Annotated in this window: 46 protein-coding genes, 1 tRNA gene and 5 pseudogenes (2 of these 52 only partly in view); 24 read left to right on the top strand and 28 right to left on the bottom strand. The window is 66.0% G+C overall.

What is annotated here, in order from left to right; all coding sequences use genetic code 11:
- The 3 genes and pseudogenes from OXS49_RS03000 to OXS49_RS02990 form a co-directional block, all read left to right on the top strand.
- Positions 1-1,862 carry the 3' portion of a TM0106 family RecB-like putative nuclease gene (locus OXS49_RS03000; protein ID WP_267421677.1) on the top strand. Its footprint begins 1,609 nt before the window's first position, so the window shows 1,862 of its 3,471 coding nt (coding positions 1,610-3,471); its start codon lies off the left edge, out of view; the stop codon is at positions 1,860-1,862.
- 90 nt (positions 1,863-1,952) lie between these two features.
- Positions 1,953-2,284, top strand: a pseudogene (locus OXS49_RS02995) (IS630 family transposase); the annotation flags it as partial.
- Between the two features lie 73 nt (positions 2,285-2,357).
- A pseudogene (locus OXS49_RS02990) lies at positions 2,358-3,296 on the top strand (IS1595 family transposase).
- Positions 3,297-3,316: 20 nt separating this feature from the next.
- Here the strand turns inward: OXS49_RS02990 and OXS49_RS02985 are convergent.
- From OXS49_RS02985 to OXS49_RS02975, 3 genes are all read right to left on the bottom strand, one after another.
- Positions 3,317-4,213: an ATP-binding protein gene (locus OXS49_RS02985; RefSeq protein ID WP_267421733.1), complete on the bottom strand. Its 897-nt coding sequence runs from the start codon at positions 4,211-4,213 to the stop codon at positions 3,317-3,319.
- 18 nt (positions 4,214-4,231) lie between these two features.
- Positions 4,232-5,209, bottom strand: coding sequence for an RNA-binding domain-containing protein (locus OXS49_RS02980; protein ID WP_267421675.1), 978 nt, complete (start codon positions 5,207-5,209; stop codon positions 4,232-4,234).
- A 295-nt stretch (positions 5,210-5,504) separates the two neighbouring features.
- Positions 5,505-6,362, bottom strand: coding sequence for a GIY-YIG nuclease family protein (locus tag OXS49_RS02975; RefSeq protein ID WP_267421671.1), 858 nt, complete (start codon positions 6,360-6,362; stop codon positions 5,505-5,507).
- A 59-nt stretch (positions 6,363-6,421) separates the two neighbouring features.
- Here OXS49_RS02975 and OXS49_RS02970 point away from each other — a divergent pair.
- A pseudogene (locus tag OXS49_RS02970) lies at positions 6,422-6,541 on the top strand (IS630 family transposase); the annotation flags it as partial.
- 45 nt (positions 6,542-6,586) lie between these two features.
- Here the strand turns inward: OXS49_RS02970 and OXS49_RS02965 are convergent.
- A complete protein-coding gene (locus OXS49_RS02965; RefSeq protein WP_267421668.1) occupies positions 6,587-7,981 on the bottom strand; it encodes an ISL3 family transposase in 1,395 nt (464 codons plus the stop codon).
- 368 nt (positions 7,982-8,349) lie between these two features.
- Here OXS49_RS02965 and OXS49_RS02960 point away from each other — a divergent pair, with 368 nt between their 5' ends.
- The 3 genes and pseudogenes from OXS49_RS02960 to OXS49_RS02950 form a co-directional block, all read left to right on the top strand.
- Complete coding sequence (locus OXS49_RS02960) at positions 8,350-11,208, top strand: N-6 DNA methylase (protein WP_267421666.1); 2,859 nt, start codon at positions 8,350-8,352, stop codon at positions 11,206-11,208.
- Between the two features lie 86 nt (positions 11,209-11,294).
- Positions 11,295-12,536: pseudogene (locus tag OXS49_RS02955) on the top strand (IS66 family transposase).
- Between the two features lie 681 nt (positions 12,537-13,217).
- Positions 13,218-13,897, top strand: a pseudogene (locus tag OXS49_RS02950) (IS3 family transposase); the annotation flags it as partial.
- A 96-nt stretch (positions 13,898-13,993) separates the two neighbouring features.
- On the opposite strand, the gene OXS49_RS02945 reads toward OXS49_RS02950, so the two are convergent.
- From OXS49_RS02945 to OXS49_RS02935, 3 genes are all read right to left on the bottom strand, one after another.
- Positions 13,994-14,069, bottom strand: a tRNA-Lys gene (locus OXS49_RS02945).
- Positions 14,070-14,169: 100 nt separating this feature from the next.
- Entirely contained in the window at positions 14,170-15,744 is a 1,575-nt protein-coding gene (locus OXS49_RS02940; RefSeq protein WP_244006684.1) for a 2-isopropylmalate synthase, read from the bottom strand.
- A gap of 332 nt (positions 15,745-16,076) precedes the next feature.
- Entirely contained in the window at positions 16,077-16,811 is a 735-nt protein-coding gene (locus OXS49_RS02935; RefSeq protein WP_267421665.1) for a hypothetical protein, read from the bottom strand.
- Between the two features lie 346 nt (positions 16,812-17,157).
- On the opposite strand from OXS49_RS02935, the gene OXS49_RS02930 reads away from it, so the two are divergent.
- The 4 genes from OXS49_RS02930 to ubiB all read left to right on the top strand — a co-directional run bounded on the left by OXS49_RS02930 (position 17,158) and on the right by ubiB (position 21,843).
- On the top strand, positions 17,158-17,871 hold the full coding sequence (locus OXS49_RS02930; RefSeq protein WP_267421731.1) for a carbonic anhydrase: 714 nt from the start codon (positions 17,158-17,160) through the stop codon (positions 17,869-17,871).
- 71 nt (positions 17,872-17,942) lie between these two features.
- Positions 17,943-19,052: a 3-isopropylmalate dehydrogenase gene (leuB, locus tag OXS49_RS02925; protein WP_267421663.1), complete on the top strand. Its 1,110-nt coding sequence runs from the start codon at positions 17,943-17,945 to the stop codon at positions 19,050-19,052.
- A gap of 237 nt (positions 19,053-19,289) precedes the next feature.
- A complete protein-coding gene (gene ubiE, locus OXS49_RS02920; protein WP_244006681.1) occupies positions 19,290-20,075 on the top strand; it encodes a bifunctional demethylmenaquinone methyltransferase/2-methoxy-6-polyprenyl-1,4-benzoquinol methylase UbiE in 786 nt (261 codons plus the stop codon).
- 205 nt (positions 20,076-20,280) lie between these two features.
- Entirely contained in the window at positions 20,281-21,843 is a 1,563-nt protein-coding gene (gene ubiB, locus OXS49_RS02915) for a 2-polyprenylphenol 6-hydroxylase (RefSeq protein WP_267421661.1), read from the top strand.
- Between the two features lie 11 nt (positions 21,844-21,854).
- On the opposite strand, the gene OXS49_RS02910 is transcribed toward ubiB, so the two are convergent.
- Both OXS49_RS02910 and zapE read right to left on the bottom strand, forming a co-directional pair.
- Positions 21,855-24,815: a response regulator gene (locus OXS49_RS02910; protein WP_267421658.1), complete on the bottom strand. Its 2,961-nt coding sequence runs from the start codon at positions 24,813-24,815 to the stop codon at positions 21,855-21,857.
- On the bottom strand, positions 24,812-26,044 hold the full coding sequence (zapE, locus tag OXS49_RS02905; RefSeq protein WP_267421656.1) for a cell division protein ZapE: 1,233 nt from the start codon (positions 26,042-26,044) through the stop codon (positions 24,812-24,814). Before zapE ends, OXS49_RS02910 begins: the two co-directional genes overlap by 4 nt.
- A gap of 303 nt (positions 26,045-26,347) precedes the next feature.
- Here zapE and OXS49_RS02900 point away from each other — a divergent pair, with 303 nt between their 5' ends.
- On the top strand, positions 26,348-26,941 hold the full coding sequence (locus OXS49_RS02900; RefSeq protein WP_267421654.1) for a GNAT family N-acetyltransferase: 594 nt from the start codon (positions 26,348-26,350) through the stop codon (positions 26,939-26,941).
- A 31-nt stretch (positions 26,942-26,972) separates the two neighbouring features.
- On the opposite strand, the gene OXS49_RS02895 is transcribed toward OXS49_RS02900, so the two are convergent.
- The gene (locus tag OXS49_RS02895) at positions 26,973-27,734 is read right to left on the bottom strand and encodes a ComF family protein (protein WP_267421652.1); all 762 of its coding nucleotides are present in this window, start codon (positions 27,732-27,734) and stop codon (positions 26,973-26,975) included.
- Positions 27,735-27,761: 27 nt separating this feature from the next.
- Positions 27,762-28,004: a hypothetical protein gene (locus OXS49_RS02890; protein ID WP_244006674.1), complete on the bottom strand. Its 243-nt coding sequence runs from the start codon at positions 28,002-28,004 to the stop codon at positions 27,762-27,764.
- Positions 28,005-28,171: 167 nt separating this feature from the next.
- On the opposite strand from OXS49_RS02890, the gene OXS49_RS02885 reads away from it, so the two are divergent.
- Positions 28,172-29,062, top strand: coding sequence for a methyltransferase domain-containing protein (locus tag OXS49_RS02885; RefSeq protein WP_267421649.1), 891 nt, complete (start codon positions 28,172-28,174; stop codon positions 29,060-29,062).
- Positions 29,059-29,421, top strand: a complete 363-nt coding sequence (locus tag OXS49_RS02880; protein ID WP_267421648.1) for a DUF427 domain-containing protein — start codon at positions 29,059-29,061, stop codon at positions 29,419-29,421. The genes OXS49_RS02885 and OXS49_RS02880 overlap by 4 nt, the downstream gene beginning before the upstream one ends.
- A gap of 21 nt (positions 29,422-29,442) precedes the next feature.
- Here the strand turns inward: OXS49_RS02880 and OXS49_RS02875 are convergent, their stop codons facing one another.
- Both OXS49_RS02875 and OXS49_RS02870 read right to left on the bottom strand, forming a co-directional pair.
- A complete protein-coding gene (locus OXS49_RS02875) occupies positions 29,443-30,993 on the bottom strand; it encodes a DUF6880 family protein (protein WP_346016923.1) in 1,551 nt (516 codons plus the stop codon).
- A 47-nt stretch (positions 30,994-31,040) separates the two neighbouring features.
- Positions 31,041-31,280: a hypothetical protein gene (locus OXS49_RS02870; RefSeq protein WP_243996681.1), complete on the bottom strand. Its 240-nt coding sequence runs from the start codon at positions 31,278-31,280 to the stop codon at positions 31,041-31,043.
- Positions 31,281-31,414: 134 nt separating this feature from the next.
- Between OXS49_RS02870 and OXS49_RS02865 the strand changes: the two genes are divergently transcribed.
- Positions 31,415-31,672 carry a hypothetical protein gene (locus OXS49_RS02865; RefSeq protein WP_267421641.1) on the top strand — a complete coding sequence of 86 codons (258 nt, stop codon included), beginning with the start codon at positions 31,415-31,417 and terminating at the stop codon, positions 31,670-31,672.
- Positions 31,673-31,777: 105 nt separating this feature from the next.
- On the opposite strand, the gene fabI is transcribed toward OXS49_RS02865, so the two are convergent.
- The 3 genes from fabI to fabA form a co-directional block, all read right to left on the bottom strand.
- Complete coding sequence (gene fabI / locus OXS49_RS02860; protein ID WP_267421639.1) at positions 31,778-32,608, bottom strand: enoyl-ACP reductase FabI; 831 nt, start codon at positions 32,606-32,608, stop codon at positions 31,778-31,780.
- Positions 32,609-32,972: 364 nt separating this feature from the next.
- Complete coding sequence (gene fabB, locus OXS49_RS02855; RefSeq protein WP_267421637.1) at positions 32,973-34,199, bottom strand: beta-ketoacyl-ACP synthase I; 1,227 nt, start codon at positions 34,197-34,199, stop codon at positions 32,973-32,975.
- A 140-nt stretch (positions 34,200-34,339) separates the two neighbouring features.
- On the bottom strand, positions 34,340-34,876 hold the full coding sequence (fabA, locus tag OXS49_RS02850; protein WP_267421635.1) for a 3-hydroxyacyl-[acyl-carrier-protein] dehydratase FabA: 537 nt from the start codon (positions 34,874-34,876) through the stop codon (positions 34,340-34,342).
- A 222-nt stretch (positions 34,877-35,098) separates the two neighbouring features.
- Here fabA and irr point away from each other — a divergent pair, with 222 nt between their 5' ends.
- On the top strand, positions 35,099-35,614 hold the full coding sequence (gene irr, locus OXS49_RS02845) for a Fur family transcriptional regulator Irr (RefSeq protein WP_276081378.1): 516 nt from the start codon (positions 35,099-35,101) through the stop codon (positions 35,612-35,614).
- A 175-nt stretch (positions 35,615-35,789) separates the two neighbouring features.
- On the opposite strand, the gene OXS49_RS02840 is transcribed toward irr, so the two are convergent.
- Complete coding sequence (locus OXS49_RS02840; RefSeq protein WP_267421633.1) at positions 35,790-36,353, bottom strand: SH3 domain-containing protein; 564 nt, start codon at positions 36,351-36,353, stop codon at positions 35,790-35,792.
- 258 nt (positions 36,354-36,611) lie between these two features.
- On the opposite strand from OXS49_RS02840, the gene OXS49_RS02835 reads away from it, so the two are divergent.
- Positions 36,612-37,610: a D-glycerate dehydrogenase gene (locus tag OXS49_RS02835; protein WP_244003192.1), complete on the top strand. Its 999-nt coding sequence runs from the start codon at positions 36,612-36,614 to the stop codon at positions 37,608-37,610.
- Positions 37,611-37,628: 18 nt separating this feature from the next.
- On the opposite strand, the gene OXS49_RS02830 is transcribed toward OXS49_RS02835, so the two are convergent.
- Positions 37,629-38,288, bottom strand: a complete 660-nt coding sequence (locus OXS49_RS02830; protein ID WP_267421631.1) for a cyclic nucleotide-binding domain-containing protein — start codon at positions 38,286-38,288, stop codon at positions 37,629-37,631.
- 49 nt (positions 38,289-38,337) lie between these two features.
- A complete protein-coding gene (locus OXS49_RS02825) occupies positions 38,338-39,624 on the bottom strand; it encodes an NAD(P)/FAD-dependent oxidoreductase (RefSeq protein WP_267421628.1) in 1,287 nt (428 codons plus the stop codon).
- Between the two features lie 178 nt (positions 39,625-39,802).
- On the opposite strand from OXS49_RS02825, the gene OXS49_RS02820 reads away from it, so the two are divergent.
- Both OXS49_RS02820 and OXS49_RS02815 read left to right on the top strand, forming a co-directional pair.
- Positions 39,803-40,525 (top strand): sulfate transporter family protein, encoded by a 723-nt coding sequence (locus OXS49_RS02820; RefSeq protein WP_267421626.1) that lies wholly within the window; start codon positions 39,803-39,805, stop codon positions 40,523-40,525.
- Positions 40,526-40,599: 74 nt separating this feature from the next.
- Positions 40,600-41,874: an efflux RND transporter periplasmic adaptor subunit gene (locus tag OXS49_RS02815; protein ID WP_267421623.1), complete on the top strand. Its 1,275-nt coding sequence runs from the start codon at positions 40,600-40,602 to the stop codon at positions 41,872-41,874.
- 15 nt (positions 41,875-41,889) lie between these two features.
- Here the strand turns inward: OXS49_RS02815 and OXS49_RS02810 are convergent, their stop codons facing one another.
- On the bottom strand, positions 41,890-42,267 hold the full coding sequence (locus OXS49_RS02810; RefSeq protein WP_244003180.1) for a plastocyanin: 378 nt from the start codon (positions 42,265-42,267) through the stop codon (positions 41,890-41,892).
- 213 nt (positions 42,268-42,480) lie between these two features.
- Between OXS49_RS02810 and OXS49_RS02805 the strand changes: the two genes are divergently transcribed.
- Positions 42,481-45,363, top strand: a complete 2,883-nt coding sequence (locus OXS49_RS02805; RefSeq protein ID WP_267421620.1) for an EAL domain-containing protein — start codon at positions 42,481-42,483, stop codon at positions 45,361-45,363.
- Positions 45,364-45,706: 343 nt separating this feature from the next.
- On the opposite strand, the gene OXS49_RS02800 is transcribed toward OXS49_RS02805, so the two are convergent.
- The 7 genes from OXS49_RS02800 to OXS49_RS02770 form a co-directional block, all read right to left on the bottom strand.
- Positions 45,707-47,089: a 3-deoxy-7-phosphoheptulonate synthase class II gene (locus tag OXS49_RS02800; RefSeq protein WP_267421618.1), complete on the bottom strand. Its 1,383-nt coding sequence runs from the start codon at positions 47,087-47,089 to the stop codon at positions 45,707-45,709.
- Positions 47,090-47,297: 208 nt separating this feature from the next.
- On the bottom strand, positions 47,298-47,615 hold the full coding sequence (locus tag OXS49_RS02795) for an RNA polymerase sigma factor region1.1 domain-containing protein (protein WP_267421616.1): 318 nt from the start codon (positions 47,613-47,615) through the stop codon (positions 47,298-47,300).
- A gap of 55 nt (positions 47,616-47,670) precedes the next feature.
- A complete protein-coding gene (gene gor / locus OXS49_RS02790) occupies positions 47,671-49,053 on the bottom strand; it encodes a glutathione-disulfide reductase (RefSeq protein ID WP_267421614.1) in 1,383 nt (460 codons plus the stop codon).
- A complete protein-coding gene (locus OXS49_RS02785) occupies positions 49,050-50,219 on the bottom strand; it encodes an O-antigen ligase family protein (protein ID WP_267421726.1) in 1,170 nt (389 codons plus the stop codon). Before OXS49_RS02785 ends, gor begins: the two co-directional genes overlap by 4 nt.
- A gap of 294 nt (positions 50,220-50,513) precedes the next feature.
- A complete protein-coding gene (locus tag OXS49_RS02780) occupies positions 50,514-51,080 on the bottom strand; it encodes a DUF2059 domain-containing protein (protein ID WP_244003170.1) in 567 nt (188 codons plus the stop codon).
- Between the two features lie 44 nt (positions 51,081-51,124).
- A complete protein-coding gene (gene rpiA, locus OXS49_RS02775; protein ID WP_267421612.1) occupies positions 51,125-51,838 on the bottom strand; it encodes a ribose-5-phosphate isomerase RpiA in 714 nt (237 codons plus the stop codon).
- Between the two features lie 127 nt (positions 51,839-51,965).
- The gene (locus OXS49_RS02770; protein ID WP_267421610.1) at positions 51,966-52,430 is read right to left on the bottom strand and encodes a hypothetical protein; all 465 of its coding nucleotides are present in this window, start codon (positions 52,428-52,430) and stop codon (positions 51,966-51,968) included.
- Positions 52,431-52,594: 164 nt separating this feature from the next.
- Here OXS49_RS02770 and gph point away from each other — a divergent pair, with 164 nt between their 5' ends.
- A complete protein-coding gene (gene gph, locus OXS49_RS02765; RefSeq protein ID WP_267421608.1) occupies positions 52,595-53,293 on the top strand; it encodes a phosphoglycolate phosphatase in 699 nt (232 codons plus the stop codon).
- 4 nt (positions 53,294-53,297) lie between these two features.
- Here gph and OXS49_RS02760 read toward each other — a convergent pair whose 3' ends face one another.
- Positions 53,298-54,452 (bottom strand): aminotransferase class I/II-fold pyridoxal phosphate-dependent enzyme, encoded by a 1,155-nt coding sequence (locus OXS49_RS02760; protein ID WP_244003161.1) that lies wholly within the window; start codon positions 54,450-54,452, stop codon positions 53,298-53,300.
- 228 nt (positions 54,453-54,680) lie between these two features.
- Here OXS49_RS02760 and OXS49_RS02755 point away from each other — a divergent pair, with 228 nt between their 5' ends.
- The 3 genes from OXS49_RS02755 to accC all read left to right on the top strand — a co-directional run.
- Positions 54,681-55,466: a DsbA family protein gene (locus tag OXS49_RS02755; RefSeq protein WP_244003159.1), complete on the top strand. Its 786-nt coding sequence runs from the start codon at positions 54,681-54,683 to the stop codon at positions 55,464-55,466.
- Between the two features lie 148 nt (positions 55,467-55,614).
- Complete coding sequence (gene accB, locus OXS49_RS02750) at positions 55,615-56,085, top strand: acetyl-CoA carboxylase biotin carboxyl carrier protein (RefSeq protein ID WP_267421603.1); 471 nt, start codon at positions 55,615-55,617, stop codon at positions 56,083-56,085.
- 186 nt (positions 56,086-56,271) lie between these two features.
- A protein-coding gene (gene accC / locus OXS49_RS02745) for an acetyl-CoA carboxylase biotin carboxylase subunit (protein WP_267421601.1) crosses the window boundary here: on the top strand, positions 56,272-57,538 show its 5' portion. 86 nt of this gene lie beyond the right edge of the window; only the first 1,267 of its 1,353 coding nucleotides appear in the window; its start codon is at positions 56,272-56,274; the stop codon falls past the right edge of the window.

Below are 57,538 nucleotides of genomic sequence, written 5' to 3'. Positions count from 1 at the left end.
ACAAGCGAGTGAACCGCGAGGCGCGCGAGCAGACGCAAGCTGAGCTGGAAACGTCCATCGCCGGGGATGCCGCGGTGCCGGACTTTGCAGCCCGGCAGCTCATGGCAGACCTCGTGGGATTCCACCGCCGCGAGGCCAAGCCGGCCTGGTGGTCCTTCTTCGATCGTCAGGAGCGCAGCGTCGAGGACCTGCAGGACGACGAAGAGTGCCTCGGTGGCTGCATCCGCGACGGCGAGGACTGGATCGGCGCCGACAAGCGCAGCCTTACGTTCCGCTTCCGCTACCCCGAGCAGGAGACCAAGCTGCGCGAAGGCATGGCTGTGCATCTCGCAGCGACGGGTGAAGCCGCCGGCACCATCCTCACCATAGATGAAGCGACGCGCTGCGTCGTTGTCAAGCGGGGCGCCAAAGCCGGTCCTTTGCCAGAGGTTGGCTGCCTCATCCCGGGTGGACCGATCAGCACCGACGTGCTGCGCGATGCGGTCTGGCGGGTCGCCCGAGGCCTTGCCGAGGATAGCAGCGTCTTCCCGCATATCGCCGCCCTTCTCCGCCGCGAACCGCCCCACTTTTCTGGGCGGGAACCAGGCCTGCCGGTCATCACCCTAGCGGCCCGTGACGACCCGCGCCGCCTTCTGGAGGAGGCCATCTCGGCCGTGCGCAGCCTCGACCGATCCTGGCTGGTCATCCAGGGGCCGCCGGGCGCCGGAAAGACCTACACGACCTCGCATCTCATCGCGGCGCTGGTCAAAGACGGCAAGACCGTCGGCATTGCATCTAACAGCCATAAGGCGATCGATAACGTCCTCTACGCCGTTGAGACACGCCTAACCGAGGCCGGCCGGCGGTCCGCCATCTGCGGGCAGAAGAAGGACGGTGACGGCGACGCCTATGAGGGCGCCGGCTTTATCCAAAGCGTGACGGATAATAAGAAGATCGACCCGGCTATGCCCATCCTAGCCGGCACGGCCTGGCTCTTCGCCCGAGAGGAGTTGCAGGCCAGCCGCGACGTACTCTTCATCGATGAGGCCGGACAAGTCTCGCTCGGCAATCTCGTTGCCATGGCGCAATCAGCGAGGTCGGTCGTCCTCATCGGCGATCAGATGCAGCTGGCGCAGCCGATCCAGGGCGCGCATCCCCGCGACAGCGGTCTCTCCGCGCTCAACTACCTGCTTGAGGGACATGCGGTGGTGCCGCCGGAGCGCGGCATCTTCCTCTCCCAGACTTGGCGCATGCACCCCGATCTCTGCCGCTTCGTCTCCGCCGCTGTCTATGATGGACAGCTCCAATCGGAAGCCGGTTGCGCCGTGCAGCGGCTGGTCCTGAACGAAATTGCGCACCCGGCTCTCAAACCCACCGGTCTCGCCTTCCATCCCGTCACGCATACCGGCTGCCGGCAAAAGTCTGAAGAGGAAGCCACGGAGACGGCTGCGCTCTTCACCAGCCTCCTCAAGCAGCGAGTCATCTGTCGCAATGGGGAAGAGCGTCAGCTTGAGCTACACGATATTCTCGTCGTCGCGCCTTACAACATGCAGGTCAATCTCCTGCGCGCCCGGCTACCCGGCGGTGCTCGAGTCGGCACCGTCGATCGCTTCCAGGGGCAGGAAGCGGAAGTTGTGCTGGTGTCAATGGCGACGTCTGGCGCCGAGGACATGCCGCGCGACGCCGCATTCCTGCTCTCTCGTAACCGCTTCAACGTTGCGATCAGCAGGGCGCGCTGCCTCGCAGTGCTTATCGCCTCGCCTGGCCTGCTCGATCTCGTTGCCCGCAGCGTCGAGGAGATGCGCCTGGCAAATGTCTTTTGCTGGGCGGAAGCCTACGCCGCTAGCAGCCATTCATTTTACGAGGCAAATATTTGTGATTAGACAATTTTCGGTCTCGGCTTAGTCGGACTTGCGCAGTTCACGCGGCGGTTTGAAGCTGATTCACTGGGCGCTCCAGATGAAAGGCAAGGCATGGGCCGACCCTACAGTCAGGGCCTCAGCGAACGCGCAATCGACGCGGCCGGGACGACGTCGCGTCGACAGGCGGCCGCGCGCTTCGGTGTAGACGTAGCCACGGCGATCCGCTGTGTGGCACACTTACGGCGACCGGGACAATGGCAGCTTGTTCGCAGGGTCCAGCTCGCCGCTCCAAGTTCGACTCACACGAGGCATTTCTACGGGGCTCGATCGCCAAGCGGGACGACATGACCCTGGAGGAGATGCGCGCTCGCCTGAAGGACGAGCGCGATTTTACGGTCGGGCTGGACACACTGTGGGTCCTTCTTGATGCGCGCGGTCTGACTTAAAAAGAAGGCGATTATATCCTTTACGCACCACGCGATCTGAGGTAGGGTTCTGACCATCGGAGCCCTACTCATGTCCGCGTTATCCAACGCCCACCTTCATTGCGAAGACGCCGCTTTCGCCTACCTTGAGGCGAAGCTCTGGCCGAACGGCCCGGTTTGCCCGCACTGCGGCTCCCTCAACCCCAAGCACTACGATCTGACGAAGACGCGCCGTGGCCTCCGCAAGTGTGCCGAGAAGCAGTGCCGCAAGCAGTTCACGGTGAAGGTCGGCACGGTCTTCGAGAGCGCCCACATCCCGCTCCACAAGGTGCTGCAGGCCGTCTACCTCCTGTGCGCATCCAAGAAGGGTGTGAGCAGCCACCAGATCCACCGGGCGCTCGGCATCACCTACAAGAGCGCGTGGTTCCTAACGCACCGCATCCGCGAGGCGATGCGCGACGGCGCGATGGCGCCAATGAGCGGTGTTTCTGGTCTGCCTGGCGCTGGCGGCATCGTTGAGGCTGACGAGACCTTCATCGGCCGCGAGCCCGGCAAGCCCAAGGCTCGTGCCTTCCATCACAAGATGCAGGTCGTCTCCCTGGCAGGTCGCGACAGCGGTCAGGTCCGCTCCATCGTCGTGGACGATCTTAAGCCCGACACGATCCGGCCCATCATTCAAGAGAACATCATCAAGGAAGCGACGCTGCACACCGACGAGTCGAGCATCTACACGAAGATCGGCGCCACCTTCGCTGACCATCAGATGACGGTTCACTCGGCCAAGGAGTACGTCCGCGGGATCGTCCACACGAACACCGTCGAGGGTTACTTCTCCGTCTTCAAGCGCGGGATAAAGCGCACCTACCAGCACTGCGGCAAGCAGCACCTGCACCGCTAACTCGCCGAGTTCGATTTCCGGTACAACAATCGTGTGAAGCTCGGTTGCGGCTATGGGGAGCGGGCGGACCAGGCGCTGCGGGGCGTGGTTGGTAAACGTCTCACTTATCGATTGGCTTGTCCTGACAGGTAAGAAGTAACAGTCGCTCGCCTCTAGCGAGCGCTTCGCTTACTCGCTATCCGCGGCTTTGAAGCCTTGTATTTTTGCTCGGGATGCTGCGGCATCTCTGGGAATGAGTATTCCAGTACTTGGCTAGCAACCATTGGCGTAAGATATTTTTGGCTGACGTGAGTCGGTGTCTTGCCGATCAAATCTGCGATTTCGCTGAGTGAAAGTGGTCGCCACTGGCACAGCGCTTCTATGAGCAGCCGTCCCTCTTCCGGGACCAGCCGCCGTTTAAACTGCGCATTCCGTACAGCTGTCCGAAGAAAAAGCGGCATATCTTTCAGAAGGTTGACGTTACCATGGATGGCACCATCCATGGTAACGTCGCTATCATGGATGGTGTCCATCACCTCGGCATCGCGCTCAACCAAGTCGCGGGCGATCATTTCGGGGCCAGCGACATAGTGCGTGCGAACACCGCTGCCGCGGTCTGTAAGCAAGCCAAGTTTGGTCAAGGTGCGTAAATTTCGGCTGGCCCCCAAAGTGTCAATGGTGCAAAGGCTTCTGTATGTTGCGTTATCAATTGCCCCAACTTCACGAACAAAAATCAGTGCCTTCATCTGATTCTCAGCAAGATCAAAAACAATGAACTTCGATAGCCAATCAAGATCTCTTTCATCTAAAAAATGATGGAAGAGAAATGTAGCAGTGAACTCGTCAGTCTCACGGTTCGACTCAAAAGTTGGAGCAGCCAATCCCCTTTGCTGCATCTTTGTCTGCATCACACGAATACCGCTGCCTTTAGTCTCAGCGAAGCGGGTTTCATGAAGAACAGCAGCGATGTTTGGATTTCTTATCGACGACCCTGGATCTGAGAAGCGGTCTGGGGATTTTAGCGAATACCCCGCATTTTTTATGACGATTCTATTAGCGTATCGAATGATTTGGATCGGTTGATGAAACTAGTAACTTCGATGCATGAGTGCATTTACGACAGCTTCTCTGATAACTCTGAACGGAAGGACTGGCGTTTCTGTTCGCTGCCCAGACTTGTTGTCTTCAATCCGCAAAGTTTTCGGTAAGTCGTCTGCGATAGCCGCGATGACCCTGCTTATCAAAGTCATCATCGGCCCACGCATGTCTATAGATTCAAATTTTCCATCAAGATCTTGTACCCATGCCTTTCCTGGAATTCGGATGTAGTCCACTCGATGGGCAGGAAACAATCGTCGAATGCTTGCGCCTCGACCAAAAATCAGAAGTCCCGTGGTCGTGATTTTGATCTTATCGTCAAGACGCTTAATAGAACTAAGTGCGTACAGAATATCCTCATCCGACCAATGTAGTTCTTCGGCTAATGGATTGACCTCGGCGCGTGCCTTCCTGTACGCGGCAATTGCGGCTGGATCTATGTCTGACCAAGTCGCGTCCCTTACAATACGAACGTCGAACGGGTCACTAGAACCACCCTGATAAAAAAGCGCCAGATCTTCGTCGGTACATTTGATATCAGTCGGCCCAACTCGACGAAACGCGCCCTTTGGCAGCCCAATAGATTTAAAATATACTGGCTTCTGAGATTTAGGAACTTCCGGAACGTCGATTTTAAGAACGACGCTTCCACGGAAGTTCAATGCTTTAACATCTATTCGCACCGGTTGGTTGAACATGGTGGCGCATCCGGTCGCCAAATCACTAGAAAGTTTATCGGGTTCAGTGATACCCGTGACGTGATACAGCGGAAATAAAGCGTCCTCTTTTGAAACGCCCAGTAGAATAGTGCCGCCTTCTAAATCCGGCTCATTGCAGAGGGCGCATATTGTTTCGAAAACTGATCTTCCAAGTTCCCGACCGGAAATCGTCTTAGCCTCCAGCTCTTCTCCCTCATCCGTCGTGTTAAGCTCAGTCAGTAGCACCTCAAGGCTTTCACGGCGGATCATATTGGAAGCTGCCCCGGACCTCGACCCAGAAAACCCGGCTCGCACAGCATGCGGGCAAGCCGGATTGCTCTGAGCTTGTCCCGGTCCTAAGTTCCCAGTCAACCAAGGACAGCGCTAATGCCGACAGACGCAACCGCCAAGCCCAAACCCACCAAGCTTGGTGCTGAGAAGCTAACGCCCGAGGCACAACGGCGCCGGTTCGAGGAACTGACGCGCGAAGCTGGGTGCGATGAAGGATCGGACGCACGGTTTGACGCGGCTGTGACGACGATCGCTCGCCAACGGCCGAAGACTGCTACGTAAGCCCCTGAGGAGCCGTAGAGGCGTTCTGACGGGGCTGCCCGTTCAAGCCCATGCCGCGGGTCTGGAGCTTCGCCATCCACTGGTTCTCAATCCGCACGATATCGTCGTCAGACTCAAAGCCGGCTGCGACTTGAAGGATTGCCACTTGATAGTCGGCGGCCCCGTGAGCTTGTAGCCCAACTGCCGCGCCACCGGTCGCCGCGTGCTGCTGCCAGCGCTGGAAGAAGCCGCCTTGGCTAGCCGCGGAGCCGACGTAGTGCTCTCTAGACGTGAGCGACGTAAGGACGTAAATCCCTTTCACCGCTCTAAGCCTATCAATCCAAGTGACAGGCAATAGATTAATCTCGTTCAGCTTCCAGCGAAATAAGAAATAACCCGGGAACGGCTGTTCCTCAAATTTTATCCTCAGCTCTCGGATAGGCTTATCCTGCTTGTGGGCCAATTGATACCAAGCAAGGTATCCTTGTCCCCACTCAATACTTAGACGACCTTTGTAGTCCGATAACTCCGATATGACTGATATCGAATAAAGATTAAATCCAGTGCAATCGTGATTTGTGCATAAATCGGTCGTCCCTTGAGGCGCGACGCCTAACGCATCAACTTTGTAGGCCCCGACAAATAGAGTTTCGTTTTGAGGTGTCTTCACAAAGCTAGCCAGATGGTTGCCAACTTGGAACGGTGTGCCACCCTGAAGACATTGATACTCCTCAAACAACTGAGGATCTTCTTTCCATAGGCTGTAAGGCGAGCGGAGGCATTCGGCTCTTGTGTCGTGATGGCGAACGAGCCTGACGCCCTTCGGATCTATTCCGGCGTCTTTTAGCAGCGAGTTGAACATGATCGGCATGGCGTGCCACCTCCCACGCCGGGCCTACCACAGATTGCACGTGGTGCGGGAGGTATATAATCGCCAAAAAGAAGGACCACGCTACGGAGCAGGACCGCCCGAACGTAAAGGCCGCTCGCGAGGCATGTTTTGAGGCCCAACCCGACCTCGACTTTGCCCGCCACGTGTTCCTCGACGATGTGTTTCGGCGGGCAACTTTGGCTCTGACGCACTTTTGCTGATCATCAAGGCTTGAGGCCGATCAGGCGGGCCTGCAGCAGGTCGATCTTGCCGCGGCCGTACATCTGGCGCTTCACGAGCTTGAGCTTCGTGACCTGTCCTTCGGTCTGGCCGTTCGACCATGGTAGCGTGATCGCGGCCTGAACTGCGGATCGGTCCTGACCGAATGCCGCGCGCGAAGGAGGCGACGAGACTCGCCTCGGCCCGCCTGAGCCATCCTTCGAGCCGAAGGGATCGTTTCCTCGCACCATCGTCTGGAAGGCGCTGACTACCTCGCGTGCCTCGACCAGCTCCGGCACCCCTTCCTCGACCGCGGCCACGGTCAGCGTCTCCGCCCTGGTCAACCGGTCGCGACCCGTCGTCAGCAGCCGTGCCAAGATTCGCGCCGACGGTACACGCTGAAGCCGCTCGATGTTGGCCTGCTCCGCGCGCCGGCGGCGCGTCGCCCATTCCCCAACCACGCGGAGCGAACCTCGGAAGCCCTGCGCCTTCGCCATTCGCCAGAGTTCGGTGGCATTGCGGCTGCATGCGTCCCACTGGGCGTCGAGCCAGGGCAGATAGGCGTCGAGCGAGCTCTGGCGGACCCGGAAGACGTCCGTGCGCTCGCCGCGCAGGACTGCACGCACCATCTTGCGACTGTGGCCCAGGCGCTGGCCGATCCGGCGAATCGGAACGCCTGCTTCCGCGAGCGCGCGGATGGCCGCGTCCGCCACTTCCCTCCGCAGGTAACCCTCGTACTGGATACGCTCAGCCGCCGTGAGGAGCGCCGGATCAAGGGTGGCCGCGCCGACGACCTCGCGAACCTGACGCATCGACCTGCGCACGGCGTCAAGGAAGCCGCGGCTCGCGTTCTCCATGAGGTGCCAGCGGTCGGCGACCTGGATAGCCTGCGGCAAGGTGCGGGCGATGGCCTCACCATATCCGCCGCCACGGTCGCGGGCGATGATCTGGATCGAGGTGTTCTGCTTCAGCCAGGTCTGCGCGGTCGCCTGCTCGCGATCCGGTAGGAGCGCCACGATGCGGCGGCGTTCGAGATCGCAGACCAGGGTGCCGTAGCGGTGGTTGCGTCGCCAGGCGAAGTCGTCGATGCCGATGACGTCGAGCGGATCGGACCGTGTGGCCGCCCGACGGCGGATGACGCGCAGGAGCGTGTCGCGACCGACCGCCAGCATGAGGCTCTGGGCGAGACCCGCACCGGGCCGACCACCGAGGGCGAGACCAAGGTGAGGGACGATCTGCTCCAGCCGCGAGGTGCGTCGCGCGAAGGCGGGCAGGAATTCGTCGGGAAAGCGCTCGGCGAAGATCGTCCGCTCGCAGGCCGCCGCATCGCACCGGAAGCGTCGTACAACGACCTGGAGCTCGACGCGCCGGCCACCGAGCGGCAGGCCGCCGCATCGCACCGGTAGCGGCTTTGAATGCGACGCAAAGGGGTCCGGCAGTTTGGGCAGGCCGTCATCACGGCTCCCGACCTGACGACCAGACCGATGCGGTCAGTGCCGACGTCGAGATGATCGACGATGAATCCAGTGGGTACGAGACTCGATGACCGGAAGTGAGGGTGCATGCTGCGGCTCCATCATGGATATCCGCAACCTCAACGCCGCCAGCATCAGTGAGAGTGAGTCAGAGCCAATGTTCAACGCTGTTTGACAATGAGCACTCCTCAAAGAGTTACCAACGTGTGAGAAGAGGGGGATGCAGATGTCCAATCGTCTGACGACTCGCCCCCCCCCCCCGCTTGTTCTGAGCGAAAATAACGGAAACTCAAGTGCGGACAATCGAGGAATTAGTACAGCACTTCCGCGAAAACACCGCGGATGTAACCAGCTCGCGCTACCGTGAGCACCAACTAAGGATCGAGTATATCAATCCTTTTTACCAAATTTTGGGCTGGGACGTACTTAATAGCAGTGGAAAGCCAGTTGCCTTAAAAGATGTAGTTCATGAAGACATCGTAAAGGTTGATGGTCGGTCGAAAGCTCCTGATTATGGTTTTCGAACCGATGGGGTCCGTCGATTTTTTATTGAGGCGAAATCCCCGTATGCTGGTGTCGAAGATGTCTCATCTGCACTGCAGCTCCGTCGGTACGGGTGGAGCGCGAAAATGACCATATCTATACTTACTGATTTCGAAACAATAAAGATTTATGATTGCCGCATACCTCCAAACGATGACGACTCTGCACAAACGGCCCTTTTCGCACAATTCCATTGCGACGAGTTCGTTGAGCGTTGGAGTGAAATACAAGCGTTGATTTCGCGGCAAGCAGTGATCGATGGTTCTCTGGACGCCCTGGCTGACGTGAACGCGCTTTCCGTTGGTTTTATTCCCGTTGACAAAGCATTTCTCGCTCAAATTGAAAAGTGGCGCATGTGGCTGGCCGCCGATATTTCAGCAACAAACACAATTGATCTTCCTTCTTTAAATTATGCAATTCAGGTCATAATTGATAGAATTATATTTCTTCGCATCGCCGAAGATCGAGGTATTGAAAAACATGGCCGACTTCTACAGCTATGTGAATCTATAGACATTTACCCGCGCCTTCTGGAAATTTTTCGCAAGGCTGATGCTAGATATAATTCCGGCCTTTTTCATTTTGAAAATACGCTCGGACAACATGATCAACCCGATAAAATCACCCCTAGTCTTGAAATCAGCAATGACACTTTAAGTAAGATGCTACGCAGTCTGTATCGCCCCGAAAGCGCTTATGAGTTTTCGGTTATGCCTGCCGAGATACTTGGGCAGGTGTATGAACAATTTCTTGGTAAAATAATTCGACAGACGAGCAATGGCGCGATCGTAGAAAACAAACCCGAGGTAAAAAAAGCAGGTGGAGTATACTATACGCCAAGCGATATTGTCCGTTTTATTGTGACTTTAAGTCTTTCTCCTTATTTAAACTCCGCCCCTTTGCTTGTTCAACGAAAAATCGGTAAAAAGATTGTACGTACAGCGTTACGTGTCGTCGATCCGGCATGCGGTTCTGGTTCGTTTCTCATCGAAGTTTATCAATATTTACTTGACTGGCATTTGGAGTGGTATCTCTCAAATGATCCTGAAAAAATATCGAGAGGTCGTAATCCAAAAATTATTGCACATGCCAATTCGTGGAGGCTGAGTATCGCCGAAAAGAAAAGAATATTACTCTCACATATATATGGCGTCGATATTGATTCTCAAGCCGTCGAAGTTACAAAACTCTCGTTATTACTAAAAATGATAGAAGGGGAAAGCACGGATAGAATCGCGGCCCAAATGGATTTATTTGAAACCAGAGTACTGCCAGATATTTCGTCAAATATTCGATGTGGAAATTCGTTAGTCGGAATGGATATATTTGCCAAATTCCCAGCGTCGTTTTTGTCAGATGATGAATTCACACGTAATAATCCATTTGAGTGGTCCGATGAATTTCCCTTTAGCGAATTAGAGGGGTCGTTTGATGTCGTAGTGGGCAATCCTCCGTATATTGATTCCGAATGGATGACAAAACATTGGCCCGATGAGCGGAAGTATTGCTCAGATCGTTATTCATATGCATCTGGGAATTGGGATATCTTCTGTGCGTTCATAGGAAAGGCTATTGATCTGCTTTGCCCTGAGGGCATCGCTACAATGATTGTCCCAAACAAGCTAATGACGGCAAGCTATGCGGCAGCCGTTCGACGATATTTGCTTGATAGAGGCCAATTACAATACATTCGTGACTATAGCAGTGTCTCGGTATTTCCAGTCGCCGTTTATCCGATAGTGTTCTCCTATAAGAGCGGCGTCGAGGGTCCGACAAAATATGAAAAGGTTTCGAGCCGAACCGGAACTTCGACTGTCGTCGGCGAAACACTTTCAGTCAAACTCCTTTCTAGCGACGCCGAATGGCGTTTCGAGGGTGAGACTTTTAGTGGGGCAGGCTATGTGCCATTGGAGAGGGTTGCGAGCATAAACGATGCTGCAACAGTTGCGGAAGCGTATTTACTCAAAGACCTTCTTACGGACGTTGCGCAACCTGCGCTCGGAGATTTAAAGGTCGTCAATAGTGGTACCATCGATCCTTACGAAATTAACTGGGGTCAAAAGCGACTGCGGTATTTAGGTCGATCCTTAACTTGTCCGGTTTTGGAACATAGTTCACTGAGTGATTATTCGGAACGCCGCGTTCGTCAGTCGAAATCGCCCAAAGTCTTGGTCGCCAATATGACGAAAAAACTGGAGGCTGTCTTCGACGAAGAGGGCGAGTTATTGGCGGGGAAAAGCGTAAATGTCATCTTTCCGCGCTGTAATCCATGGTTAATATTGGCAATATTAAACAGTAAATTCATGTCCTTGTACTACGAGCAAAAGTTCCATGGCAGAAAATTATCAGGGGGTTATTTGCAGATTGCTCCATCTGCTTTGGGTCAGCTTCCTATTCCGGTAGAAATTGAAAGTACGACCATTTCAATGTTCGAAAAAGAATGTCGTCAGCTTCAAAAACTGATCGTCAACCTACGGCTACAGACGGGCCAAGAAAGAACTGTCAATGAGCGCCGGATCACTCATGTCAAGGCTAAGATAGAAGGGATGGTAGAAGCGCTTTATGCCCCACTCGCTGATGTAAGTGACTTAGAGGCAGCCTTGTCGTAATTACCCACCCCCATGGAGGGGGTGGGTTTTGTTGATTCCCTCCTGGGATAAGCTAAAGCGATCTTGAGCGGCCGAGCCGCGAGAAACTGATCGAGCTGAGGCTGCGATTGCAACGCCCGGACAAGACCGTGCGCACGTGCCTGAAGCCGCCGGCGACAGGCTGCAAGGGGCGGCACGACCAGGAAAAGCTCGGCGGCGGCAAGCCAGGTCACGAGGATCATAGCCGGGCGATTAGCGAGGATCCGGACGAGGTGGTCGAGCATCGTCCCGACTGCTGCGCGTACTTCGACGGCGACCTGCACGGGGATCTTCCCGCCGAAGTCGTCAGCGTCTCAGAACGGATCAAACTGTCGGAGGTCGCGCCGGTGGTGACGCAGCATCGGCGTCTGGTCGTGCGCTGTCCGACCTGCGGGACGCGGGAAGCCGCACCGATGCCAAATGCAGCACGAAGCACTCTCTTTGGGCCACTGCTGCATGGGGTAGCGACGTATCTCGAGACCTTCCAGGGGCTTTCCTACGAGCGGTTGCAGGCGGCGCTGTCCGACCAGTCAGGTCTGACGCTCAACCAGGGCGACCTGATGAATCTGCTCCGCCGGGCGCAGGACCATTTCCGTCCCGGCCGCGAGGGGGCCATCTCGACTCTGCGCCGCGTCACCGTCGTCGCCTTGGACGAGACTGGCGTGTGCATTGAGGGCAGCAACGCTTACCACTGGGACTTCCATTCTGCCGAGGCGGTCGTCCATCAGGCTTCGCTGACGCGCGGTGCGGTCGTAGTGCGGGAGGTGATGGACGGGCATCGGCCGGCGGTTTGGATCTTGGATCGCTATACCGCCCAGCAGGGACACGTGGCCGCGCACCAAACCTGCCTTGCCCATCTCGCTCGCGACGTTGCCTATGTCGCTGAGACCAGCGATGATCCCGTACCCTGGCGTTTGCAGCTCTGACTGGCCTCAGTGTTCGCCCTAGCCGGGCACGTCACCCATATGGCCGCCTTGACGCGAGCCGCCAAGCGCCGGAGCCTGGATCGCCAACTCGGCGCTATCCTGGCCAAACCAAGCCGCTGCGACCTGATCCGTGTCCTGCGGGCCAAGATTGGTCGTGCTCGTCATCAGGACTTGGTCTTCGTCGCCCACCTCGGCACCGTCGAATCGACGAACAACGGTTCAGAGAGGCTGCTGCGCCCATCCGACGTCCAACGAAAGGTCACCAACGGCTACCGCGCGATGTGGGCCGCCAAGGGCGAAGACGCTATCCGCACCGCCGTCGATACCGCCCGCCTCGAAGGCCGCAGTCCCTTCGGCACCATCCTCAAAACCATCGGTGCCTGAACCCTGCCATCACAGGCCTGGGTAATTACTGAGCGGGCCATCCGGCGTTGTGCGGGTGATGTTGGCCACGCGCCCGGATATTGCTTAAGGTGAGGCGCTGTGATGATAACCTTGTCTGAAACCGTTTTATCCCTGCAAATACGAGGACCATAGGCATGCAAAACGACTGCAGGAACGACGAAGTATCGGAAGTTTTATTACGAGCTCGGAAAGCTAGGCCTGATCTGCGCCTAGGCCAAATAATTTATAATGCTGTGCGGGATCAATCAGCATCGCTAAGTCTCCACGACTACGAAGACAGCGATCTTGCTGCGCGCATTGAAGTTTACTACGGCCTTAATATTTCTTCGCCGGGATGTGCGATCCACGATGAGACATTATAAACGTAGCCCTCAACACTGAAGTGGCCTGCCTCCTTGAAAATTGATTTCCTCTAAAGTATGTTTTTAAGATATATGGAGGATGTTTTCATAAGACGGATAAAGAATACGGAAGAAGAAATTGTTGCCAAGCTGCGTCGAATTGACGTTCTGGTCTCGTAGGGTTGCTGAAGCAATCCGGTCCATCGAGGTTCTCGTCCCGCCATCACTCTGATCCGGCCTCGGTGCGAGTTTTCCGGTTTTCTGAGACCCTGACGGGGGGAGCGGAGCCGTGTGGAAAAGCAGGTTTACCGAATAACATATCGCCTTCGCGCTGAAGCAGGCCGAAACTAGGACACCCTGTCGCGGAGATGCTGCCCCGTGTGGGCATCTCTGAGCAGGTATTTTACCGCTGGAAGAAGCTCTGCGGCGACTAGGGGACAGGCGAACTGCGACGGCTTAGGCAGCTCGAGGACGAGAACCGCAAGCTCAAGCAGCAAGTGGGCTATGTGAGCCACGACAAGCGCATCTCGCAGGGCCTCGTCGCAAAAAGCTCTGACGCTTGCTCAGCGACGCGACCGGGTGCATCAGGCTCAGGAGGCGCATGGAGTGAGTGAGCGGCGCGGCTGCGCCGCGCTCGGCGTCGGCCGGTCGGGCGTTCGTTACCGCTCGGCCAAGCCTGATCGGGCACTGTTGCGGATGCACATCTGCGTTTTGGCCAAGAGCCAGACGCGCTACGGCTCTTTCCAGATCCACATCCTGCTGCGCCGGGAGGGCTGGCGAGTGAACCACAAGAGGGTCTATCGCCTCTACAGTGACAAGGGCCTGAGCCTGCGGCTCAAACGATCACGCCGGTGCGTCAGCACAGCTCACCTTGAGCGTCAGCCTGCCGCACTCCGACCGAACGAACGCCGGTCGATGGACTTCGTCTCCGATGCGTTGCTATTCAGCCACCGGCTTCGCGGCCTGAGATTTGTCGATGCGTTCACTCGCGAGACTCTAACTGGAGAAGCCTAGCGCTGTTACGTCAGATGTTACGTATGGGGGAGACGACAAAACCTAACTACAAGGTTTCCGCGCCTAAGCCTCTGATATCATTGGTGGGCGCACTAGGGTTCGAACCTAGGACCCGCTGATTAAGAGTCAGCTGCTCTACCAACTGAGCTATGCGCCCGATCGCATCTGCGATCCGCCCCGGCGGCCACCAAGTCCGCTGGGGTGGCGGGCTGATACCAACGTGGCCGGGGGCTGTCCACCCCCAGCCGCTCTTTTTCTCATTCCGCCGCTGCATGCTGTGCATGCACGCGCACCGCGTGGGCCGACAGCTTGTTCAGCGCGGACAGATACGCCTTCGCCGAGGCGACCAGCGTGTCCGGGTCGGCGCCGCGGGCCGTGACGCTGCGCTCGCCATCCCGCAGGCGCACCGAGACCTCGGCCTGCGCATCCGTCCCGCCCGTCACCGCGTGGACCTGATAGAGCTCCAGCTGCGCCTGATGCGGCACCAGCGCCGAGATCGCGTTGAAGACCGCATCCACCGGACCGTTGCCGTCCGCTTCCTCGATCCGCATGCCAGTCTCGTCGGCGATGCGGAGCGTCGCCCGCTGCGGGCCGCGGGTGCCGGCGATCACCGACAGGGAGACCAGCCGGATCCGGTCGTGGGCGGTGGCGAGATTCTCATCCACCAGCGCCGCAATATCCTCGTCGTAGACGTGCTTCTTCCGGTCGGCGAGCGCCTTGAACCGCTCGAACGCGTCCTGGAACTGATTGTCGGACAGGTGCAGGCCCAGATCTTCCAGCTTCGAGCGGAAGGCCGCCCGGCCGGAATGCTTGCCCATCACCAACGAGGTCTTGCTCAGACCGACCGAGGCCGGGGTCATGATCTCGTAGGTCTCGGAGTTCTTGAGCATGCCGTCCTGGTGGATGCCGCTCTCATGCGCAAAGGCGTTGCGGCCGACGATCGCCTTGTTGAACTGCACCGGGAAGTTGGTTGCGTGGCTCACGAGCTTCGAGGCGCGGGTCAGCATGGTCGTCTCGACACCGGTCTCGTAGGGCAGCACGTCGGCACGGGTGCGCAACGCCATCACGATCTCTTCAAGCGCCGCATTGCCGGCCCGCTCGCCGATGCCGTTGATCGTGCACTCCACCTGCCGGGCGCCGCCCTCGATCCCGGCCAGCGAGTTGGCGATCGCGAGGCCCAGGTCGTTGTGGCAATGAACCGAGAACACCGCCTTGTCGGCGTTCGGCACGCGCTCGCGCACGTTGGCGAACATGTCGCGATATTCGCCCGGCGTGGCGTAGCCCACCGTGTCGGGCAGGTTGATCGTCGTGGCACCGGCCTTGATGGCGGCTTCGACGCAGCGGCACAGGTAATCAAGCGGTGTGCGGGTCGCGTCCATAGCCGACCATTCCACGTCCTCCACGAGGTCGCGGGCCTGGGCCACGGTCTTGAGGATGATTTCGACCACCTCGTCCTGGCTCTTGCGCATCTGGTGCGCGAGGTGGATCGGCGAGGTCGACACGAAGGTGTGGATCCGCGCGCGCTGGGCGTGCCGCACCGCCTCGCCGGCCCGGGCGATGTCGGCGGGAATCGCGCGGGCAAGGCCCGCGATGGTGGCGCGCTTGGTGCGCTTCGCGATCTCCGACACCGCTTCGAAATCGCCGATCGAGGCGATCGGGAAGCCCGCCTCGATGATGTCGACACCCATCGTGTCGAGCAGTTCGGCCACCGCGAGCTTCTCGTCGAACGTCATGGTGGCGCCGGGGCATTGCTCGCCGTCGCGCAAGGTGGTGTCGAAGATGAGGATGCGGTCGCGGGCGGTGGTGCTGGTCGAAGGGGTCGTCGAGGTCATGGTCTTACCCTGTCGCGGGCCGCCCGGCGTATGGCGCGGCACGGCGTGATGCCCAGGCGGGCGGGTTCGCGAATGTGAGACAATCCCCTGAAGGCCCAGGCGCGCGCGCCCGGACGGCCCTCAGGGGCGGGTAAGCAGAAGCGGAAGGCGAAGCCCGGCGCGGCGCGCACGGAGCCGTTGCACCGTAGCGGCGGTGCGGACGGTCTCGGACGCTGAGCCGGCTCTGGCCAAGGCTCGTCTCTCCTGTCGGCGACCCACGCGGGACATTCTCACGGCGCGGTGGCGCACGTAGGTAGCCCCGGAACTGCCGGAACACAAGCGAGCCGGCGCGCTCAGGGCGACGCCGCCGCGCCTGTGCAGATCGCCGCCGCAAGATCGTCATAGAACACTATCTGGCAGGCGGCCCAATGCTCGAACTCATCGAGCAGTGTCGGATCCAGCTGCGTCAGCCGCCGATCCTCGGTCCGGAACCAGCCGGCGGCGTCAGCCTCCTGGAGAAGGTTGCCGACATGCGCGCGGGAGACCCCGAACCTGTCCGCTAGGGCGCGTAGGCTCAGCGGCAGCGCCGCGGGGGCATCCGGCACCGTGGCGGCGTAATGGGCGCCGACGATCGCGGCGAGCAGCGGATAGCCGCAATCGCGCGCGGTGAAACTGAAAATCCGAGCAAACGGCTCCGTCAGCATCCCGTGCTGGAGGACGTGGGCGCCCGACCGATAGATCAGCTCGCCGAGGCGGTCGAAGTCGTCGAGCATGGCGGCCCGGCTCGGCCGCCTGCGCGTGAGACGGTCCATGGCGGCGACGAACAGGCGGCCGGGCCGACCGATCTCGGCCACGAGCGGCGGAGTAGCCCGCAGGCACCGCAGCCGTGCATCGTTCGGATCCGCCTCCACCGTCACGAGCCGAGCCGCCTTCAGGGTCGCCACGAAGGCGGCCGTCTGCCGGGCACTCGATCCGACCATGGCCTGGAGCGCCGTGAGAGTGGGCTGGGGGCCGTCACCGCGGCGATGCCGGTAATCGTTGTGGATCAGCATGAACGAGAGGAGATAGCGCCCGGACTGATTGAGCATCTTGTGCGTCGGCCAGGCGATCTCCGACGCTGCGACGACGTCTCGACAGTAAAAAGACAATGATATTTGGAAACTATCGGATATCCGGATCTCTTTGGTTCGTAAAAAGAAGTCCTCGTCCAGCATGTATGGTCGAATGCCCTTGGTATATGCGGCTCAACGCTAGCTGATTCGGCGACGTGAGGACCACATCTCCTGCAAAGTTTGGACTCTGCCGGAAGAGGCTGAACGGAATACGAAGCGGAAAGCGCGAATCGGCGTCGATGCCTAGGAAACCCGCCACGTGACGACGGAATCCTTCGCGCCTGAGCCGGTCGAGCCGACGCATCCAGTGGGAGCGACCTCCGTGTGCGACCAGCATCAGTCTCTTTTTTCCCGCCGCCGCCTGCTGACGGCGGCCGCGTTCGGCACGCTCGCCGCCGCATCGGCCGTCAGGCCTGCTAAGGCGATCGGCGAGGCGTCGCGGCCGAACGCGATCGGACCCGATGAGGCTCTCGCGCGCCTGATCGCGGGCAATGCCCGCTACGTCGCCAACGCACCGACCAGCAAGGATTTCTCAGTCGGCCGGGCCGCGCGCGCCGCCGCGCAACATCCGATCGCCTGCATCGTGGGATGCGCCGACGCGCGCGTCGCCCCGGACTTCGTGTTCGATCAGGGGCCCGGCGACCTGTTCGTCGTCCGGGTCGCCGGCAACTTCGTCAGCACGGATGGCCTGGCCAGCCTCGAATACGAAGTTCAGGTGCTCGGCGCCCCGCTGATCGTCGTGCTCGGCCATTCCGATTGCGGGGCCGTGAAGGCAACGATCGACGTCATGAAGACGAACGCCGTGCTTCCGGGCCACTTGCCGACGCTGATCGACGCGATCCGCCCGGCGGTCAACCTCGCCGAGAAGGCGCGGGCGCCCGATCCTCTTGCCGAGGCCATCGCGCAGAACGTCCGGCACAGCGTGCGGCGCCTGGAACAGGCCGGGCCGATCATCGCGGAGGCCGTCACCCGCAAGCATGTGAAGGTGGTGGGCGGCTTCTACGACATCGCCACCGGCAAGGTCGCGCTGCTCTGAACGCCTTGCCAATGGCGGTCCCGCCTCGATAAAGCCCGCCGGCACGTCGAGACAGAATCCGCGAGACCGCCATGGCCAGCTACAAGCTCCTGCTCCTCCCCGGCGACGGGATCGGCCCGGAGGTCGCGGGCGGCATGCAGGTCGTGCTGGACGCGCTGAAGGAGACCGGGCTCGCCACCTTCGAGACCGAGACCGACCTCGTGGGCGGCTGTGCGCTCGACGCTCACGGCCTTCCGATCTCGGACGAGACGATGGCGCGCGCCAAGGCCGCCGATGCGATCCTGCTCGGTGCGGTCGGCGGCCCGAAATGGGCAGGCGTTTCTTACGAGAACCGTCCCGAAGCCGGCCTTTTGCGCCTGCGCAAGGATCTCGACCTGTTCGCCAATCTGCGCCCGGCGATCTGCTACCCGGCATTGGCCGAGGCCTCCGCGCTGAAGCGCGAGCTGGTCGAGGGCCTGGACATCATGATCGTCCGCGAGCTGACCGGCGGCGTCTATTTCGGCGAGCCGAAAGAGATCACCACGTTGCCGGACGGCTCCAAGCGTGCCGTGGACACCCAGGTCTACACGACCGGTGAGATCGAGCGGATCGCCCGCGTCGCCTTCGACCTCGCGGGCAAGCGCTCGGGCCGGGTGGCCTCGGCCGAGAAGCACAACGTGATGAAGTCCGGCGTGCTCTGGAAGGAGGTCGTCACCAAGCTCCAGGCCGAGCATTATGCCGATATCCAGCTCGAGCACATTCTGGCCGACAATTGCGCCATGCAGCTCGTGCGCCGGCCGAAGCAGTTCGACGTCCTAGTGACCGACAACCTGTTCGGCGACGTGCTGTCCGATCTTGCCGCGATGCTTACCGGGTCGCTCGGCATGCTACCCTCGGCCTCGCTCGGCGCGGTCGATGACAGCGGCCTGCGCCGGGCGCTCTACGAGCCGTGCCACGGTTCGGCGCCGGACATCGCCGGCCAGGACAAGGCCAACCCAATCGCGATGATCGGCTCGTTGACCATGTGCCTGCGCTATTCCTTCGGCCTCGGCGACGCCGCCGACGCCCTGGACGGCGCCATCACCGACGCCCTCGCGGGCGGTGCGCGCACCGCCGACATCGCCGGCGAGGGCACGAACCCGATGGGAACGCGCGCCATGGCGGCTGCGGTGGCCGATGCCTTGCGAGCCCGCGTGGGCTGAAAGCGCACGGAGCCGATCCCCGTCTTTCCGAGCGCAGCAACCCAGTGTCGCGTCACGCTCGCAACGTCGTGCTGCCCTGGTTCGCTTCGCTCGTGATGACGGAGGGGGCTGCTTCGACCCGATGTCGGGTCAGATGGCAGCGGTTCTTCGGGGCGCCCATCCCCAACCGCGTGTTTCGACGCATGGCGGTTGGGGCCGACCTTCGCTAAGACCCGGCAATCGAGGAATGGGAGCGTCATGACGGTCGAAGACGGGGCATCCGAGCGCGCGAGCGCGGATTTCGGCTTCGAGCGCGTGGCGCTCGACGAGAAGCAGGAGCGCGTCGACAGCGTCTTCCACTCGGTGGCCCGCCGCTACGACATCATGAACGACCTGATGTCGGCAGGGCTGCACCGGGCCTGGAAGGCCCAGCTCGTCTCGATGCTGCGGCCGCCGCAGAATCGCGCCTTCGCCCATCTCGACGTGGCCGGCGGGACCGGAGACGTGGCGTTCCGGGTGCTCGCCGCGGGCGGCCCGCGCACCCGTGTGACGGTCCTCGACATCAACGAATCGATGCTGCGTGTCGGCGCCGAGCGGGCACGGGAGCGCAAGGTCGACGAGGCCGGCGACCGGATCGCCTTCGTGACCGGCAATGCAGAGACCCTGCCGCTGCCGGACGCGACTTTCGATGCGTACACGATCGCCTTCGGCATCCGGAACGTGCCGCGGATCGAGACCGCGCTCGCGGAGGCGCGGCGGGTCCTCAAGCCCGGCGGGCGGTTCCTGTGCCTGGAATTCTCCGCCGTCGACATCCCGCTCCTCGACCGGATCTACGACGCCTACTCGTTCAACGTGATCCCGCGGATCGGCGCCCGGGTCGCGGGCGATGCCGATTCGTATCGCTATCTCGTCGAGTCGATCCGGAAGTTCCCGACGCGCGGCGCCTTCGCCGGCATGATCGAGCGCGCCGGCTTCCGCCACGTCACCGACCGGGCGCTCACCGGCGGGATCGTGGCGATCCATTCGGGCTGGAAGGTCTCCTGATTTTGGTCCCCAAGCGCGCGCTCCCTCCCCCCTCTGCGTGGGAGGGTGGGCCCCGAAGGGGGTCGGGAGAGGGGAGCGAGGGTCCACGACAGAGCTGTGGCCTTCATGAAGCCCGCGGGCATTCCGGGACCCGGGCTCCCCTCTCCCGACCCTCGCTGATGCGAGGGCCACCCTCCCCCGCAGAGGGGGGAGGGAGAGTGCAACCATGATCAGCGCCGCCATCAACCTCTTCCGCGGCGCCCGGGTCGGCTTCGTGCTGGCCCGCGAGGGGGCGCTCGCCTTCGCCGATCCGACGGAGATGCCGTCGCACCTGCGGCTGGCCCTTCGGATCGGGCGCCTGCTCGAGAAGCCCGGGCGCAGCGATGGCGCGGTCGGGTTGTCGGCGGCGCTGACCCGGCTGGGCCCGTCTTACGTGAAATTCGGCCAGTTCCTGGCGACGCGGCCCGACATCGTCGGCATGCGCGCGGCCTTCGACCTTGAGAAACTGCAGGACCGGGTCCCGCCCTTCCCCCAGGAGATCGCCCTGCGTGTGGTCGAGGCAGCGCTCGGCAAGCCGGTCGACCAGCTGTTCGTATCGTTCAGCGAACCAATCGCGGCCGCCTCGATCGCCCAGGTCCACAAGGCGATCGTGCAGGATCCTGACGGCACCCAGCGCGCCCTCGCCGTGAAGGTCATGCGGCCCGGTGTGCGCGAGCGTTTCAATCGCGATCTTGAGGTCATGCGCTTCATGGCTCGGGTGGTCCACGCCCTGTCCCCACAGTCCGAGCGCCTGCGCCCGCGGGAGGTGGTCGAGATCCTGGCCCGCTCCGTGATGATGGAGATGGATTTCCGCCTGGAGGCGGCGGCGGCCTCGGAGCTAGCGCAGAACACGAAGGACGACGCCGATTTCCGCGTTCCCAAGCCCGAATGGGAGCTGACCGCCCGCGAGGTGCTCTCGGCGGAATGGATCGAGGGGACGCGCCTGCACAGCGCCGCCGACCTCGCCGCGAAGGGCCACGATCCGCAGGCGATCGGCCGGACCGTGATCCAGAGCTTCCTCCGGCAGGCGATCCGCGACGGGTTCTTTCACGCCGACATGCACCAGGGGAACCTGCTGGTCGATGCCGAGGGCCGGCTGGTGGCGGTGGATTTCGGGATCATGGGCCGGCTGGGGCACAACGAGCGCCGGTTCCTGGCCGAGATCCTGCTGGGCTTCATCCTGCGCGACTATCGCCGGGTCGCGAAAGTGCATTTCGAGGCCGGCTACGTGCCGTCCCACCATTCCGTCGAGGATTTCGCGCAGGCGATCCGGGCGATCGGGGAGCCGATCCACCAGCGCCGGGCCGACGAGATCTCGATGGCCAAGGTGCTGACGCTCCTGTTCGACATCACCGCCCTGTTCGACATGAGCACCCGCACCGAGCTGGTGATGCTTCAGAAGACCATGGTGGTGGTCGAGGGCGTCGCCCGCTCGCTGGATCCGCGCCTCGACATGTGGACCACGGCCGAGCCGGTGGTGCGCGCCTGGATCGCCCGCAACATGGGGCCGGTCGGGCGCGCCCAGAGCGGACTCGAGGCCCTGCGCGTGGTCTCGGATGTCGTGAGCGACATTCCCGATCTCGCGATGCGGCTGAAGCGCGTGCTGGTCCGCTTGGACGAGGCCGGCACGGGCGATGCCCACCGGCTGGAAGGGTTTGCCCGGGATGAGCGCCAGCGGGCGATCTGGTCGACCCTGGCGCTCTGGGGCATCGCGATCGGCGCGCTGGTGCTGGCGTTCCGGGGTCTCTGACGGAGCACCGTTCAGGCCGCGTCGGCCTGGGACGGCATCAGCCCGCGCAGGGCGCTCACCAGTTCACCGAGCCCTGTCGTGCCCTTGGCCAGGACCCGATCCGCTTGACCGGCCAAGCGGCGCCGGTCCTCCGCGGTGATGTCCTTGGCGGTGAGCACCACCACCGGCACGTCGCGCCATTCCGGGCGCTCCCGCAGCTGGCGCAGGAAGGTGAAGCCGTCCATCTCCGGCATCATCAGATCGAGGAGGATCAGCCCGGGCCGCTCCCCCGCCATCCGGTCCAGAGCGTGGACACCGTTCTCGGCTTCGCGAACGGGAAAGCCTTCGCGCTGAAGGTAGGCGCAGATATGTGCGCGGACATCGGCTTCGTCTTCCACCACAAGGATCGGGCCCTCGCCCCCGGCGGGCCGGAACCGGTCGACGATCTGGCGCAGGTTGCCCCAATCGATCGGCTTCTGGATGTAGTCTGTCGCGCCCAGCGAAAACGCGAAATTCTGCTCGTCGAGAATCGTCACCATCACGATGGGCGTCGACCCGATCTCCGGGTCGGCCCGCAGCGCCCGCAGGACGTCCCACCCGTCCATCTGCGGCATGGTCACGTCGAGGAGCACCGCCCGCGGACGCAGGGTGCGGGCGAGTTCGAGCCCGCGCCGCCCGTCCTCGGCGACCATCACCGTGAACCCTTCGCGCTCGAGGAATCGGGCGAGGAGGTCGCGCGTCGCCGCATCATCGTCGATCACCAGAATGGTGTTGCGATCAGCGACCACGCTGGCAACCTCGTTCGGGGCCGCCATCTGCGCATTCGGAGCCTGCAGCGGCAGGGTCAACGTGAAGGTGGTGCCCACGCCCTCGCGGCTCTCCACCGTGATCGCGCCGCCGAGCATCTCGGCGAAGGCCCGCGTGATGGCGAGGCCGAGACCGGTGCCGCCGAACCGGCGCGTGGTCGAGGCGTCGGCCTGGATGAAGCGCTCGAACAGCTTGCCCACCTGCTCGGCATTCATGCCGATGCCGGTGTCGGCGACGGCGAAACGCAGCGTATCCCCGGCACGCGCGACCGCCAGGGTGATACGGCCGTTCTCGGTGAATTTTGCGGCGTTGCTGAGCAGGTTGATGAGGCACTGGCGCAGCTTGGTGACGTCGGTATGGGCCTTGCCCAGGTCGTCGGCCAGATCGAGATCGAGGGTGTTGCCCTTCTTGCCGATCAGGCCATCCACGGTCGTGGCAACCTCTCGCACCACCGTGGCTACGTCGAACTCTTCCGCAAAGATCTCGACTCGGTCGGCCTCGATCTTCGAGATGTCGAGCACGTCGTTGATCAGGCCGAGGAGATGCCGCGCATTGGATTCGATCTTCTTCATGTCGGAGATCAGCCCGGCCTCGCCGAGATCTTCGAGCTCCTCCTGCACCATCTCGGAATAGCCGATCACGGCGGAGAGCGGCGTCCGCAGCTCGTGGCTCATATTGGCAAGGAACTGGCTTTTGGCCGTGTTGGCCGCCTCGGCGGCCGCGCGGGCCGCTTCGATCGCGGCTTCGGCCTCCTTGCGCTTGGTGATGTCGGTATGCGTGCCGACCCACTCGCGCAGGGTGCCGTCCGACTCCACGATCGGGACGGCGCGCACGCTCATGTGCCGGTAGCCACCAGAGGCTGTGCGGATCCTGTGTTCCGTCACATAGAGGTCGCGAGTCGCCACCGCCTCCGCCCAAGCGGCCCGGGTGTGCTCCCGATCCTCGGGATGGACGGCGTCGAGGAAGCCGAGGCCGGCATAGGCCGCTTCGTCCTGCCCGGTGAAGGTGATCCAGGCCGTTTGACGACGCTGAAGGCTTCCCTCCGGATTGGCTGTCCAGACGATCGCCGCGCTGGCCTCGATCAGGGAGCGGAAGCGCTCCTCGCTCCGGCGCAGCCGAGACTCCGCGAGGTAGCGGATGGTTTCGTCGACCACCACGAGGCCGACGCCTTCGACATCCTGGCTCTCCGGCCCGGCCGTGGCCTGTGCACCGCGCAGCGGGTAGAAGCTCATCGAGAACTGGCGCAGGCCGCCCGGCGCCGAAGGCGTCGGCACCGCGACCGGAACATCGGGCGAGACCAGCCCGTCCTTGAGCGCGGCGGCCAGCTTCGGTGCCAGCTCCTCACGCAGGGTCGGCAGCATCGCCCAGATCGGAGCACCGAGATCGGCGCCGAAACCGCGCTCGCTCATCGTGGCCAATGCCCGGTTCATGTGCCGGATCTGAAGGTCGCGGTCGAGGAAGCCGAGTCCCACGGGTGCGTTCGCCAGCACGCCGTCGAGGAGCCGCGACATGCGCAGCGATTCCTGGCGTCGCACCAGCGCGAGGCGCGCGAGCAAGCCGATCGCTCCGAGCGCGGCCGCGCCCGACAGCAAGAACAGGATCAGCCCGCGGCGCTTCGTACGGATCTGGAGGTCGGCGAGCGTTTCGGCCGCCACCGCCTGCCGGGCGGCTGCCTCCATGCGGATCGCGTCCATCTGGCGTTTGCCCTCGCCGGTCCGGACGAGGTCGGTGGCCGCGTCGAAACCCTGGTCGCGCCGTGCCGCGATCACCCGCGCGGCGAAGTCCCGCTTCTGGGCGATCAGGCCCGCCAGCGACGGGCCCCCGGCCCGAACCGGCTCCTGCGCGGCTGCGCCGAGGGAGGCCAGCTCCGCCTCGATTTTGGGAAGAGCCGCCGTGTAGGGCGTCAGGTACTCGTCGCTGCCGACCAGCACGTATCCACGTTCGGAGGTCTCAAGGTCCTTCACCTCGGAGATCAGGCGTTCGACATCGGCGATGACGGCGTTGGTCCGCGCCGTTGCTGTCCGGTCGGCCTCCCCGGCCAGGTAGTTCGCCGTCCCGGCCGCGATGGCGACCAAGAGGAGGATGAAGGCCGCGGGCGAGCCGAGGAGCGCGCCCAGCGGTCCGGCGCCGCGCCAGTTGCGCCGCCGCAGGCGGAAGATCGAACCGACTCTCGGACGCGCGCTCATGTCTCGACCAGTCCCGTGCTCGCGCCGGATGCTTCAGAATCGGGCTTGCCGTGCGGCAGGGCGAGGTATTCCCGCGAGCGCATCTCGATCAGGCGGGAGACGGTCCGGTCGAACTCGAAGGCCTCCCGACCGGCCTCGGCGGTGTAGAGATCCTGCGCCTCGGCCGCCGCCGAGGCCACGAGCTTCACGTGCCGGTCGTAGAGCGTGTCGATGAGCGTGATGAAGCGCTTGGCCTCGTTGCGCTCCGCCTCGGCCATCACCGGGATCCCGTCGAGGATGATTGTGTGAAAGGCGCGGGCCAGCGCCATGTAGTCGGACGCGCCCAGGGGCTGGCGGCAGAGGTCGTCGAAGCCGAAGCGCGCCACGCCGCCCGCCGCCTCGGGGATCGCGACGTCCCGCCCATGGACCGCCACGGTCGCCGGCTGGCCCTTCGCCTTGCCGGTCAGGCCCTTGAAGGCGGCGTCGAGGGCCGCGCGGGCCTCGGGACCGGCCGGCACGTGGTACACGGCCGCCCCGCCGAGCTTTTCCAGGCGGAAATCGGTGCGCGAATCGAGGCGTAGCACATCCACGCGCTCCTTCAGCGTTGCGATGAAGGGCAGGAACAGCGCCCGGTTGAGGCCGCCCTCGTAAAGCCGGTCCGGCTCGACGTTGGAGGTCGCCACCACCGTCACACCGCGCCGGAACAGGTGACCGAACAGCCGGCCCAGCATCATCGCGTCGGCGATGTCGGTGACCGTGAACTCGTCGAAGCACAGGAGCGTGGCCTCGTCGGCGAGCTGATCGGCCACCGGCCCGATCGGATCGTCGCCCTTGGCGGTTCCGGCTTTCACGGCCTGGCGATGGGCATGGATCCGCTCGTGCGCGTCGGCCATGAAGCCGTGGAAATGGACCCGCCGCTTCGGCTCCGGTGCCGCTTCATGGAACAGATCCATCAGCATGGTCTTGCCGCGCCCGACCGAGCCCCAGATGTAGAGCCCGCGGGGTATCTCGGCCTCGTCCTTTCGGCGGAACAGCCAGCCGAGCGCGCTCGACTTGCTGGCGCGTTTGCGGCGCTGGAGGTCCTGGACAAGCCGGTCGAGGGCGCGGACGAGCCGGGCCTGCGCTGGATCCCGCTCGATGGCACCCGTGGTAACGAGGGCCTCGTAGCGCTCGTGTACCGGCCCGGGTGAAACGGCTCCGGCGCGCGCCTCCGGCGATGGCGTGATATGCAGGCCGGATCTGTCGTTCACGCCGCTGGTCCCTTGCAGCCCGCCGCTCCGCCGATCACGCGCGCCATGTCCGCGTCGACGGCGACAGACCGGGCCTCCCCTGTGCCGGGGAAGTTCAACCTGAATCAAGCCCACGATGCGCGTCCGGAGAGCGCAAGCGCTGGGATTGCCAGCCTTTCGCGAGTCAGCGCATGGCAGCCGCGCGAGCAGGCATTCCGGCAGTCTGCCGCATTGCACAATGAAACCCCGAATGCGACATCAGCCGCGGTTCTCGGGAGGGACGTCCGGATTTCTGCGCGTAAGCGCTTAGACCGGAGGCCCATCATGGCCACGTTAGCGCGTGACGAACCGGTCCGCACCGTCCGGCGCCTATGGCCGGCGGACCGTAATGCGGTTCTCGACTACTTCCTCCGCCTGGATCCCGAGACCCGGGCCAGCCGCTTCATGGGCAATGTCAGCGAGGCCGGCGTCCGCGCCTACGCCGAGCAAGCCGTCAAGGCCGACGGCATGATCTACGCCGCTTTCGTGGACGGCGTGCTTCGCGGGCTCGGCGAGCTCCGGCCGATGGGGCCGTGCCCCTCCCGCTTCGTGCTGGGCCCCCGGGCGGAAGCGGCATTCGCCGTCGAACTGGCGTTCCGCCGCCGCGGCCTCGGCGCCGATCTGTTCGCGCGGATCGCCCGCGCGGCGCGCCACCGCGGCGTCGTCGACCTGCACGTGCGCTGCCTGTCCGGAAACGGTCCGATGCTGCGGCTCGCGGCGAAGCACGGAGCGGCGCTCCAGTATGCCGGCAGCGAGATCGACGGGGCCCTCCATCTCGAGCGACCGACGCCGTTCTCGCTCTGGTACGAAGGCATCGGCGAGGCGTTCGACTTCAGCCTGGCGGTCAGCTTTCCGAACCGGACCGGCGCGACAACCTGAGGCGCCGGCTCGCGCTTCGACCGCGCAGCGCCTATCCGACGGTGTCGCCCACCAGCGCGAAGGTCAGGAGATCGACGGAGGCGGCCCCGCCGCGCAGGAGCGCGCGGGCTGCGGCATTGCCGGTCGCGCCGGTCGTCGTGACGTCATCGACCAGCAGCACCCGGCGCCCGCGGATCCGATGGGCTTCGGCGGGCGGTACCCGGAATGCGCCGCTCAGGTTCTCGGCCCGTGCCACCCGGCTCAGTCCGACCTGGGAGCGTGTCGCTCGGACACGTTCGAGGGCCGCCGGGACAAAGGGACGTTCCGCATCGACCGCGATCGCCTGGGCCAGCAGGGCCGCTTGGTTGAAGCGGCGGCGCCAGAGGCGGGCCCGATGGAGCGGTACCGGCACGAAGCATTCGACTTCGGCGATCAGGCCTCGACCACTGGCCGACATCATCCGGGCCATCACCTTCGCGAGGTCGAGACGATCCTCGTATTTCAGGCGATGCACGAGGCGCCGCGCGACCGAATCGTAGAGGGCAACCGCCCGGCACCGGCCGAAGACCGGCGGCTCGGCGATGGCGCGGGGCGAGAGCAGCGGCCCGATTCCCAGATCCACCGCGAACGGCGTCCCGTAGCGCTGGCAGACCGGTTCCTCGATCAGGCGCAGGCCCGACCAGCAACTCGAGCAAAGGGCCCCGGGATCGGCCGTCGCTGCGCCGCACCCTGAGCATGCGGGCGGGTAGATCAACGACAAAGCCCCGCGCGGAATCCCGCGCAGGGCTGTGGCAACCGTCCAGATCGCCGACATCACACGTCCGGATCGATCAGCTTGGTGTCACTGAGCCGAGACGGGCCGTGCCTGCGGGGCCATCTGCTGCTGGTCCTGGCGGGCCTGGGCATTGGCACGGTGGCGGCCGAGGGCGCAGCCGGCGGCGGCGCCGACCAAGCCGTGATGGCCGGCGTAATGGCCGGCGATGCCGCCGACGATCGCGCCCTTGATGCAGCCCTTCGCCTCTGCACCGCCCGCGGCGGTGAGGGCGGCGAGGGCCACGGCGGCTCCGATGAGCGTGCGCTTCATGAGGGTTGCTCCCAGTCAATCTCGGCCATATGGCCAGCTGCAGCAGGAACGGCAGGGCCCCTCAGTCGTTCCGCCATGCGGCCGCGGTTCACGAATCTGTGCTGTACCGGCGGCATCATGCGTCCCGGGTGCTGGCGCGAGGCTGTCGTGAGCGCCATGTGCGCCGGATGGATCTGCCCGCCACCCTGTTCGACACTCTCATCGCCCGGCAGCGGCTCACCCGCGCCGTCCGAAGCGGCTATGCCGGCTTCCTCCTCGACCGCCTGACCGAGGATCTGGACGACCGCCTCGGCGCAGTGTTGCGCAGCTTTGCGACCGTGCTGGACCTCGCCACCCCGATCCCGGCCGCCGGACCTATCCTCGCGCGCCGGTATCCGCAGGCGCAGCATGTCCGGCTTGCGCCGCTGCCAGAGCCGCGCGGCAACCGGATCGTCGGCGATCCGGAGCTGCTGCCGCTCGCACCCGACAGTTTCGACCTCGCGGTCTCGCTTCTCGCCCTCCACGGTGTGAACGATCTTCCCGGGACCCTGATCCAGCTTCGCCGGGCCCTGCGGCCGGACGGCCTGTTCGTCGGATGCCTCCTGGGCGGCGCCACACTCACGGAGCTGCGCCAGAGCTTCGGGCAGGCAGAGAGCGAGGTCGAGGGCGGGATCAGCCCCCGGGTCGCCCCGTTCGCGGCCGTGCGCGAGGCGGGTGCTCTGCTGCAGCGGGCGGGTTTCGCGCTTCCGGTCGCCGATACCGACACCCTGACGGTGCGCTACGCCGATCCGTTCAGCCTGATGCGGGACCTGCGCGCCATGGGTATGACCAACGTCCTCACCGAGCGGCGGCGGACTCCGCTGCGCCGGGCGACGCTCTTGCGGGCTGCGGAGATCTATGCGGCGCGCTTCGCGGACCCGGACGGGCGCGTGCGGGCAACCTTCGAGGTGCTGTGGCTTTCGGGCTGGGTGCCGCATGCCAGCCAGCAGAAGCCACTGCGGCCGGGCAGCGCCAAGTCACGCCTCGCCGACGCTCTCGGAACGATCGAGATGAAACCGGAGGCACCAGAAGCGCCATGAAGACACCCGGACCCGACCATCCGATCACCGTCACCCCGGAGCCGCGCCGCGTCCGCGTCATCGTGGCCGGCACGGTCGTGGCGGACACGCGCGACGCCCTGCGGCTGGAGGAAGCGCGATATCCCCCGGTCTTCTACGTTCCGCGCCGCGATACGCTCGCAGACGCCTTCGTGCCGTCGGCGCGCACCAGCCACTGCCCGTACAAGGGCGACGCTGGCTACTTCGATCTCTCGGTCGCCGGGACTCGGCGTCCCGATGCGGTGTGGAGTTACGAGGCGCCCTACCCGGCTGTCGAGGCGATCCGCGAGCACGTGGCGTTCTATCCGGATCGGGTCGACGCCATCGAGGTCGTTGACTGATCGACCCGCCGGTCGGAGCGACTAGATGCGGTCCAAGCTCCAGAAGCCGTGTTTGCGGCCGTGGTCGCGTTTCAGCTTCGCGCGGTAGCCTGCAGGGTCCGGCTCGATCACATCGGCCTCAAGCCTCTCCGCCAAGCCGTCGAGTTCCGCAAGATAACGCGCGGCGTGCGGGTAGGCCGGGCTGCGGCCGTAATCGAGGATCCCGTCGATCAGGCGTCGATACAGGATCGTGGCGGCCAGGGGATGGTCCTGGGCCAGCACGTCGGCAGCCGGAGCCAGGATATTGTACTGCAAGGCTCCGTTCCACACCGTCGGATGATCCGTCACCAGACGGGCGGCGCGTCGTAAATCCGGCCACGTGGTCAGGAACGCGAGGGCCCGGTGCGGATCCGGAAAAGCGCCGGCGTGGTCCAGCGCCCGGTGCAGCGCCTCCTCGTCCTCGAAATCGGGCAGCTTGGCGAGGAAGCTGCGCAGCATGGGGGCGTCGAGCTCCTGTTCGAAGCGGCCCCACCGCAGATTTTGCGCCTCCGCAATCCGGCCGAGTGCGTCGAGGATCTCGATCTCGACCACCAGCCGCTCGCGCTCTGGAACGCGCGGGTCGAAGTTTGCGATCAGGTCTGCCCGTGTGGTCGTGCGGCGTGCGTTGGGCTCCTGCTTGCGCCGGATCCAATCGAGCGCTTCCTGCGCGCGGCCCACGCCGAGCAGACGTTTGGCGATCTCGGTCCGGTTCTCGGACCCGGGTGCGATCTGGCTCTCGAGCGCCACGTAGGCCTCGGAATCACCGCGGCGGTCGGCGATGGCCTGACGCAGGCGCAGGATCTCCGTCTTGTTGTCCAGCTGGTATGCGGCTGCGCGCTTCTGCCCTTGGCCGGTTTCGGGACGCGCGACCGCTTCGGCGAGTCGCCCATCGATCTCCGCGAGGGAGTCCACCGGCAGGACCGACACGGTCTCGCCCAGGAGGGCGCCGAGCGGCCCGAACGGATCGTCGGTGAACGGGCGCACGAGGCCCAGTGCGACACGCGACGCGGCTTCGGGCGGCAACGCGCCCGCGATCTCGACGTAGGCCGCGGAGGCGCGCTCGAAGATGCCCTGAATCGCACCGTTGCCGTCGTCCACCCGGTCGAGCACGAGGTCGGCGGCTTCGAGGAACCGGCGGAGCCGGTCGAGGGCGGCGCCGGGATCGAGGGGCCGGAGCTCGTTCACGATCACCGTGACGACGGCGCTGAGGTCGGCCGCGAAGGCCCGGCGCTTCTGCCAATCGATGTAGCTCCGCGCGCCTTCGAGCGCCGTCAGCCGCCGGTCGACGATCGCGGCAACGGCCTCCGGCCCCTGGAGCGAAGCGAGCGCCGCACTGACCAGCTTCTTGAAGCCGGGATTGCGCGCCGTCTCGCCCAGGATGAGGCCGATCAGGCGGTCGAGGCCAAGCGCCGCTAGGCTCTCGGGCGATGGCGTGGTGCGCCGCGTGCCCTTCGGCAGGGGCGTCTTCGAAGGCACCGTGGAAGGCACCGGGGAAGACACCTTGGAAGGCGCCTTGGGGGGCGCCTCCGGCTTCACCGCTCGCGTTCGCGCCACGACCACTCCTGTGGATGCGCACGTATCCGCATGGCCGCCGCGCGGTTCTACTCGACGACCTTGGCGCGCGGCCGGTCGCTGCCCTGGGCGGTCTCGTCGTGCCAGCCGCCGGCCTGATCCTGATAGCGGATCCCCTCGGTCGAACCCGGCACCTGCTGCTCGGCCGCCGCGGCCTGGGCCGCCTGAAGCGCCTCCTCCCGGCTCGGGAAGGTCTCGGAGAATACGTCGCCGACCTTGTAGGCGAAGCCACCGTCGTGCTCGACGATGCGATAGGTAACCTCAGACATCACGCCTCCTGTACGCGCCCATGATCGTTGAGCGCGAACCCGCCGGACGCGCCACGGTTCCAGCGCGTGCCCGGCACCGGCCTCCGATCCGCCGGAAAGTCGCGCTAGGGCGGTGCGATCCCGGTTGGCCCAAGATGACGATGCAGTTCCGAACGATCCTTGCCCTCACACTTTTCCTGGCCGCGCGGCCGGCCAGCGCCGAGGAGGGGTTCTTCGACACGCTGTTCGGCGGCTCCTCGCGGGGGGCACCGCCCAACCCCTTTGCGTCGAACTACCCGTCGGCCCCGCCGACGGCGGACGAGGTCCGGGCCGAGCGCCACAGGCGGGCCGGACGCGGTGAGCGCGGGACTCAGGCCGCGCCGCTGCCCCCGGGCCGCGTCCCCGAGGAATGAACTTCAGAGCGCTCTCCGCCGAAGTGGACGTCGGTTCGGCGCGAGAGAGCCCATCGAAACAAAGGCTTAGAGCTGCGCACGATTGCAACGCGATCGGGCACGGCCCTAGCCGTCGCCCATGACGCCAGCGGCGTCCTGCGCCTGGAGCACGTCCGGGCGCGGCATCGAGATGATGTTGTAGCCGGCATCCACGAAGTGGACCTCGCCGGTCACGCCGCCGGAAAGCGGCGACAGCAGGTAGAGGGCCGAGCCGCCGACATCCTCCATGCTGACCGTACGCCGCAGCGGGGCGTGGGCGCGCTGATGGTTGAACATCAATCGGGCATCGGCGATCCCGGCGCCGGCCAGGGTGCGCATCGGACCGGCCGACAGAGCGTTCACGCGGATTCCATCGGGCCCGAGGTCGCTGGCCAGATAGCGGACCGAAGCTTCGAGGGCCGCCTTGGCGACCCCCATTACGTTGTAGTTCGGCATGACGCGCGTCGAGCCACCGTAGGTGAGCGTCAGCAGGGACCCGCCCTGCTTCATCCGCCGGGCGGCGCGCTGGGCGATTTCCGTGAAGGAGAAGCACGAGATCGTCAGGGTGCGCGCGAAATTCTCGCGCGTGGTAACGTCGACGTAGCGGCCCTTGAGCTGCGCCTTGTCGGAGAAGCCGATGGCGTGGACCACGAAGTCGAGTTCGCCGCCGAACCGTGCGTCGAGCGCCTCGAACGTGGCGTCGACCGAGGCGAGATCCTCGACGTCGCAGGGCAGGACGACATCGGAATTGAGCTGTGCGGCGAGCGGGGTCACGCGACGACCCAAGGCCTCGCCCTGATACGTGAAGGCGAGCCGGGCTCCCTCGACGTGCAAAGCCTTGGCAATACCCCAGGCGATCGAGTGATCGTTGGCGACGCCCATGATCAGGCCGCGCTTGCCCGCCATCAATCCTGTCATGCCGACACATGTCCCGAACGAGCGCACCGACCCCCGATCCGAGGGCGGGCCGCGATGCGCTCGACCGAACCGCGGCAGGGTGCCTTACCGCGCCTCGCCCCATGCTCCAAACGCGCCAACGCTGTACAACCGACAAAAAAGCCCCGCCTGTCGGCGGGGCGTTTACGAACCTGCGCGCAGAGTCAGAAGTAGCCTTCGGTCTCGGCACTCGCCTCGTCGATGAGCGCCTGCTTCGCGTAGATCGCCGCACATCCGGCGATCATCAAACCGCTCAGCGCTCCGAGGATGAACGTCCCCATGGCCACCACCAATCCTTGACCCGAGGTAAACGGCGTCCAGGCGCGGGAGGTTCCGGTAGACGCGGTCAGGCGTCGACGTGCTTCAACACCAGGGTCGCGTTCGTCCCGCCGAACCCGAAGGAGTTTGTCAGGACATGGCTGAGCTTGGCGTTGTCCCGGCGCGCCCGCAGGATCGGCATGTCGGCGAAGGCGGGGTCGAGCTCGTCGATATGCGCGCTTTCGCAGATGAAGCCGTTGTTCATCATCAGCAGGCTGTAGATCGCCTCCTGCACGCCGGTGGCACCCAGCGAGTGACCGGTGAGGGACTTGGTGGCGGCGATCGGCGGACAGGAATCGCCGCGACCGAACACCTCGCGGATCGCCTCGATCTCCTTGTCGTCGCCCACCGGCGTCGAGGTGGCGTGGGGATTGATGTAATCGATCCGCGCGCCCTTGAGCCCCTCGATCGCCTGACGCATGCAGCGCACCGCGCCCTCGCCGGAGGGCGCCACCATGTCGTGCCCGTCCGAGGTCGCGCCGTAGCCGGCGATCTCCCCGTAGATGCGTGCGCCGCGCGCCTTGGCGTGCTCCAGCTCCTCCAGCACGAGGACGCCAGCGCCCCCGGCGATGACGAAACCGTCGCGGTTGGCGTCATAGGCGCGGGAGGCCCGGGACGGCGTATCGTTGAACTTCGACGACATGGCGCCCATCGCGTCGAACAGCACCGAGAGCGTCCAGTCGAGATCCTCGCAGCCGCCCGCGAAGATGATATCCTGCCGCCCGCCCTGGATGATCTCGGCGGCGTTTCCGATGCAGTGGTTCGACGTGGCACAAGCCGAGGAGATCGAATAGTTCACGCCGCGGATCTTGAACCACGTGGCGAGTGTCGCCGAGGCGGTCGACGACATCGCCTTCGGCACCGCGAACGGGCCGATCCGCTTCGGGCCCTTGTCGCGGGCGATGGCGGCGGCTTCGACGATCACCCGGGTCGACGGACCGCCCGAGCCCATGATGATGCCGGTGCGCTCGTTCGAGACATCGCCCGATTCCAGCCCCGCATCGGCGATCGCCTGATCCATGGCGACGTGGTTCCAGGCGGTGCCGCCGCCGTGGAAGCGCATGGCGCGCCGGTCCACCACACCCTCCGGATCGAGGGTCGGCGCGCCGGAGACCTGGCTGCGGAAGCCGTGCTCGACGTAGCTGGCATCACGCGCGATGCCAGAGCGGGCTTCGCGCAGGGAGGCCAGCACCTCCTGCGTGTTGTTGCCGATGGACGAGACGATGCCCATCCCGGTGATGACGACGCGGCGCATGATGGTGACGATACCTCCGTCGCGGCGTCGCTCGCGCGCGCCACGTCCCGGTCAGCTAAGATGACGCGGCGACAATCTCAACTGCTGAAGCCGCCGGACGTTGCGGTCGAGCTGCAAACGGCGCCGCCGGAGCGGATTATTCAGCTCTGGAACAGGCCGACGCGCATGTCCTGGACTTGGTAGACCCGCTCGCCATCCGCCTCAAGCCAGCCATCACCGATCCCGAGCACGAGCTTTCCCTGCCGGACGCGCTTGACGTCGACGTTGTAGACGACCCGCTTCATCGACGGCAGCACCTGGCCCGCGAGCTTCACCTCGCCCACGCCCAGCGCCCGCCCGCGGCCCGGCGAACCCAGCCATCCGAGATGGAAACCCAGCATCTGCCACAGCGCGTCGAGACCCAGGCAGCCCGGCATCACGGGGTCGCCCTGGAAATGGCAGGGGAAGAACCAGAGGTCGGGACGGATGTCGAGCTCCGCAGTCACATGGCCCTTGCCATGGGCGCCCCCGCCGGTACCGATCGACGTGATCCGGTCGAACATCAGCATCGGTGGCAGGGGCAGCTGCGCGTTCCCGGACCCGAAGAGCTCGCCTCGCCCGCAGGCCAGAAGGTCCTCGTAGGAGTAGTGCGACCGGCGGCTCGCGTTCGGCCCGGAGTTGTCGGCGTCTGGCGGCATTGCGTTGGCTATGTCCTCGGATTCCGGATGCGGCGTGCTTGCGCTTGGCGATGGCCGCCCCTCATGTGGCGCGCGGGGTAGCACGGGGCGTTGCACCTTCAAAGCCGCCGGCCGGGGGGCCGCGTCGGTGCGGTGCGGCAACGCTCGGGTTGCGACCACATGACCAGTTCCATATACTGGCTGGAATCTTCCGAGGCCCCCCGTCGAGCGTTCAGTCCAGCAATGTCCGAACCGGTGCCCTTCCAGGCCGTCTTCAACGGGCGAGTCCCCCTCCCCCAGCTGGAGGCCAACGGCATGCCGCGCCGCGGCTGCCCGCTCTCCGATCTGCGCGATCGTCTGCGCCGGGCGGGTCTGCGGCCCACGCGGCAGCGCCTGTCCCTGGGCTGGCTTCTGTTCGGCCGCGGCGACCGTCACCTGACGGCGGAGATGCTGTACGACGAAGCCATGCGCGCCAAGGTGCCGGTCTCGCTGGCGACGGTCTACAACACCCTGCACCAGTTCACCGAGGCCGGGCTCCTGCGCCAACTCGCGCTCGACGGGTCGAAGGCCTATTTCGACACCAATCCGAGCGAGCACCACCATTTCTACCTGGAGGATGAGAGCCAGGTGATCGACATGCCCGATTGCGGGATCACGGTGGACTCGTTGCCCGAGGCTCCCGAGGGCATGGAGATCGCCGGCGTCGAGGTGATTGTCCGCCTGCGTCGCACCCGGCCGAACGGACGCCGCCAGGGCTGAGCTGGCGGATTAACAACCACCATCTATGAAGGGGCCCGGCATATCGTCCGGGCCTTTTACGTTTGTCCGCCTGCTAGAGCGCTCTGCGCCGAAGTGGACACCGGTTCGGCGGAAGAGAGCGCGCATAAACAAAGGCTTAGAGTGGGGCTCGATTGCAACGCGATCGGGCACCGCTCTAGTCCACGACTTCGTTCGGATAGACGCCCCACAAACGATTCTGGCGGATGTAGCCGTCCACGTCCCGCTTGTTGGGGAGCGCCACGATCAGTCGGCACCACGAGCCGGTGCAGCTCTTCACACTGCCGATCACACCCGTCTGGAGCTTGGCCTCGTCGTCGGCACCGTCATCGGCCTTGGCGCGCAGCGACACGGCGGCCTTCTCGACGCCCTTGTCGGGGCCGGCATTGACGATGGCGGTGCGCCGCCCGGACAGCAGCGAGTGCAGGACCCAACCCTCGGTTCCCTCCGAATCGCGGATCCGGCGCCAGGTCTCGAACTCGCCGACGATCTCGACGGGGAGCCCGGCCCGCTGGAATACCCACAGCGTCCGGTGGTCCTTGGAGGGCCCCTCACGCAGGTTGACGCGATCGGTCTTGAGGCTCGCGTAGCGCGGCAGCGGCAGCTTGGTCACAGGACCGATCCCGGTCTCGATCGGTGCCGCGGGCGCCGCCGCCGCTTCGATCGCGGAGCCGCCCGCCAACAGCGCCGCGACGGCGAGGCTGAGGCGTAACACGCGCATGGTCGTCTCCCTGTCCGGACGGGCCCGATGGTGGTGAATGGGCCTGTCGAAAGCGTGGCTCTTTCGGCGTGCGGACCGTGCCCGCATCCGATTGTGTTCCGGCCCACCTCTGGTAGAGAGTCCCATGGGCCGGGACAGGCTCCGGAACCGGCGCCGCGCGACCGATCCTGTCTGGCCGAATTCGGTTAACGGACGCTTGCGCGGGGCGATCCCGCCGGGCGCCGCGACCACGGCCGCAGAGCTGACGGGGAGAGAGACGTGTCGAAGCGCAAGCCGCTGGTGGTCGTGACGCGGCGGCTGCCGGATGCCGTCGAGACGCGGATGCGCGAGCTGTTCGACGTCCGCCTCAGTACCGACGATGCGCCGATGGTGGCCGACACGATGGCGGCAGCCCTGCGCGAGGCCGATGTCCTCGTCCCCACCGTCACCGACGAGATCGACGCGGGGCTGATCGCCCAGGCCGGGCCGAACCTGCGGCTCATCGCCAATTTCGGCAACGGCGTCGATCACATCGACGTCGCGGCGGCGCTGGAGCGCGGCATCACGGTCACCAACACGCCCGGCGTGCTGACCGAGGACACCGCCGACATGACGATGGCGCTGATCCTCGCCGTGTCCCGCCGGGTCGCCGAGGGCGCGCGGATCATCCCGGATGACGAGTGGACCACCGGCTGGTCGCCGACCTGGATGCTCGGACGGCGCATCACCGGTAAGCGGCTCGGCATCGTCGGCATGGGCCGCATCGGGCAGGCGCTCGCCAAGCGCGCCCGGGCGTTCGGCTTGCAGGTCCACTACCACAACCGCCGCCGGGTGCCGGCCGCCATCGAAGGCGCGCTCGACGCGACCTACTGGGAGTCCCTCGACCAGATGCTGGCGCGGGTCGATATCGTGTCGGTCAACTGCCCGCATACGCCGGCCACCTACCATCTGCTCTCGGCGCGGCGGCTCAAGCTGCTCAAGCCCGAGGCCGTCGTGGTCAACACCGCCCGCGGCGAGGTGATCGACGAGAACGCGTTGGCGCGGCTGATCGAGGGCGGCGAAATCTCGGCCGCCGGCCTCGACGTGTTCGAGCAGGAGCCGGCCGTGAGCCCGCGGCTCGTGAAGCTCGCCCGCCAGGGCAAGGTCGTCCTGCTGCCCCATATGGGCTCGGCGACCTACGAGAGCCGCATCGACATGGGCGAGAAGGTCATCATCAACATCAAGACCTTCATGGATGGCCACCGGCCGCCGGACCGGATCCTCCCCAGCATGCTCTGACGAGGCCTCGGTCGATCGTTACAGGACGTCGCCGGTCACCGCCGGACGCTTCATCGCCTGGACGCCTTGGAACAGGCGTTCACTGGTGAGTTTCAGGAAGTAGAAGCCGAATTCCGGGTTCTGGTAGTAGAGCTGCTTCACGTCGGAATAGGTTACACACAGCGCGTGTCCGGCCTCGATGCAGACCAGCGAGGCCGTGCGGGCATTGCCCGGCGACAGGAGACCGAGCTCGCCGACGATCCCGCCGGCCCGGACCTCGATGTCGACCTCCGGAATCCGAAAGACGCCGCTCTCGACGTAGTACATCTCGTCGGCGGAATCGCCCTTGCGGAAGACCACCTCGCCGATGCCGAACGGGCGCCGTGAGCCGAACGGACGCAGCCATTCGAGCGAAAGATCGCCGCCGACCGCTGTCTCGACATCGCGGACGAGCCGGAGCATCTGCCAGAGCCGGTAGGCGTTGAACGGCATCTGGATCAGCTCGGTCAACACCACCGGCATGCTGCCGATCATGCTGCCGTAGGTGATCACCACGCAGCTCGCGCAGAGCGAGATGATCCGCAGCGGGATCATCGTGCTCATGGCGGTGGCCGAGATCGTCAATACCGTGCCGAGGTAGCCGATCGCCTCGATCCAATCCATGGTCGTCCCCCTGAAACACAAGAGGGGGATGCCCATCCCGCTCGATCTGGGCAAGCGGCTCGGACGGCTGCCCGGTCTGCGCGGCTCAGGCCGTGCCCGAGCGGATACGCGTCGCGACGGCTACGGCGGCGCGCGCGCCCTCGGCGAAGGCGCCCCCCACCGTGCCCCATTGCTCCCGGGACAGCGCCTCGCCGGCAAACCACACCGTGCCGCCGACGGGTTCATGCAGACGCTGTCGGGCCGGTGCATGGCCCGGCGGGACGACAGCCCAGGAGCCCCGCGACCAAGGATCGTGGCGCCACGTGCTCACCGCCGGGATACTCAGGTCGCGCACGCGGTGATGACCGAACAGATCGGCCAGCACCGCCCGGACATGCCGGCGCACGCCGTCCACCCCCGATCCTGCGGCATCGAGTGCCGCGGCCTCGCGCAGGTCGAGTTCGTAATAGTGGAACGGCGTGCCGTCGATGCGCGTCAGCAGGCCCGGCGGCGTGCGGCGCCGGCCATGGATCGCGGCCAGACGGTCGCGACCGCGAAACGGGCTCGACGGCCAGTGCAGCACCGCGTGCTCGTAGATGCCGGTGGTGAAACCGTCGATCGCGGCACGGACCGCGTTGGGCAGCGGCGGCGTGAAGGCCGGCCCGTCGCGCAGCACCATCATCGGGATGGTCACGATCAGCGCCCGCGCCCTGTAGCTGGTGCCGTCCGCGGTCCCGAGCCTGACCCGACCGCCCGACCAATCGATCCGTGTCACGGCCTGCGCCAGCGCCACCGGCAGCCCGTCGGCGAGGCGGGCCAGATAGTTGCCGTAGCCATCGGCCAGGAAGAAGTTGTCGCTGTACTCCATGCTGGGAAAGTCGTTGAGCGAGACCTGCTCGAGCGGCCGGCCGGAGACGAGGCCGTGAACCTGCGCCACCCGGGACCCCCAGGGACCGAGACCCGGCGGGAGCGCGCGCGCGGCGGGCCGGTCGTCCCCGGGCTGCGCGGCGCCCCCGGTCATGGCCCGGTCGGCCCGCGCGAAAGCCCGGGCGTTGGCCCGGACCTCATCCGCACGCCCGGGCCGGCGTCCGACCCAGACATGGCTTTCCTGGGGTGCCCGGCGCAGCCGCTCGCCCCTTGCGCGGCCCAGGGCCACCAGGGGATTGATCGGTCCGGCATGCAGCCAGTGAGCGCCGAGATCGAGGGCATGGCCGCGCAGGGCCACCGTGAGGGCCCGGCCACCGACCCGGTCGCGGGCTTCGAGCACGGCTACGGATACGCCCCGGGCCTGCAGCGTCCGGGCCGCGCCGATGCCCGCTGCGCCCGCGCCGATGATCAGCACCTCCGGCGCCTCCGGAAGCGGCGTGAGCCGGGGCCGGTAGGCGGGCTGCATCGGCGGATCGGCGACGCGGGGGCCGGCTGATCGTGGGACCGGGGTCTCTCGTGTTGCGTCCTGCACGCGCACTCCTTCGTTCCCTCGTCGGCCCTGCGGCACGGGCAGCCTTGCGCCGCCGGCCGCGCCGCTCCACAACGCGCCGGCGCCGCGACCTGCGGCGACCGGAACACACCCGATGCTCGTCGAGTCCGCCGCGGCGGCTGTGCGCCAGACCTTCTCGCCTCCCCTGCGGGCGATCCTCTGGAAATCCCTCGGTCTGACTCTCGGACTCCTGATCCTGGTCTGGCTCGGCCTGACCCGGTTGGTTCAGGCGTTCCAGGCCAGCCATCACATCTCGTCCCAGTACCCGATCCTCGACACCCTCGCCTACTACTTCGCCGGCTTCGGCCTGTTCGTCGCACTGGCTTACCTGATGCCGGCGATCTCGATCCTGGTGGCGGGTTTCTTCCTCGACGACGCGGCCGAGATCGTCGAGCGAACGGATTTTCCGGGTGACCCGCCGGGGCGTGCCATGCCGCTCGGCACCGCGATGCTGTACGCCGTCCGCTTCGCCGGGGTGACGCTGCTCGTCAATCTCGCGGCGCTCGTGATCTTCTTCGTCCCCGTGATCGGGATCGTGGCCTTCTTTGCCGCCAATGCCTATCTGCTGGCCCGGGAATATTTCGAGATGGCAGCGGCCCGGTTCCGGCCGTTGCCGGAGGCTGCCGCCATGCGCCGCGCCTTCTCGGTGCGGACCCTCGGCGCCGGTTGTCTGCTGTCGGCGATGATGGTCGTGCCGATCGTCAACCTGCTGACGCCGCTGTTCGGCATCGCCCTGATGGTCCACTTGCACAAGCGCCTCAGCCGAAATCTGCGCCTCGCTGCACCCGGCACGCCGGAGCGGGTGATGCGGCCATAGCCCGCTCTGGCCGCGACGGGGTTTGCCCGCTACTTTCACCGGAGCCGGGCGGGGCCGGGGCGGAGAGCCGATCGATGAAGGCGCACGACGCGGCGCAGGACGTTCCCCCGCCCCCCGGCATCGTGCCGTTCCTCCTTGTCGGCCTCGTGGTGATCGGGCTGGTGGGCTGGGGCGGCTATGGCCATTGGCGGCGGGACTCTGAGGCGAGCGCGACGCTGGAGCGGATCAAGGCCCTCGTGCCGCAGGTTCGCCTCGTCACGGTCGAGCGCGCCGAGGGACCGCTCGATCTCGTGCTCCCGGGCGAGATGCAGGCTTTCACGACAGCGGCGATCGCAGCCCGGGCCACCGGCTATATCGCTGAGCGCCGTGTCGACATCGGCTCGCGCGTGAAGGCCGGCGACCTGTTGCTGCGGATCGCGGCGCCGGATCTCGATCAGCAACGCGCCCAGGCCGAGGCGCAGGTCGGCCAGCTGAAGGCACAGCTTCTCCAGGCGCAGGCGCAGGTCGAGCAGGCCCGCGCCAACGTGAATCTCGCCAACCTCACCAACAACCGGACCTCGACGCTCGCCGTGCAGGGCTGGGCCTCCCGCCAGAACGCCGACACCTCGCAGGCCGGCGTCCTGTCGCAGGCCGCGACCCTCGCAGCCGCCGAGGCCGGGGTGAAGGTGGCGACCGCCAACATCAAGTCGCAGGAGGCCGTGGTCGACCGGCTGAAAGCGCTAACGGCATTCGAAAACGTCGTGGCGCCCTTCGACGGGGTCGTCACGATCCGCAACGTCGATGTCGGTGACCTCGTCCGCGCCGATAACGGCGGCACATCGCTGCTGAGCATCGATCAGGACAGCACCCTGCGCATCACCGTGAACGTGCCCCAGAACGACGCAGTCGGCGTCAAGCCCGGAGTCGGGGCGGTGATCACGGTGCCGCAGCTTCCCGGCCGGACCTTCGACGGCTTCGTGGAGCGCAGCTCGGTCGCCCTGAACGCCGCCTCGCGGACGCTGACCACGCAGGTCGACGTGCCCAATCCCGACCGGCAGCTGCGGGCCGGCTTCTACGCCCACGTGACCCTGAAGATCCCGCGCTCGGAACCGGCAGTCTCGGTGCCCGCGGAGGCGACGGTGTTCAATACGAACGGCCTCCAGGTCGCGCAGGTCGGCGATGATGACCGGGTGACATGGCGGACGGTCAAGATCCGGCGGGATCTCGGGCGCACCCTCGAGCTCGAATCGGGTTTGGCGGCGGACAGCCGCATCATCTTCAGCCCGCCGCCGGAGCTTCGCGACGGTCAGGCGATCGAGCGCCTGACGACACCGCCGGAGCCGACGCCGATGCGGTCGGCTCAGCGCTGAGCAGTTCGGCCGGTCTCAGTTCACCCGGACGACGAGCTTCATCTTCGGGTGGATTCCGCACAAAACCTGGAACGAGCCGCGTTCGGTGAAGGTGATCGGCACGCGGCTGCCCGGTTCCTGATCGCCAGAATCGAAATTGAACGTCTCCGACTCGACGAAGACATGGTGCAGCAGGTCGCTATCGTCGTTGACGAAGGTCACCACTTCGCCCCGGGCAACCGCGAGATTGTCGGGATGGAACATCCGGCCCTTCTGGGAGACCAGGATGCCCGATGCCTGAAGCTGCTCCGTGACGAGCAATCCGCCGGCTGCACCGAGAACCAGGGCCAGCACCACGGAGACCGAAGTCGGGCGCCGGAGGCTTAATGCGATCCGTACGACGGAAGCGGACATGTGATCCCTCGGCTTTCGAGGAACAGCTTCGCACAGACTTCCTTGAAAATTCATTCCTCGATACCCGCATTCAGCGCGCTTTGTGCGGCTCATTCCGAAAATGACCTCATTTTCGCATGTGCGTTTAAATCGAATTGGCGGGAGTGCGAGCTAAGCGCCTCTTAATATGTCGCAACTACAGATAGTCGGACGTGTGGGGCGACGGCCGGTGCGATGCAAGATCCCGAGACGGCAACGGAGACCAGGAGCCCGGCGAAGCCGTCGGCCACGGCGCGTGGCCTCTCGGGTTTCTTCACCACGGTCCGCGGCCGGATCTTCGTCGCGTTCCTGAGCATGAGCCTGCTCTCGGGTGCGCTTGGGCTCTACGCGGTGGTCGCGATCTCGCACATCGGCACTCTGGTCAATCGGACCTACGACGAGTCGCTGATGTCCATCAATTATGCCCGGGCGACAGCGGCCGACTTCGCCAAGATGCGCACGGCTTTCGCCCGGCGGATGCACCTGCGCAACGAGGCCGAGACGGCCAAGCTGAATGCCGAGATCGCGGATCTGTCGACGACGCTGGCCGAGGATCTGACGATCGCGGTCGAGCGCTCGCAGTCCGACCGGGCGGTGCGGACCGCCGGAGCGGTTCAGGCTGCGGTGAGCGCGTGGGAGGAGATGCGGCGCACGTTCGATCCGTCGACGGCCCGCCCGGAGCGCTGGGACGCCCTGGATCAGAAGGCCAACGCGGTCGACAATCAGATCGACCTGCTCGTGAACTACACGGCGGGCGACGGCTTCACGTTCCGGCAGGCGGCGCGCTTCCTGGTGGCGCGGGAAATGCGCGTCAACGCAATTGCGGCGGTGCTGGCGATCGTCGCCTGCGGGCTCGTCGCGTGGCTGCTCAACCGGCGCATCACCGGGCCCCTCGCGGCGGCCTCCGCGGCCGCGGAGCGGATCGCCAGCGGCCGTCTTGAGGACCGCATCCCATCCGGCGGCCGGGACGAACTCGGCAGTCTGCTCCGCTCCATGGCGGTGATGCGCGACAACATCCAGGCCATGATGGCCCGGGAGGTCAGTCAGCGCCGCCGCGCCGAGGCGCTCGTCACGGACGCGCTTCAGACCTCGCGCGAGGGCGTCGTGGTGGTCGATGCGGCGGGACGGATCGCGCTGGCCAACGCCCAGGCCCAGAAATTCTTCGCGGGGCTGGGCGAGGCGATCGAGGCCGGGATCTCCCTCTGGGGGAACCCGGAGACCACCGAATCGGCGCGACCGAAGCCCCACGGCGATTGCTTCCTGGCGCTCGCCCGCGACGGCGATATCCGGCTGGCGGACGGCCGGTGGCTCCGGGTCAGCCGCAGCGCCACCCAGCAGGGCGGCTTCATCGCGGTGTGCAGCGACATCAGCCTGCTCAAGGAGCAGGAGGATCGCCTGACCGCCACCAACCTCCGCCTCGACGCCGCCCTGGACAACATGTCCCAGGGCCTGTGCCTCTACGATGCGCAGGACCGCCTGATGGTGGTCAACCGCCGGTACAGCGAGATCTATGGCTTGGTCCCCGGTGCGGTCGAGCCCGGCATGACCGCCGTGGAGGTGATGAACGTCTGCCTCCGAGCCGGCAACCATCCGGGCTGCGATATCGAATCCTTGCTCCGCGCGCAGCGGGAGGCGTTCTACGGCGGCGTCTGGCACACGCATTTCCAGGAATTGTGCAACGGACGCATCGTCGCGATCGAGCGCCGCAAGACGGCCGATAACGGGTTCGTCGCTACCTACGAAGACGTGACAGAGCGGCGGCAGGCCGAGGCGCGCATCGCCTTCCTGGCGCATCACGACATGCTCACCGGTCTGCCGAACCGCATCGCCCTCGGCCAGCAGATCGAGGTGGCGATGGCGCAGGCGGGCCGTGATTACGGCTTCGCGGTCTTCGCCGTCGACCTCGATGATTTCCGGCCTGTGAATGAGACGCTGGGGCACGGCGTCGGCGACGAGTTGCTTACCGCAGTGGCGAACCGTCTGACCGCCTGCGTGCGCGAGATCGACTGCGTCGCCCGCCTGGGCGCCGACGAGTTCATTGTGATCCAGCGCGGCATCGACCGGCCCGAGGACGCCGCGGTCCTCGCCCGGCGGATCATCGAGGTGGTGAGTGCGCCCTACAGTCTGAGCAGCCACGAGATCAGCGTCGGTCTGACCATCGGCATCACCCTGGCGCCAAGCGACGGGACGAGCTGCGAGAAACTCCTGAAGAACGCCGAGGTCGCCCTCGACCGCGGCAAGTCCGAGGCGCGGGGCTCGTTCCGATTCTTCGAGCCCGAGATGGATGCGCGCCTGCAGGCCCGCCGGGTGCTGGAGCGGGACCTGCGCGAGGCTTTGGCCCGCGAGTCGTTCGAGGTCTATTACCAGCCGATCTACAGCCTCGACGCCGACCGGATCTGCGGATTCGAAGCCCTGTTGCGCTGGGATCACCCGGTTCGGGGTTTCATTTCCCCGGCCGAGTTCATCCCGATCGCGGAGGAACTCGGTCTGATCGTTCCGCTCGGCGAGTGGGTGCTGCGCCGGGCCTGCGAGGAGGCGGCGCGCTGGCCGGACGGGCTCAAGGTCGCGGTCAACGTGTCGGCGGTGCAGTTCACCTCGGCGAGCCTCGTCAACGTCGTGCGCGAGGCGCTGCGCCGGACCGGCCTGCCCGGCCGGCGGTTGGAGCTGGAGATCACCGAATCGGTGCTGGTGGCCAATCCCGGCGCCACGACTGCGATCCTGCACAGCCTCAAGGCGCTCGGTGTCCGCGTCGCCATGGACGATTTCGGCACCGGCTACTCGTCGCTGAGCTACCTGCGCAGCTTCCCGTTCGACAAGATCAAGATCGACCAGTCCTTCGTGCGCGATCTGTGCATCAAGGACGGGACGGATTTCATCGTGCGGGCGGTGATCGGACTCGGCGCCAACCTGGGCATGACCACCACGGCAGAGGGTGTCGAGACCGAGGCGCAACTTGCCGTTCTGCGCGCCGAGGGCTGCGACGAGGTGCAGGGCTATCTCTTCAGTCGACCCGTGCCCGTCTCGGAGGTCAACGCGGTGATCCTCCGCTGGAATGGGGCCAGCCGCGCGATCGCGTGAGCGCAAGGTCCACTCGCTTTTCCCCCCTTACGGCTACGGGCTCCACAGGTTTGGGGCTTGAGGCTGATGACAGAGCGCGACCGTCCCCTCTCCCGCTCGGGAGGGGACCCGCGCCCCTTCTAGTTGACGACTGAGCCGTCGCAGACAGCAAACCTGTGTAGCCGGTAGCCCCTTGCGGGGAAGGGCCAGGGGTGTGGGTGGTTGAGGATTGAGCGCCCCGGTGCCTCCTGCACCACCCCCACCTCCAACTCCTCCCCGCAAGGGGGAGGAGAGCGCCCTACGGTGAGCGAAGTTCGAACAGCGTTGCTTCGTCGCGAGACGGGAGGAGCGCCGAGCCCCTGCCCTACTCCGCCGCGTCGAGCCGCGGGCGCTCGACATGGCTGCGCTCGGCCTTCACCAGCTCGGCGGTGCGGAACGCCACCTCCAACGCCTGCTCCGCGTTGAGCCGCGGGTCGCAGTAGGTGTGGTAGCGGTCCTGCAGGTCGTCGGCCGTCAGCGCCCGGGCACCGCCGGTGCATTCGGTGACGTCCTTGCCGGTCATCTCCAGGTGGATGCCGCCCGCGAAAGTCCCCTCGGCGCGGTGCACGCCGAAGAAGCCCTCGATCTCCTGCATCACTCGCTCGAACGGCCGGGTCTTGTAGCGGCCGGCCGGAATCGTGTTGCCGTGCATCGGATCACAGATCCACACCACCTTGCGCCCTTCCCGCTCGACCGCGCGGATCAGTGCCGGCAGGTGGTCGCCGACCTTGTCGGCCCCGAACCGGCAGATCAGGCTGAGCCGACCCGGCTCGTTCTCCGGGTTGATCAGGTCGATCAGCCGGATCAGCCCCTCGGCCTTCATCGACGGGCCGCACTTGAGGCCGATCGGGTTATTGATGCCGCGGGCATATTCCACGTGCGCGTGGTCCGGCTGCCGGGTCCGGTCGCCGATCCACAGCATATGGCCGGAGGTCGCGTACCAGTCGCCCGTGGTCGAATCGACCCGGGTCAGCGCCTCCTCGTAGCCAAGCAGCAGGGCTTCGTGGCTGGTGTAGAAATCGGTGGTCCGCACCTCCGGATGGGTCTCCGGATTGATGCCGATCGCCCGCATGAAGTCGAGCGCATCGGTCATGCGGCCCGCCACATCCTGGTAGCGCGAGGATTGCGGTGAATCCTTCACGAAGCCCAGCATCCACCGGTGCGCGTTCTCGAGGTTCGCGTAACCGCCGGTTGCGAAGGCGCGCAGCAAGTTGAGCGTCGCGGCCGATTGACGGTAGGCTTCGAGCTGACGGCGCGGATCCGGGATCCGCGCCTCCTCCGAGAAGCCGATGCCGTTGACGATGTCGCCCCGGTAGCTCGGCAGGCTCACGCCCTCCAGCGTCTCGGTCGGCGAGGAGCGCGGTTTGGCGAACTGCCCGGCGATGCGCCCGACCTTCACCACCGGCGAGCCGCCCGCGAAGGTCAGCACCATCGCCATCTGCAGGAACACCCGGAAGAAATCACGGATGTTGTCGGCCGAATGCTCGTCGAAGCTCTCGGCGCAATCGCCGCCCTGCAGGAGAAACGCTTCGCCCGCGCCGACGCGCGCGAGTGCCGCCTTCAGCTTGCGGGCCTCACCGGCAAAAACCAGCGGCGGAAAACTCGCGATCTGCGACTCGACGGCACCCAGGGCGGCCATGTCCGGATAGGTGGGGACCTGCTCGATCGGCAGGTTTCTCCAGCTCTTCGGTGTCCAACGCTCGCCCATGGCCTCTCTCCGCGCACCCTAGAGCCGTGCCCGATCGCGTGCGGCTCTAAGTCCTTGTTGTGACGCGCGCTCTTGCGCCGAACCGGTGTCCGGTTCCGCAGAAAGCGCGCGCGTCGTGCGACCGCGCCTCACGCGCGAAGCGCGGCTTATAGAGAGGTTGCCACACCCTGACGAGTGCCGGAATGCGAGGGGCAGGCGCGAGCGGGATTCAGGCCTCGCCGTCCTCGACCTCGATCCCGTGCTCGGCGAGGATCCAGAAGATCGCCTCCAGATCCTCCGCGGACACGTCCCGAGGGGGCAGGGCCTCTTCGAGATCGTCGTAGGTCAGGCAGCGACGGCGTTGCGCCTCGGCCTTGGCGAGCAGCTGGTCGATCGCCTTGCGGATGTCGGGCGGGAGCGCATCGTGGCTCGGGGGGCGGTGGAAGGCGGGCCGCAGCGCATCCGCCAGCAGGCCGTCGATGATGGCCTGCCGCCGCGCATGCGCGTCGTCGCCCCCGCGTCCCTTGCCTGCGCTATGCTTACCCATGCCCCTGATATGGCTCGGCCGGGCACCGCGTCGAGGCCCTGAGACTCTGGAGCCCTCAGCCGACGCCCACCGGATGCTTGGTCACCTCCGGCACGCGCATCGTCACGAGTTCCTCGGCGGCCGTCGGGTGGACCGCGATGGTCCGGTCGAAATCGGCCTTCGTGGCGCCCATCGTCACCGCGATGCCGACCACCTGGATGACCTCGCCGGCATCGTGGCCGAAGATGTGGACGCCCACCACCCGGTCGGTCGCGCAATCGACGATCACCTTCATCAGGATACGCTCCTCGCGGCCGGAGAGCGTCGCCTTCATCGGGCGGAAACGCGCCTTGTAGACGTCGATCTTGCCGTAGATCTCCCGCGCCGCCGCCTCGCTGTGGCCGACGACCCCGATCTCGGGGGTCGAGAACACCGCGGTCGGGATCAGGCGGTGATCCACGCAGGACGGCTTGCCGCCGTAGACCGTGTCGGCGAAGGCGTGACCCTCGCGAATCGCCACCGGGGTCAGGTTGGCGCGGTTGGTCACATCGCCGACCGCGTAGATCGACGGGACCTTGGTCTGGGAATACGCATCCACCGGGATCGCCCCGGCGGCGTCGAGGTCGACGCCGATCCGGTCGAGGCCCAGGCCCTCGACATTGGGCCGTCGTCCGGTGGCGATCAGCACCTGATCGACGGCAATCTCGCTACCGTCGTCCAGTCGGGCGCAGAGGGCACCGTCCCGTCGCTCGATGCCCGTGAGGGTACGGCCGAGCCGCAGGTCCATCCTGTGACCGTAGGCCTCCGCGAGGGCATCGCGAACCTCGTCGTCGAACCCGCGCAGCAGCCGGTCGCCCCGGTGCAGCAGGGTCGTGGCGCTGCCCAAAGCCGCGAACACGCCCGCGAACTCGGCAGCGATGTAGCCGCCACCGATCACCAGAATGCGCTCCGGCAGGCTCTCCAGCTCGAACACCTCGTTCGAGGTGATCGCCAGTTCGATGCCGGGCACGGCCGGCTCCTTCACCGGATGGGCGCCGACCGCCACGAGGATCCGCTCCGCCCGGATGGTACGGCCGGATTTAAGGAGGCGCACCGTGTGCGGATCCTCGATCACGGCCCGTTCGGGCACGATCTCGACACCGGCCCGGATCAGGTTGGCGTCGTAGATGCTTTCGAGCCGGGTGACCTCCGCGTCGCGGCGCTGCTTGAGCTTCGACCAATCGAAGCGCGGCTTCTCCACCGTCCAGCCGAAGCCGGCGGCGTCCTCGAACTCGTCGGTGAAGCGGCCGGCATAGACCATCAGCTTCTTCGGGACGCAGCCGCGGATCACGCAGGTTCCGCCGACCCGGTATTCCTCGGCCAGCGTCACCTTGGCGCCGTAACCCGCCGCGATCCGCGCCGCGCGCACGCCTCCCGAACCGCCGCCAATGACGAAGAGGTCCACGTCGAAAGCGCTCATGCGGGGCCGTCCATCCTGGGGGTCGTTTCCGCGCGCGGCCGGGACGCCTCGCGCATCCACGAGATGGCAGCGCCGAGACCTGCCGTCCACCACGCCGCCCAGCTGTTGTGCTCCACGAAGGCGATCGCGACCGCACAGGCGACGAGGCCGAGCGCCGCGGCACGGTCGGGCTGATCCAGCCGGGCGAGGCGGGCGAGCATCAGCATCAGGGTCAGCGCCGCGAGGAGCGCGCCGGGCAGGCCGAGCTCGGCCCAGACCTGAAGGAAGCTGTTATGCGGGTGCCCGACCCCGAGCAGCACGCGCATCTCGGGTGCGAGCGTCTGCGCGGCCGGGGTCTCGGCGAAGCGCGCGCTGGTGCCGAAACCCGCACCCCGCCAGGGATCGGCCGCCACCGCCGTGCCGAAGCTGCGCGCGATCGCGACCCGCGCCCGGGAGGAGGATTGCACGAGACGCTCGTGCGCCGATTCGGGCATGATGTGGGCGAGGAGATCACCCTCGACAGGGGCGAGCGCCACCGCGAGACCGAGGCCCAGACCGGCAAGACCGATTCCGGCGCGCCGGGGCAGAAGGCGGCCCGCCGCGAACATCGCGCCGCCGGCGAGCAGGCCGAGCTGGGCGGCGCCGCTGATCGAGCGCAGCACGCCGAGCGCCGCAGAGACCAGCGTGACCGCCGCCAGGCCGCGGGCGCGCTGCCGCCAGAGGACCAGGGCGAGCGGGCCGGCCACGAGGTCGAGGGTGAGCGCCGGCCGGTTGTGCACGAAGGCGGCGGCCCGATGCCCCAGGGCCCTCTCCAGGGCGAGATCGGAGGCCAGATCCACGGCGATCAGCAATCCGGCGAGCGCGATCGAGGCAGCCCCAACCCGCGGCGCGAAAGCCGGGATGCGCCCGGGGGCGAGGCAGGCCAGGAGATAGGCCGCCGTGAGCGCCGGGAGGAACTCGCCTGCCATCCGCAGCGACACGGCCGGGAACGGACTCCAGGCGATCGAGACGAGGCTCCACGCCAGGAACCCGAGCGCCGCTCCGGCGAGCGGGGTGCCGAGCGGTGCCAGGATCCGGCGCGCCGCGTCGCCACGGTCCTCGATCACGCGCCCCGCAAGGAATGCGAGCGCCGCCAGCCCGATCACCAGCGGGCTCGACCGATTGGCCAGCACCATCGCAAGCGGCATCCCGGCGAGGCAAACGCCGCCCGCGGCGTAGAGGCGGCCGGGGGAGCCCGCGCAGGCGTTCGAGGGGACTTTCACGGCAGCCCTCTCAAGGCCGTGAAGCCAAGCGCGCGGCAAGAGATCGATGCAGCATGCCTCAATGACACGCCTCCCCTCTCATCGTGGCTACGCGCGGTCGTGTGCTGGATCCGGGTCGTAGTCCGCTTGCGCTCCATACGCCCGGGAAAGGGTGGAGCCACAACCGGTTCGCCGCGATGTTCTCGCATGCGGGCCCGACGCCCCGGTGGGGTGGGGCCTTCACTGCATCTGGTGCCCGCGCTTGCCCATTTCGGCGCGGACGCGGACCATGACGTATTCCGACACGTCCTGGGTCCAGTCCTGCATCTCCTGCACCATCTCGTCGAGAAGTTGCGGCTGCGCCTCGACGTAGTGCTTGCCGGCGGGTGAGCGGAAGAAGGTCGCGATCTCCTGCAGCTCGGCCTCCGAGAACTTCGTCGCGTAGGTGCGGGCCGCGATGTCGATCATGCGCTGCTTCTGCAGCTCCATCTCGGGTTGCAGCGAGGCCAACACGTCGTCGAGATCCTTGGCGAGTTCCGGCCGGGTGACGGACTGCTTGCGGATCTGGTCGGCGAAGGCGGGCAGCACCGAGTCGAATGAGCGGGCGATGCCGGAACTGAGCATCACCTCGCGGGCCAGGGCGAGATGGTTCGGGGTCATGGCCGGTGCCGCCGGCGTGTTGGCGGCGGGCGTGCTGGGCTGGGCCGCAGGCTTTGCCGGCGCCGGCTTATGAGCCTGCGCGAAGGCAGCGGACGGAAGCGCGAGGCCAAGCGCGAGGCCGAGCGCGGCGGTGAGGCGTCGGGACATGCTGGGTTGATCCTGCGAGGATGGCTTGCGGGGGAAGCGGCGCCTCAGGCGAGGCTGCCGAGAACGGTGATGTCGGCTTGCCCGTCCCGTGCGGCCGCCAGGATCGCGGCGTTCGCGATGCCGAGGAACAGGCCGTGCTCGACGACCCCCGGGACAGCCCAGAGCGCGGCGCCGAGCGCCTCGGGATCGGGGATCGCGCCGAGATGGGCGTCGAGGATGTGGTGTCCGCCATCGGTGAGCAGGGGCGCGCCGTCGGGACGCTGCCGCAGCCGGACGGCGCCGGAGCAGCCGGCATCCGCGACGGCTCTCTCCACGGCCCGGTGGGTGGCGGTGAGGCCGAAGGGATTCACCTCGATCGGCAGCGGGAAGGCGCCGAGCCGGTCCACGCGCTTGGCCGCATCGGCGATCACGACCATGCGGTGGCTGGCGCAGGCGACGATCTTCTCCCGTAGGAGCGCCGCGCCGCCGCCCTTGATCAGGCGTAAGCTGCCATCCACCTCGTCGGCGCCGTCGATGGTCAGGTCGAGCTCCGGCTGCTCGTCGAGGGTGGCGAGACGGATGCCGAGGCCTTCGGCCTGGGCCCGCGTCGCTTCGGAGGTTGGCACGCCGAGGATGTCGAGACCGTCACGGACCCGCTCGCCCAGCAGCGCCACGAAGGCGGCAGCCGTGGAACCGGTGCCGAGGCCGAGCCGCATGCCGGGCGCCACGAGGTCGAGGGCGCGCGCCGCTGCGGCCCGGCGCAGATCCGGCCCGCTCACCGGGAGCGAGCCCGGTCGACAAGGTTAAGCGAGGGGGCGCACGTCATGGGCCGGACTTTCCGCGAGGATCGCGCGGCCCCTAGCACGGGACTCGGCCGACCGGAACGCCCGCTCCGACAATGCGGCGTCAAAAGCGGCCGCCTTGAGCCGGCGTGGCGCTGGCGCCGGCCCGGCCGGGGGCCGGACCGGTCAGTGGCGTGTCGGAGGCGCCGTCCGTCCCCGGCTTGCCCTGCTGGGTGCAGACGACCTGCTCCTTCTTGACCAGCACGAAGCAGATGCTCATCTCGCCGGTCCGGTAATTGACCCGGAAGACGCCGGCCTCGCGGGTGTGACGGCTCGCCACCAGCCCGTATTCCGAGGGGGTCTGCGGCCCGGCGCCCTCCCCGGCACCGAAGCAGACGGTCTGGCCGATGCCGCCGGCCGATTCCTGGAGGCCGTACTGGCAGGACGTGACCTCGCCGGTCACCTTGTCGACCCGGTACATGCGGTTCAGATCGATCTGCGGGGCCGGCACGAACTCGTAGGATGTCGCGGCGGCCGGCGCGACGGGGAGCGCCGCGCAGGCGGCCAGGAGGAGCAGAGACGGTTTCATCGTTGATTCCGGGGCGGGGACCTGCAGGCTTTCGCCGGGCTTTCGGGCGAGTCTGGGGCGCAGCGATCGATGATCCGCCGGGACGCGGCGCAGCAGGGGTGCCAGCTTGCCGATAGCAGCGCCCCCCGGTAGCGAGGCCCGTGCCAGCCAGGAGCTTCATCGCTATGTCCGCCGCTTCCACGACCCGTCCGCCCATCGCCGTGTTCGATCTCGACGGCACCCTGGCGGAGACCGCGGGGGACCTGATCGGCACGCTGAACGTGCTGATGCGGCGCGAAGGTTTGCCCGAGCTTCCGCTGTCGCAGGCCCGCGGGCTGATCGGCGCCGGTGCCAAGGCGCTGATCCGGCGCGGTTTCGAGGCGGAAGGACGTGCGCTGTCTCCGGAGGATCACGAGCGGCTGTTCGAGGCCTTCATCGCCCATTACGGCGAACACCTCGCCGACACGTCGCACCTCTTCCCGGGTGTCGTCGAGGCGCTCGATGCGCTGGAGGCCGACGGTTACCGGCTCGCAGTCTGCACCAACAAGTACGAGGGTCAGTCGGTCGAGCTGCTGCGCCTTCTCGGGATCGGCCACCGCTTCGCAGCCATCTGCGGCCGCGATACCTTCCCCCAGTTCAAGCCCGATCCGCGCCATCTCGCCGGGACGATCGAGCGCGCCGGCGGCGATCCGGCCCGTGCCGTGATGGTCGGTGATTCCCGCACGGACATCGACACCGCCAAGGCGGCCGGCATCCCGGTGGTCGCCGTGACCTTCGGCTACACCGACCGGCCGGTGACCGAGCTCGGACCCGACCGGGTGATCGAGCATTTCTCGGAGCTTCCTGCAGCAATCCGGGACTTGGCGCCGGCAAAAACCGCCTGAGGTGTCAGCCGAGCCAGCGCCGAAGCCGGGCCACGGCTTCGTGGCACTCGGCTTCCGAGCCCGCGAACGAGAACCGGACGTGGTGGCTGCCGAGATCCGGATCGAAGTCGAGGCCCGGTGTCGCCGCGACATGGGCCTCGTCGAGCATCCGCCGGCAGAAATCCGCAGCGTCATTGGTGAGATTCGCCACGTCCGCATAGAGGTAGAAGGCGCCGTCGGCCGGGTGCACGCGCCCGAGGCCGAGGCCCGGCAGCGCGTCGAGCAGGATGGTGCGGTTGCGCGCATAGCCGTCGCGGACGGCGTCGAGTTCCTCCGTCGCGTCGAAGGCTGCCAGCGCCCCGATCTGCGACAGGTAGGGCGCCGAGATGTAGAGATTCTGCGCCAGCCGCTCGATCGGGCGGACCAGGGTTTCCGGCACCACCATCCAGCCGACGCGCCAGCCGGTCATGCAGTGGTACTTGGAGAAGGAGTTGATCACGACCGCTTCGGGGTCGAAGCGCAATGCCGTTTCGGTTGGCAGGCCGTAGCTGAGGCCGTGATAGATCTCGTCCGAGATCAGCGGCAGGCCGAGGCTGCGGGTCGCGGCACAGAGGTCCCGCAGGGCCGCCTCCGTGATGACGGTGCCGGATGGGTTGGCGGGACTCATCACCAGCGCCCCGGAAACCGGTGCCCTTGCGTGGGTCTCGCGCAGGAGCGCAGCGGTCGGGGCGAACCGGTCCTCCGCGCGCAGGATCATCGGGGCGGGCACGAGGTCGAGGGCGGACAGGATGTTGCGATAGGCCGGATAGCCCGGCTGCGGCACGGCGACACGTGCGCCGGCATCGAACAGGCTCATGAAGGCCAGCACGAAGCCCGCCGATGACCCCGTGGTGATGACCACCCGCTCCGGCGGAATCGAGACGCCGTGACGCTCCGCATAGTCCCGGGCGATGCGCGCGCGTAAAGCCGGCAGACCGAGGGCTTCGGTGTAGGGGACGCGCCCGGTCGCCAAAGCATTCTGCGCCGCCGCGATCACGGCGCGCGGTGCCGGGGCCGAGGGCTGACCGACCTCCATCCGCACCACGTCGGCACCGGCGCGCACCTTGGCGGCGGCGGCGGCCATCACGTCCATGGCGAGGAACGGCTGGACGATGGCGGCGCGTCTGGAGATCGGGGTCATGGGATCCTTCTCTGTGCCGGATGCGGCAGCACGGCCGAGGCGATCCGGTCGGGCTCCGAAGGTTAGTTCGCCACCCCGGAGGCCTCAACCGCCAGGCGCGGCAGCGCTGCCCTTGCGGAACCGATCCGTGACACGCGCATCCGATTGACCCGATGCCGTGAAAACGCCAAACCCAGCGCCTACCGCTCGCGCCCAGTGCGGGCCGGCTTGCCCCGCAAGCGAGGATCCATGCCGTTCATCCGCCCCCTGCCCGCGCTGGCCCTGGCGCTCGGCCTCGTCGCCGTTCCTGCCCTCGCGCAGACTGCCGGAGCGCCCGCCGCCTCCCCGTTCACGGACGCGCAGCGCGCCGGGATCGAGGCGATCGTGAAGGACTACCTCGTCAAGCACCCCGAGGTGCTGCAGGAGGCATTGGCCGAGGCCGAGAAGCAGCAGGCCGAGACGCAGCGCCTCGCCCAGGCTGCCGCGCTTAAGGAATCCCGCGACTCGCTTCTCAACGGGCCGCACGATGTCGTGGCCGGCAATCCCTCGGGCGACGTCACGATGGTCGAGTTTTTCGATTACAATTGTGGCTACTGCCGCAAGGCCCTGGGCGACGTCCAGGCGCTGATCAAGTCCGATCCGAAGCTGCGGGTGGTGATCAAGGACTTCCCGGTGCTCGGCCCGGAATCGCTTGAGGCCAGCCAGGTTGCCGTCGCGGTGCGTCAGCAGCTGAAGGGCGATAAGCTGTTCGAGTTCCACCAGAAGCTGCTGGAAACCAAGGGCCGTGTGAACGGAGCTCGGGCCATCCAGGTCGCCAAGGATATGGGCGTCGACACCGCCAAGCTGCAGAAGGACATGGCCTCCCCCGAGGTGAAGGCGGCGCTCAGCGAGAACCGCGGCCTCGGCGACCGGCTCGGCCTGTCGGGCACGCCGGCTTTCATCATCGGCGACGAGGTGATCCCCGGCGCGGTCGGCGTCGATCCGATCCGCAAGACAATCGCCGACGTGCGTCAGTGCGGCCACGCTTCCTGCTGAGGAGACGGGCCTCTCAGTCGCCCGGAGCAAAGGCGGGTGCGGCCTTGTCGCGCCGCACCGCCTTCGTCTAAGAGCCGCCAGCCGCAGGGCCGTTTTCCACCGCCGACTCGATGGGCGGACCGACGCGCCGCGATACGAAGTAGGCCGGATGCCAAAGAACGACGCCATCGATCCCGAGCTCGTGCGCGAGCTCGCAAACCTCGTCACCGAGACGGGCCTCTCCGAGATCGAGGTCGAGAAGGGCGACCTGCGCATCCGCGTCGTGCGCCGGCTCGAGCCTGTGAGCGTTCAGGTCGCGGCGGGTGCGCCCGTGGCCGCTCTGGCTGCGCCTCCGGGACAGTCTGTGCCGTCCGCCCTGGCTCCGGCCGAGCCGCAGCGGACGCAGGCCGGGACCGTGCCCTCGCCGATGGTCGGGACCGCCTATCTGCGCGCCTCCCCCGACGCCAAGGCGTTCGTGGATGTCGGCGCGAAAGTCGAGGTCGGCGACAAGCTGTTGCTGATCGAGGCGATGAAGACCTTCAACGAGATCGTAGCGCCCCGCGCCGGCACGATCAGCGCCATCTTCGTCGAGGACGGACAGCCGGTCGAGTTCGGCGAGGCCCTGCTCGTCATCAGCTAAAGCGCTCTCCGACGAGGTAAACACCGGTTCGGCGCAAGAGAGCGCGTCACAACAAGGGGTTATAGCCGTGCACGATTGCGACGCGATCGAGCACGGCTCTAGGGTGTCCGTGGGCACACCGCCGCTTAACCAGAGGATAGCGCCTCCTGCGCGGTTCGGTATCGCCAGGACGCCCTAACGGGTCCGATGTTCGACAAGATCCTGATCGCGAACCGGGGTGAGATCGCCTTGCGCATCCTGCGGGCGGCTAAGGAACTCGGAATCGCCACCGTGGCGGTCCATTCCACGGCGGATGCCGACGCCATGCACGTCCGGCTCGCCGACGAGAGCGTCTGCATCGGGCCGCCGGCGGCGCGCGACAGCTACCTGAACATCCCGTCGATCATCGCGGCCTGCGAGATCACCGGGGCGGACGCGGTCCATCCCGGCTACGGCTTCCTGTCGGAGAATGCCCGCTTCGCCGATGTGCTGGCGCACCATCAGATCGGCTTCATCGGCCCCAAGGCGCAGCACATCCGCACCATGGGCGACAAGATCGAGGCCAAGCGCACGGCGCTCAAGCTCGGCATCCCCTGCGTGCCGGGCTCCGAGGGTGGCGTGGAGGATATCGATACCGCCAAGCGGGTCGCTGCCGAGATCGGCTACCCGGTCCTGGTCAAGGCGGCGGCGGGCGGCGGCGGGCGCGGCATGAAGGTCGCGCGCTCCGAGGCCGAACTGGAGCAGGCCATCGGCATGGCCAAGTCCGAGGCCAAGGCCGCCTTCGGCGACGACGCGGTCTACCTCGAGAAGTACCTCGAGAAGCCCCGGCACATCGAGGTGCAGGTCCTGGGTGACGGCCGCGGCGGTGCCGTGCACCTCGCCGAGCGCGACTGCTCGCTGCAGCGCCGCCACCAGAAGGTCTGGGAGGAAGGCGGCTCGCCCGCCCTCAACGAATCGATGCGCGCCGAGATCGGCGGTATCTGCGCCAACGCCATGAAGGAACTGGGCTATCTCGGCGCCGGGACCGTCGAGTTCCTGTACGAGGATGGCAAGTTCTACTTCATCGAGATGAACACCCGCATCCAGGTCGAGCATCCCGTGACCGAGATGATCACCGGGATCGATCTGGTGATTGAGCAGATCCAGGTCGCGTCGGGCGGCGCCTTGTCGGTCAGCCAGTCGGACATCAAGGTCGAGGGCCACGCCATCGAGTGCCGGATCAACGCCGAGCACCCGGAGACCTTCCGGCCCTCGCCGGGCGTGATCACCCATTATCACACCCCCGGCGGGCTGGGTGTCCGCGTCGATTCCGCCGCCTTCCAGGGCTACCGGATCCCGCCGAATTACGATTCGCTGATCGGCAAGCTGATCGTGCACGGCCGGACCCGCAACGAGTGCCTGATGCGCCTGCGCCGGGCGCTCGACGAGTTCGTCATCGACGGGATCGACACGACGCTGCCCCTGTTCCGGACCC

The organism is Methylobacterium sp. GC_Met_2, assembly GCF_026540795.1.
In the GTDB taxonomy this organism is placed as follows: domain Bacteria; phylum Pseudomonadota; class Alphaproteobacteria; order Rhizobiales; family Beijerinckiaceae; genus Methylobacterium.
Note: the sequence above shows the minus strand (reverse complement) of the source record. Positions and strands in the feature narration are given on the sequence as shown.

Excerpts from the sequence above, each read along its gene's own strand:
- OXS49_RS02980 (WP_267421675.1), bottom strand. The coding sequence starts at position 5,209 with ATGATCCGCCGTGAAAGCCTTGAGGTGCTACTGACTGAGCTTAACACG.
- OXS49_RS02975 (WP_267421671.1), bottom strand. The coding sequence starts at position 6,362 with ATGCCGATCATGTTCAACTCGCTGCTAAAAGACGCCGGAATAGATCCG.
- OXS49_RS02940 (WP_244006684.1), bottom strand. The coding sequence starts at position 15,744 with ATGACCTCGACGACCCCTTCGACCAGCACCACCGCCCGCGACCGCATC.
- OXS49_RS02935 (WP_267421665.1), bottom strand. The coding sequence starts at position 16,811 with ATGCTCAATCAGTCCGGGCGCTATCTCCTCTCGTTCATGCTGATCCAC.
- leuB (WP_267421663.1), top strand. The coding sequence starts at position 17,943 with ATGGCCAGCTACAAGCTCCTGCTCCTCCCCGGCGACGGGATCGGCCCG.
- ubiE (WP_244006681.1), top strand. The coding sequence starts at position 19,290 with ATGACGGTCGAAGACGGGGCATCCGAGCGCGCGAGCGCGGATTTCGGC.
- ubiB (WP_267421661.1), top strand. The coding sequence starts at position 20,281 with ATGATCAGCGCCGCCATCAACCTCTTCCGCGGCGCCCGGGTCGGCTTC.
- OXS49_RS02910 (WP_267421658.1), bottom strand. The coding sequence starts at position 24,815 with ATGAGCGCGCGTCCGAGAGTCGGTTCGATCTTCCGCCTGCGGCGGCGC.
- OXS49_RS02900 (WP_267421654.1), top strand. The coding sequence starts at position 26,348 with ATGGCCACGTTAGCGCGTGACGAACCGGTCCGCACCGTCCGGCGCCTA.
- OXS49_RS02895 (WP_267421652.1), bottom strand. The coding sequence starts at position 27,734 with ATGTCGGCGATCTGGACGGTTGCCACAGCCCTGCGCGGGATTCCGCGC.
- OXS49_RS02890 (WP_244006674.1), bottom strand. The coding sequence starts at position 28,004 with ATGAAGCGCACGCTCATCGGAGCCGCCGTGGCCCTCGCCGCCCTCACC.
- OXS49_RS02885 (WP_267421649.1), top strand. The coding sequence starts at position 28,172 with ATGGATCTGCCCGCCACCCTGTTCGACACTCTCATCGCCCGGCAGCGG.
- OXS49_RS02880 (WP_267421648.1), top strand. The coding sequence starts at position 29,059 with ATGAAGACACCCGGACCCGACCATCCGATCACCGTCACCCCGGAGCCG.
- OXS49_RS02870 (WP_243996681.1), bottom strand. The coding sequence starts at position 31,280 with ATGTCTGAGGTTACCTATCGCATCGTCGAGCACGACGGTGGCTTCGCC.
- OXS49_RS02865 (WP_267421641.1), top strand. The coding sequence starts at position 31,415 with ATGACGATGCAGTTCCGAACGATCCTTGCCCTCACACTTTTCCTGGCC.
- fabI (WP_267421639.1), bottom strand. The coding sequence starts at position 32,608 with ATGACAGGATTGATGGCGGGCAAGCGCGGCCTGATCATGGGCGTCGCC.
- fabB (WP_267421637.1), bottom strand. The coding sequence starts at position 34,199 with ATGCGCCGCGTCGTCATCACCGGGATGGGCATCGTCTCGTCCATCGGC.
- fabA (WP_267421635.1), bottom strand. The coding sequence starts at position 34,876 with ATGCCGCCAGACGCCGACAACTCCGGGCCGAACGCGAGCCGCCGGTCG.
- irr (WP_276081378.1), top strand. The coding sequence starts at position 35,099 with ATGTCCGAACCGGTGCCCTTCCAGGCCGTCTTCAACGGGCGAGTCCCC.
- OXS49_RS02840 (WP_267421633.1), bottom strand. The coding sequence starts at position 36,353 with ATGCGCGTGTTACGCCTCAGCCTCGCCGTCGCGGCGCTGTTGGCGGGC.
- OXS49_RS02830 (WP_267421631.1), bottom strand. The coding sequence starts at position 38,288 with ATGGGCATCCCCCTCTTGTGTTTCAGGGGGACGACCATGGATTGGATC.
- OXS49_RS02825 (WP_267421628.1), bottom strand. The coding sequence starts at position 39,624 with ATGCAGCCCGCCTACCGGCCCCGGCTCACGCCGCTTCCGGAGGCGCCG.
- OXS49_RS02820 (WP_267421626.1), top strand. The coding sequence starts at position 39,803 with ATGCTCGTCGAGTCCGCCGCGGCGGCTGTGCGCCAGACCTTCTCGCCT.
- OXS49_RS02815 (WP_267421623.1), top strand. The coding sequence starts at position 40,600 with ATGAAGGCGCACGACGCGGCGCAGGACGTTCCCCCGCCCCCCGGCATC.
- OXS49_RS02810 (WP_244003180.1), bottom strand. The coding sequence starts at position 42,267 with ATGTCCGCTTCCGTCGTACGGATCGCATTAAGCCTCCGGCGCCCGACT.
- OXS49_RS02805 (WP_267421620.1), top strand. The coding sequence starts at position 42,481 with ATGCAAGATCCCGAGACGGCAACGGAGACCAGGAGCCCGGCGAAGCCG.
- OXS49_RS02800 (WP_267421618.1), bottom strand. The coding sequence starts at position 47,089 with ATGGGCGAGCGTTGGACACCGAAGAGCTGGAGAAACCTGCCGATCGAG.
- OXS49_RS02795 (WP_267421616.1), bottom strand. The coding sequence starts at position 47,615 with ATGGGTAAGCATAGCGCAGGCAAGGGACGCGGGGGCGACGACGCGCAT.
- gor (WP_267421614.1), bottom strand. The coding sequence starts at position 49,053 with ATGAGCGCTTTCGACGTGGACCTCTTCGTCATTGGCGGCGGTTCGGGA.
- OXS49_RS02785 (WP_267421726.1), bottom strand. The coding sequence starts at position 50,219 with ATGCCGCTTGCGATGGTGCTGGCCAATCGGTCGAGCCCGCTGGTGATC.
- OXS49_RS02780 (WP_244003170.1), bottom strand. The coding sequence starts at position 51,080 with ATGTCCCGACGCCTCACCGCCGCGCTCGGCCTCGCGCTTGGCCTCGCG.
- OXS49_RS02770 (WP_267421610.1), bottom strand. The coding sequence starts at position 52,430 with ATGAAACCGTCTCTGCTCCTCCTGGCCGCCTGCGCGGCGCTCCCCGTC.
- gph (WP_267421608.1), top strand. The coding sequence starts at position 52,595 with ATGTCCGCCGCTTCCACGACCCGTCCGCCCATCGCCGTGTTCGATCTC.
- OXS49_RS02760 (WP_244003161.1), bottom strand. The coding sequence starts at position 54,452 with ATGACCCCGATCTCCAGACGCGCCGCCATCGTCCAGCCGTTCCTCGCC.
- OXS49_RS02755 (WP_244003159.1), top strand. The coding sequence starts at position 54,681 with ATGCCGTTCATCCGCCCCCTGCCCGCGCTGGCCCTGGCGCTCGGCCTC.
- accB (WP_267421603.1), top strand. The coding sequence starts at position 55,615 with ATGCCAAAGAACGACGCCATCGATCCCGAGCTCGTGCGCGAGCTCGCA.